The 56,906-nt window shown below is 64.3% G+C and carries 51 protein-coding genes and 11 pseudogenes (1 of these 62 running past the window's edge); 26 read left to right on the plus strand and 36 right to left on the minus strand.

Annotated features, from left to right (window positions below):
• Positions 1-379 precede the first annotated feature (379 nt).
• Complete coding sequence (locus tag ACIBI6_RS34000; RefSeq protein ID WP_396958961.1) at positions 380-514, plus strand: hypothetical protein; 135 nt, start codon at positions 380-382, stop codon at positions 512-514.
• An 815-nt stretch (positions 515-1,329) separates the two neighbouring features.
• Here the strand turns inward: ACIBI6_RS34000 and ACIBI6_RS34005 are convergent.
• The 17 genes and pseudogenes from ACIBI6_RS34005 to ACIBI6_RS34085 all read right to left on the minus strand — a co-directional run bounded on the left by ACIBI6_RS34005 (position 1,330) and on the right by ACIBI6_RS34085 (position 17,104).
• A complete protein-coding gene (locus tag ACIBI6_RS34005) occupies positions 1,330-1,941 on the minus strand; it encodes a MauE/DoxX family redox-associated membrane protein (RefSeq protein ID WP_364358917.1) in 612 nt (203 codons plus the stop codon).
• A gap of 356 nt (positions 1,942-2,297) precedes the next feature.
• Positions 2,298-2,468 (minus strand): annotated as a pseudogene (locus ACIBI6_RS34010) (DinB family protein); the annotation flags it as partial.
• Between the two features lie 31 nt (positions 2,469-2,499).
• Entirely contained in the window at positions 2,500-2,907 is a 408-nt protein-coding gene (locus ACIBI6_RS34015) for a hypothetical protein (RefSeq protein ID WP_364358920.1), read from the minus strand.
• 3 nt (positions 2,908-2,910) lie between these two features.
• Entirely contained in the window at positions 2,911-3,564 is a 654-nt protein-coding gene (locus ACIBI6_RS34020; protein WP_364358923.1) for a hypothetical protein, read from the minus strand.
• Between the two features lie 113 nt (positions 3,565-3,677).
• The gene (locus ACIBI6_RS34025) at positions 3,678-3,992 is read right to left on the minus strand and encodes a hypothetical protein (RefSeq protein WP_364358926.1); all 315 of its coding nucleotides are present in this window, start codon (positions 3,990-3,992) and stop codon (positions 3,678-3,680) included.
• Positions 3,993-4,418: 426 nt separating this feature from the next.
• The gene (gene rfbD, locus ACIBI6_RS34030) at positions 4,419-5,288 is read right to left on the minus strand and encodes a dTDP-4-dehydrorhamnose reductase (RefSeq protein ID WP_396958964.1); all 870 of its coding nucleotides are present in this window, start codon (positions 5,286-5,288) and stop codon (positions 4,419-4,421) included.
• Positions 5,285-6,628, minus strand: a complete 1,344-nt coding sequence (gene rfbH, locus ACIBI6_RS34035; RefSeq protein WP_396958966.1) for a lipopolysaccharide biosynthesis protein RfbH — start codon at positions 6,626-6,628, stop codon at positions 5,285-5,287. Before rfbH ends, rfbD begins: the two co-directional genes overlap by 4 nt.
• Positions 6,625-7,857 (minus strand): glycosyltransferase, encoded by a 1,233-nt coding sequence (locus tag ACIBI6_RS34040; protein WP_396958968.1) that lies wholly within the window; start codon positions 7,855-7,857, stop codon positions 6,625-6,627. The genes rfbH and ACIBI6_RS34040 overlap by 4 nt, the downstream gene beginning before the upstream one ends.
• 425 nt (positions 7,858-8,282) lie before the next feature.
• Complete coding sequence (locus ACIBI6_RS34045; RefSeq protein ID WP_396958970.1) at positions 8,283-8,480, minus strand: hypothetical protein; 198 nt, start codon at positions 8,478-8,480, stop codon at positions 8,283-8,285.
• A 15-nt stretch (positions 8,481-8,495) separates the two neighbouring features.
• Positions 8,496-8,996: a hypothetical protein gene (locus ACIBI6_RS34050; RefSeq protein ID WP_396958972.1), complete on the minus strand. Its 501-nt coding sequence runs from the start codon at positions 8,994-8,996 to the stop codon at positions 8,496-8,498.
• Between the two features lie 319 nt (positions 8,997-9,315).
• Positions 9,316-9,987: pseudogene (locus ACIBI6_RS34055) on the minus strand (IS30 family transposase); the annotation flags it as partial.
• Positions 9,872-11,326, minus strand: a complete 1,455-nt coding sequence (ltrA, locus tag ACIBI6_RS34060) for a group II intron reverse transcriptase/maturase (RefSeq protein ID WP_396958974.1) — start codon at positions 11,324-11,326, stop codon at positions 9,872-9,874. The pseudogene ACIBI6_RS34055 and the gene ltrA, both read right to left, overlap by 116 nt.
• Positions 11,327-11,934: 608 nt before the next feature.
• Positions 11,935-12,663: pseudogene (locus tag ACIBI6_RS34065) on the minus strand (IS30 family transposase); the annotation flags it as partial.
• A gap of 211 nt (positions 12,664-12,874) precedes the next feature.
• Positions 12,875-13,297: pseudogene (locus ACIBI6_RS34070) on the minus strand (ATP-binding protein); the annotation flags it as partial.
• Positions 13,298-13,516: 219 nt separating this feature from the next.
• The gene (locus ACIBI6_RS34075; RefSeq protein WP_396959162.1) at positions 13,517-15,436 is read right to left on the minus strand and encodes a peptidase M61; all 1,920 of its coding nucleotides are present in this window, start codon (positions 15,434-15,436) and stop codon (positions 13,517-13,519) included.
• Positions 15,437-15,836: 400 nt separating this feature from the next.
• Positions 15,837-16,130: a hypothetical protein gene (locus ACIBI6_RS34080; RefSeq protein WP_396958976.1), complete on the minus strand. Its 294-nt coding sequence runs from the start codon at positions 16,128-16,130 to the stop codon at positions 15,837-15,839.
• A gap of 140 nt (positions 16,131-16,270) precedes the next feature.
• Positions 16,271-17,104, minus strand: coding sequence for a hypothetical protein (locus ACIBI6_RS34085; RefSeq protein WP_396958978.1), 834 nt, complete (start codon positions 17,102-17,104; stop codon positions 16,271-16,273).
• Positions 17,105-17,158: 54 nt separating this feature from the next.
• On the opposite strand from ACIBI6_RS34085, the gene ACIBI6_RS34090 reads away from it, so the two are divergent.
• On the plus strand, positions 17,159-17,947 hold the full coding sequence (locus ACIBI6_RS34090) for a hypothetical protein (RefSeq protein WP_396958980.1): 789 nt from the start codon (positions 17,159-17,161) through the stop codon (positions 17,945-17,947).
• An 83-nt stretch (positions 17,948-18,030) separates the two neighbouring features.
• Here the strand turns inward: ACIBI6_RS34090 and ACIBI6_RS34095 are convergent.
• From ACIBI6_RS34095 to ACIBI6_RS34105, 3 genes and pseudogenes are all read right to left on the minus strand, one after another.
• Positions 18,031-18,657: pseudogene (locus ACIBI6_RS34095) on the minus strand (arylsulfatase); the annotation flags it as partial.
• Positions 18,658-18,918: 261 nt separating this feature from the next.
• On the minus strand, positions 18,919-19,104 hold the full coding sequence (locus tag ACIBI6_RS34100) for a hypothetical protein (RefSeq protein WP_396958982.1): 186 nt from the start codon (positions 19,102-19,104) through the stop codon (positions 18,919-18,921).
• Positions 19,105-19,440: 336 nt separating this feature from the next.
• Positions 19,441-20,436: a helix-turn-helix transcriptional regulator gene (locus tag ACIBI6_RS34105; protein WP_396958984.1), complete on the minus strand. Its 996-nt coding sequence runs from the start codon at positions 20,434-20,436 to the stop codon at positions 19,441-19,443.
• 103 nt (positions 20,437-20,539) lie between these two features.
• Between ACIBI6_RS34105 and ACIBI6_RS34110 the strand changes: the two genes are divergently transcribed.
• From ACIBI6_RS34110 to ACIBI6_RS34140, 7 genes and pseudogenes are all read left to right on the plus strand, one after another.
• On the plus strand, positions 20,540-20,962 hold the full coding sequence (locus ACIBI6_RS34110; protein ID WP_364358965.1) for a VOC family protein: 423 nt from the start codon (positions 20,540-20,542) through the stop codon (positions 20,960-20,962).
• Between the two features lie 764 nt (positions 20,963-21,726).
• Positions 21,727-23,691 (plus strand): terpene cyclase/mutase family protein, encoded by a 1,965-nt coding sequence (locus tag ACIBI6_RS34115; RefSeq protein ID WP_396958986.1) that lies wholly within the window; start codon positions 21,727-21,729, stop codon positions 23,689-23,691.
• 162 nt (positions 23,692-23,853) lie between these two features.
• Positions 23,854-24,624 (plus strand): annotated as a pseudogene (locus ACIBI6_RS34120) (transposase family protein).
• 12 nt (positions 24,625-24,636) lie between these two features.
• A pseudogene (locus tag ACIBI6_RS34125) lies at positions 24,637-24,865 on the plus strand (IS3 family transposase); the annotation flags it as partial.
• A gap of 584 nt (positions 24,866-25,449) precedes the next feature.
• Positions 25,450-25,764 (plus strand): OB-fold domain-containing protein, encoded by a 315-nt coding sequence (locus ACIBI6_RS34130; protein ID WP_364358971.1) that lies wholly within the window; start codon positions 25,450-25,452, stop codon positions 25,762-25,764.
• A gap of 20 nt (positions 25,765-25,784) precedes the next feature.
• Positions 25,785-26,108, plus strand: coding sequence for a hypothetical protein (locus tag ACIBI6_RS34135; RefSeq protein WP_396958989.1), 324 nt, complete (start codon positions 25,785-25,787; stop codon positions 26,106-26,108).
• A gap of 82 nt (positions 26,109-26,190) precedes the next feature.
• Positions 26,191-26,468 (plus strand): annotated as a pseudogene (locus ACIBI6_RS34140) (IS3 family transposase); the annotation flags it as partial.
• A 650-nt stretch (positions 26,469-27,118) separates the two neighbouring features.
• On the opposite strand, the gene ACIBI6_RS34145 reads toward ACIBI6_RS34140, so the two are convergent.
• From ACIBI6_RS34145 to ACIBI6_RS34160, 4 genes and pseudogenes are all read right to left on the minus strand, one after another.
• Positions 27,119-27,700, minus strand: a complete 582-nt coding sequence (locus ACIBI6_RS34145; RefSeq protein ID WP_364358728.1) for a GGDEF domain-containing protein — start codon at positions 27,698-27,700, stop codon at positions 27,119-27,121.
• 73 nt (positions 27,701-27,773) lie between these two features.
• A complete protein-coding gene (locus ACIBI6_RS34150) occupies positions 27,774-27,944 on the minus strand; it encodes a hypothetical protein (RefSeq protein ID WP_364358731.1) in 171 nt (56 codons plus the stop codon).
• 14 nt (positions 27,945-27,958) lie between these two features.
• A pseudogene (locus ACIBI6_RS34155) lies at positions 27,959-28,238 on the minus strand (transposase); the annotation flags it as partial.
• Positions 28,239-28,351: 113 nt separating this feature from the next.
• Complete coding sequence (locus ACIBI6_RS34160) at positions 28,352-28,729, minus strand: MerR family transcriptional regulator (protein WP_364358734.1); 378 nt, start codon at positions 28,727-28,729, stop codon at positions 28,352-28,354.
• A 43-nt stretch (positions 28,730-28,772) separates the two neighbouring features.
• On the opposite strand from ACIBI6_RS34160, the gene ACIBI6_RS34165 reads away from it, so the two are divergent.
• Positions 28,773-29,849 carry an alkene reductase gene (locus ACIBI6_RS34165; protein ID WP_364358737.1) on the plus strand — a complete coding sequence of 359 codons (1,077 nt, stop codon included), beginning with the start codon at positions 28,773-28,775 and terminating at the stop codon, positions 29,847-29,849.
• 42 nt (positions 29,850-29,891) lie between these two features.
• Here the strand turns inward: ACIBI6_RS34165 and ACIBI6_RS34170 are convergent, their stop codons facing one another.
• Positions 29,892-30,134, minus strand: a complete 243-nt coding sequence (locus ACIBI6_RS34170) for a hypothetical protein (protein ID WP_364358740.1) — start codon at positions 30,132-30,134, stop codon at positions 29,892-29,894.
• 132 nt (positions 30,135-30,266) lie between these two features.
• On the opposite strand from ACIBI6_RS34170, the gene ACIBI6_RS34175 reads away from it, so the two are divergent.
• Both ACIBI6_RS34175 and ACIBI6_RS34180 read left to right on the plus strand, forming a co-directional pair.
• Positions 30,267-30,530 carry a hypothetical protein gene (locus ACIBI6_RS34175; protein ID WP_364358743.1) on the plus strand — a complete coding sequence of 88 codons (264 nt, stop codon included), beginning with the start codon at positions 30,267-30,269 and terminating at the stop codon, positions 30,528-30,530.
• Positions 30,527-30,754, plus strand: a complete 228-nt coding sequence (locus ACIBI6_RS34180; RefSeq protein WP_364358746.1) for a hypothetical protein — start codon at positions 30,527-30,529, stop codon at positions 30,752-30,754. Before ACIBI6_RS34175 ends, ACIBI6_RS34180 begins: the two co-directional genes overlap by 4 nt.
• Before the next feature lie 196 nt (positions 30,755-30,950).
• Here ACIBI6_RS34180 and ACIBI6_RS34185 read toward each other — a convergent pair.
• A pseudogene (locus ACIBI6_RS34185) lies at positions 30,951-31,980 on the minus strand (aldo/keto reductase).
• Positions 31,981-32,101: 121 nt separating this feature from the next.
• Positions 32,102-32,569 carry a VOC family protein gene (locus ACIBI6_RS34190; protein WP_364358752.1) on the minus strand — a complete coding sequence of 156 codons (468 nt, stop codon included), beginning with the start codon at positions 32,567-32,569 and terminating at the stop codon, positions 32,102-32,104.
• 112 nt (positions 32,570-32,681) lie between these two features.
• Here ACIBI6_RS34190 and ACIBI6_RS34195 point away from each other — a divergent pair, with 112 nt between their 5' ends.
• From ACIBI6_RS34195 to ACIBI6_RS34205, 3 genes are all read left to right on the plus strand, one after another.
• The gene (locus ACIBI6_RS34195) at positions 32,682-33,683 is read left to right on the plus strand and encodes a WYL domain-containing protein (RefSeq protein ID WP_364358755.1); all 1,002 of its coding nucleotides are present in this window, start codon (positions 32,682-32,684) and stop codon (positions 33,681-33,683) included.
• A gap of 2 nt (positions 33,684-33,685) precedes the next feature.
• Entirely contained in the window at positions 33,686-33,994 is a 309-nt protein-coding gene (locus ACIBI6_RS34200; protein ID WP_396958995.1) for a hypothetical protein, read from the plus strand.
• Positions 33,995-34,176: 182 nt separating this feature from the next.
• On the plus strand, positions 34,177-34,500 hold the full coding sequence (locus ACIBI6_RS34205; protein ID WP_364358758.1) for a hypothetical protein: 324 nt from the start codon (positions 34,177-34,179) through the stop codon (positions 34,498-34,500).
• A gap of 359 nt (positions 34,501-34,859) precedes the next feature.
• Here the strand turns inward: ACIBI6_RS34205 and ACIBI6_RS34210 are convergent, their stop codons facing one another.
• Entirely contained in the window at positions 34,860-35,510 is a 651-nt protein-coding gene (locus ACIBI6_RS34210; protein ID WP_396958997.1) for a fumarylacetoacetate hydrolase family protein, read from the minus strand.
• Positions 35,511-35,512: 2 nt separating this feature from the next.
• Positions 35,513-36,010, minus strand: coding sequence for a MarR family transcriptional regulator (locus tag ACIBI6_RS34215; RefSeq protein ID WP_364358764.1), 498 nt, complete (start codon positions 36,008-36,010; stop codon positions 35,513-35,515).
• A gap of 71 nt (positions 36,011-36,081) precedes the next feature.
• Here ACIBI6_RS34215 and ACIBI6_RS34220 point away from each other — a divergent pair, with 71 nt between their 5' ends.
• From ACIBI6_RS34220 to ACIBI6_RS34245, 6 genes and pseudogenes are all read left to right on the plus strand, one after another.
• Entirely contained in the window at positions 36,082-36,723 is a 642-nt protein-coding gene (locus ACIBI6_RS34220; protein WP_396958999.1) for an MBL fold metallo-hydrolase, read from the plus strand.
• A gap of 195 nt (positions 36,724-36,918) precedes the next feature.
• Positions 36,919-39,231 (plus strand): BTAD domain-containing putative transcriptional regulator, encoded by a 2,313-nt coding sequence (locus ACIBI6_RS34225; protein ID WP_396959001.1) that lies wholly within the window; start codon positions 36,919-36,921, stop codon positions 39,229-39,231.
• A gap of 47 nt (positions 39,232-39,278) precedes the next feature.
• Positions 39,279-39,439, plus strand: a pseudogene (locus ACIBI6_RS34230) (IS1380 family transposase); the annotation flags it as partial.
• 146 nt (positions 39,440-39,585) lie between these two features.
• On the plus strand, positions 39,586-42,903 hold the full coding sequence (locus ACIBI6_RS34235; protein WP_396959003.1) for a protein kinase: 3,318 nt from the start codon (positions 39,586-39,588) through the stop codon (positions 42,901-42,903).
• Between the two features lie 281 nt (positions 42,904-43,184).
• Positions 43,185-43,550, plus strand: coding sequence for a winged helix-turn-helix domain-containing protein (locus ACIBI6_RS34240; protein WP_396959164.1), 366 nt, complete (start codon positions 43,185-43,187; stop codon positions 43,548-43,550).
• Positions 43,441-44,004, plus strand: coding sequence for a transposase (locus ACIBI6_RS34245; protein WP_396959005.1), 564 nt, complete (start codon positions 43,441-43,443; stop codon positions 44,002-44,004). The genes ACIBI6_RS34240 and ACIBI6_RS34245 overlap by 110 nt, the downstream gene beginning before the upstream one ends.
• Here the strand turns inward: ACIBI6_RS34245 and ACIBI6_RS34250 are convergent.
• Positions 43,963-44,103 carry a winged helix-turn-helix transcriptional regulator gene (locus ACIBI6_RS34250; protein ID WP_396959007.1) on the minus strand — a complete coding sequence of 47 codons (141 nt, stop codon included), beginning with the start codon at positions 44,101-44,103 and terminating at the stop codon, positions 43,963-43,965. The two genes, ACIBI6_RS34245 and ACIBI6_RS34250, sit on opposite strands and share 42 nt — an antisense overlap.
• Before the next feature lie 190 nt (positions 44,104-44,293).
• Here ACIBI6_RS34250 and ACIBI6_RS34255 point away from each other — a divergent pair, with 190 nt between their 5' ends.
• A complete protein-coding gene (locus ACIBI6_RS34255) occupies positions 44,294-44,419 on the plus strand; it encodes a hypothetical protein (protein WP_364358779.1) in 126 nt (41 codons plus the stop codon).
• 419 nt (positions 44,420-44,838) lie between these two features.
• On the opposite strand, the gene ACIBI6_RS34260 is transcribed toward ACIBI6_RS34255, so the two are convergent.
• Entirely contained in the window at positions 44,839-46,839 is a 2,001-nt protein-coding gene (locus ACIBI6_RS34260; RefSeq protein ID WP_396959010.1) for a YhgE/Pip family protein, read from the minus strand.
• Positions 46,840-47,081: 242 nt separating this feature from the next.
• Positions 47,082-47,621, minus strand: coding sequence for an L-tyrosine/L-tryptophan isonitrile synthase family protein (locus ACIBI6_RS34265; RefSeq protein WP_396959012.1), 540 nt, complete (start codon positions 47,619-47,621; stop codon positions 47,082-47,084).
• Positions 47,622-47,677: 56 nt separating this feature from the next.
• Between ACIBI6_RS34265 and ACIBI6_RS34270 the strand changes: the two genes are divergently transcribed.
• Together ACIBI6_RS34270 and ACIBI6_RS34275 are read left to right on the plus strand one after the other, a co-directional pair.
• Positions 47,678-49,522: an acyl-CoA dehydrogenase gene (locus tag ACIBI6_RS34270; protein ID WP_396959014.1), complete on the plus strand. Its 1,845-nt coding sequence runs from the start codon at positions 47,678-47,680 to the stop codon at positions 49,520-49,522.
• 188 nt (positions 49,523-49,710) lie between these two features.
• The gene (locus ACIBI6_RS34275; protein WP_396959016.1) at positions 49,711-49,902 is read left to right on the plus strand and encodes a hypothetical protein; all 192 of its coding nucleotides are present in this window, start codon (positions 49,711-49,713) and stop codon (positions 49,900-49,902) included.
• A 341-nt stretch (positions 49,903-50,243) separates the two neighbouring features.
• On the opposite strand, the gene ACIBI6_RS34280 is transcribed toward ACIBI6_RS34275, so the two are convergent.
• The 4 genes from ACIBI6_RS34280 to ACIBI6_RS34295 all read right to left on the minus strand — a co-directional run bounded on the left by ACIBI6_RS34280 (position 50,244) and on the right by ACIBI6_RS34295 (position 54,523).
• Positions 50,244-50,936 carry a TetR/AcrR family transcriptional regulator gene (locus tag ACIBI6_RS34280; RefSeq protein ID WP_396959018.1) on the minus strand — a complete coding sequence of 231 codons (693 nt, stop codon included), beginning with the start codon at positions 50,934-50,936 and terminating at the stop codon, positions 50,244-50,246.
• Between the two features lie 115 nt (positions 50,937-51,051).
• Positions 51,052-52,326: an MFS transporter gene (locus ACIBI6_RS34285; protein ID WP_396959020.1), complete on the minus strand. Its 1,275-nt coding sequence runs from the start codon at positions 52,324-52,326 to the stop codon at positions 51,052-51,054.
• 154 nt (positions 52,327-52,480) lie between these two features.
• A complete protein-coding gene (locus ACIBI6_RS34290) occupies positions 52,481-53,068 on the minus strand; it encodes a hypothetical protein (RefSeq protein ID WP_396959022.1) in 588 nt (195 codons plus the stop codon).
• A 333-nt stretch (positions 53,069-53,401) separates the two neighbouring features.
• Complete coding sequence (locus ACIBI6_RS34295) at positions 53,402-54,523, minus strand: AraC family transcriptional regulator (RefSeq protein WP_396959166.1); 1,122 nt, start codon at positions 54,521-54,523, stop codon at positions 53,402-53,404.
• Between the two features lie 336 nt (positions 54,524-54,859).
• Here ACIBI6_RS34295 and ACIBI6_RS34300 point away from each other — a divergent pair, with 336 nt between their 5' ends.
• Both ACIBI6_RS34300 and ACIBI6_RS34305 read left to right on the plus strand, forming a co-directional pair.
• Positions 54,860-55,675: an SDR family NAD(P)-dependent oxidoreductase gene (locus tag ACIBI6_RS34300; RefSeq protein ID WP_396959024.1), complete on the plus strand. Its 816-nt coding sequence runs from the start codon at positions 54,860-54,862 to the stop codon at positions 55,673-55,675.
• A 47-nt stretch (positions 55,676-55,722) separates the two neighbouring features.
• Positions 55,723-56,906, plus strand: partial view of a flavin-containing monooxygenase gene (locus tag ACIBI6_RS34305; protein WP_396959026.1) — the 5' portion only. 256 nt of this gene lie beyond the right edge of the window; the window shows 1,184 of its 1,440 coding nt (coding positions 1-1,184); its start codon is at positions 55,723-55,725; its stop codon lies beyond the right edge, outside the window.

Consider the following 56,906-nt stretch of genomic DNA (forward strand, 5'->3'; position numbering starts at 1 on the left):
CCCTTTCGGCCTCGGGTAAGTCAGTGGACCCACAGACCTCCTTCCAGTCTGTCCCGGCTGCGCCGGGGATATGACGATGCGCATCGTGGCGCACCATGTTCATGCCGCTGTGCGCGTTCATGCCGACGAGCGTGCGTCCGGCTGACCCGGTTCGAAAGGGTCAGCCGGACGGTGTTGGAGGAAGGTTGCTATCCGAACTTGACGAACGTCGGGAACGGCGCGGCGTATTCGTCCGTCTGCCGAGACCCGAGGAACCTGCTGGGCGAAGTACAACCACTGTTCGTATACAGCCCGGTGTCGGTGTCATTGTTTGCCTGCCGCGCCCCACCAGAAATGGCCAGGCATCCCATTGGTTGGGCGTGGAACCGAGGTAGGTTTCATGCCCGGTATCGGCGCGGAGCTAGCCACCACCGCATACACCGCGACCGTAGCCGGGAAAGTCCGCTTCTGGCTTTTATCGCTCGCGCCGAGCGCAGGGCTGCGGTCTGAATACGTTGCCGTCGAGCCGATCTGACGTAGGCCCGTAAAGGATTCAGATCGCCGACCCGGCAAACTTCAGCAAGCGGCCACGCGACGCCGTTCAGACCAACCCAGCAGGGTGAACCATGGGCGTTCCAGTCTGTGCTGTTCGGTAAGTGACGGCGGTGTCAGATGTTCAGGGGCAGGTGGACGGAGCCGTAGACCAGCGCTGGTTATCGTTGCTGCACCAGCAGGCTTTTGCCTGGCCGTTGATAGTTTGGCACTTGCCGATCTGGTAGCCGTTGCATTTGCATCGTGCTTCGCACCGACGGGGATCGGAGCAATCATCCACCGCCGAGACCCCTTGGGCTGGTCCTCGAGTTTGTGCGCGGGCGGAGGCGAACTCCGGAAACACGGAGGTCAGAGCGGCCAGGAGCGCGCCCCCGACCGTGCCGTATCCGGCGTGGCGGAGGACAGTCCTGCGGGGGTGGGTCATAACACTCTCCTTTCGATTCCTGCGGCGAGACGGGGCACGTGGCGACGAGCGAGTCCGCTGCGGGCGGGGTCTTCAGATCTTTCAGCCGCACGGCGAGAAATTCGAAGAGTCGGCGCAGCTTGATCGAGGACCGTAGCGGCAGCATTGCTCTCCGTTGCACAGGAAGGCGTCGCTCCATTTGCCGCCTTGACCGGGGGAAGTCACCGCAGAACACCAGCCGCAGTACACCCCGCCTTTCGTTCCTGGCGCGCATTTGCAGCCGTTCGAGTCGCAGGCGGCGTTGGCGATTTCGGGGAAGATCGCGGTTATCGCCGACATGGTGGCGGCCAGCGCGGCGGTGACTCCGAGGCGTCGGAGCAGATCTCGGCGGGTGGTCACCGGTAGGCCTGCCGAGTCGAATTCAATTGTGGGAAAGGCAGATCGGCCGGTTCGGTAGGGGCATGGGCGTGCGGGTGCGCCGACGGGTCCTGCACCGGTTCAGGCGTGCGGTGTCGGTAGGCCAGCAGGCTCAGCGCTGCGGCGAGAGCGCCGATGATGGTGATCTGGACTGCCGGGGCGAACTCGGTGATGGCCGGGCCGGTCATCCCGCGTGCGGCGGTCCAGACCACCGCGGCGATGAGCACCAGGTTGCGTGCCACGACCGGCCACGAGATCAGCGTTCCTACCTTGCCCAGGCACCCGCACGAGACCTGCTGTCCACGAAGCAGCGCGATCGTCACCGCGAGGGTCATCATCGCCAGCACTGCCGCGGCGGCGAGTGCGCCGCCGCGATCGAAGGCTCCGAGCGCCAACATGGCCCCCACCACCACCTCGGTCGCCGGGAGCAGCCATGCGGTCGCGCGCAGCACCTGATGAGGAAGCAACTGATAAGAGTCCAGCCACTCCACCCGCCACGACACCGAAGTAGCGGCCTTCGCGGACCCGGCGAGGATGAGCAAGCCACCCACACCTATGCGGACTACCAACTCGATAACGGGGCCGATCATCGACGCCACCACCTGCTCGATGACAACGAACTCTCACGTCCAGCGCGCCGCTTCGCGAGGACCACTGATGAGCTGCGCACATGCCTCCAATCCACGTCCATCGACATCTGGAGAACAAAGCCCCCAGCTATGAACGATCTGGGATGAAACACCACGGTCAGCCCGCTGTTGAGCACAGGGCCGGAAAGGACAACCCGAGGCTAGCGGAATCCATGCCGCCTGCCAGCGGATTTCGGGTCCGACTCACCGGCCCGGCACCAGCCTTGGGCACCGGGGCCACCCGGCCTGGCCGGCGGCCACGGCAACCAGCGTCCGTGCGACGACAGGCGGTCAGCGCTCGAGCCGTGCGGCGAGGGTGGTAGGCCGGGGCCGTTGAGTTCGCCGATCACGGCGGGGCGTCCGGCCATGGCCATGAGCAATGCTTCGCTGGTGCCCGCGACCGCGGTGCCGTTGCCTGTCGACCAGTCCAGCTCGGTGGCCTGCAACCGCAGACCGCGGATGCGCCAGGGCAGCCCGAGTCTGGGATTGCATGCCCGCCGCCGAGCGGCGGCCGGCGGGTCAGTGTTCGAAGTAGTCTTCAGTACTGATGTGCGGATTCGGTTCTGATTGAAGGGGACCTTGTACAGGCCGATCGCGCACAGGCTCTGTCCTGGTTTTGAACAATGTGGCGAGCAGTACCAGGGTGGTCACGATCACGGTGTGCGCGGTAAGCATCACCAACATCGGGAGGGCGAAGCCCTCGTTGGTGAGAATGCCGTGGTCTCCTACACAGTAGAGGGTGTAGTTGGTGGAGGTGCCTTCGGAGTCGTGGAAGGTGTCGGAGACGACCATGGGTTCGGTGGCCGGGGATGAACAGAACAGGGGCGCGGTGAGTTTCGCTTCGCCAGGCCAGATGGCGACGGGCACGACGAGGCTGAAGGCACCGACGAGGAGGCCGGTCGAGAGGGTTGTCACTACACGGGGCATCGGCTATACCTGCTGGGCTCGGAGGAAGACGCCGGTGCGGTCGAATTCGGCGACCACCTCCGAGCGGGCAGAGACCACGTTGGCGACGATGCGGATGTCGCGGCCGAAGCGGCTCACCACGATGGCGGTGACCTGTCCGTCGGGGATTTCGCTGCGCGTGCGGGCGGTATCGACTATGTCTTCGATACGCGAGAGGCCGGGCACCTCGCTGATCGTGAAGTTCTCGCCGTCCAGGTCGTCGAAGGAGGAAACCCGCACGGGGCGTGGGGCACTCAGGTCTCCGAGGGTGAAGGAGTAGTCGTCCATCACGCGGGACAGACCGTGCGGCCGGACGCGCAGGCGGACAGTGGGTTCGCGGGCGGTGAAATCGCTTCCGGCGAGGAAGTTGGTCACCTGGGCAGGCTGGTTGTTCAGGACGAGCCGAAACTGGGTGGAGTTCGGTGCCGTGAGGAGGATAACGTTCACATCCGGGTCGCTGGCGTCGATGCGCTGGGCCAGCGCGGCGATCGCGGCCTGCGGCAGGGCGCTCACCAGACCGCCGCCGCGCGTTCGAATCTGGTCCTCGAAATCCGCGCGGTCCACCGCCCCGATACATCCGCTGGTACTGCCGAGCACTGCCAGGCACAGCAGGACACGGAACCAGTTGCCACGGTGCATGTCCCGAATGCTATGCGTTGCAAACCGATTGCGCAGGGGTCGCTCCTCGAACGAATTTGCTCGTCGGTGTGCTGTCCTGCTGATACATCAACGGCCTATGGAGCAGTTTCTGGTTACCGGTAGCGCGGAGCATCCGGGTGAAGGGCTGGAATACGGAAGTACCCACCCGCGGCGATGACGGTATGTCCGTCGATGGCCGGTCGAGCCAGCAGCACTCCAGCGTCGAGACAGGTGAGCTCCAGGCGGGTGCCCGGTCGCCAGTCGAGGGCGGCGAAGCCGAGCTTGTCGAGGACGCGGCCCCCGTCGCCGAGGGTGCAGATCCCGTAGACGACATCACCGTCGGCAGGGCGCACCGTCCGGGATGTCGGGAGGTGGCCGTGGATGAGTTCTTGCAGCGGGGAATGGGGCGGGATGACGGCCGCGATCATCGGCGATAACCTGCGCCCGCAAACTTCCGCGAGGGGGCAGATGTGACGCAATTTGGCAGATCTGTCAGGAATCTGTGCGCGAGAGGGGAATCGATCATGGAGCCGCAACAATATTGGTGCAGATGTGTGCACGAGTACTTCTATTGTGCGTCGCTAGAGCGTAGTACAGAATCTGTGATCACGTGGAGACGCCGGCATTCTGTTGAGCTGCAATACTTTTCGGCATTCCAGTGGAGGTAGCTGAGCGGAAGAGGTTGATGTCGGGTTCTGTTGGTTGGATCGGTTTCGGGTTGTTGTCTGGTTCAAATGTTTTGTGGCCGGGGTTGAATCGTTGGTCGAGGCCTGCGCCGGATACCGGCGTAGGCCGAAGTCAGCCGCAGCCGTAGGTACGCGGACATCGAGCGCTGTGTCATCGGTTCGCTCCGTTCACGGCCGGATGTCCCGAACTGCAGCCCTGACAGCGCGACGCAGTCCGTCACGCCAGTGTGGTAGTGGTGTAAGGCTGCAGTCGATCCACGATGAATTCGACAGAACGGCATTCCGGGGTCGGGTTGCGGCATCTCGGAAATCCGATGTCCGGCAGGGCCGTAACAGGTCCGCATCGAGTCCCGCCGCTTCGATAATCGCATGAGCGAATCGGTATTTGGATGCGGCGCCGCCTCCGGTCGCGTGGAGCAGTCGCGGTGGATTCGGGTGGGCGACGAGGTCGAACAGAGCGGATACGAGATCGTCGACGTAGGTTGGGGACGCGATCTGGTCGGTGACGACCGCGACGTGCTCGCCCCGGGAGCATCTCCGCACGAGTGCGGCCGGGAAATCCCTGTCGGTCCCCGAGTACAGCCACATGGTGCGGACGATCCGCACATCGGGCAATGCTGCTCGGGCGGCCTCCTCACCTGCCAACTTGGATCTTCCGTACACGCTCAACGGGGCGGTCGGTGACCAGGTCTCCCATGGACTCGACGCCGACCCGTCGAAGACGTACGCGGTCGAGATGTGCAGCAGTCGCGCTCCCTTGTTCGCGCAGGCTCGGGCCAGTAGTCCCGGGCCGACCCCGTTGACCGCGAACGCCTTATCAGCTTCGGTCTCGGCGGCGTCTACGCCGGTGTATGCCGCGCAGTTGATGACCACATCGCCGGGGCCGACGGTGTCGTGCAGCGCCGTTGCATCGGTGATGTCGAGTTCTTTCGATCCGAACCCGAGCACCTGTCGATCGGCACGATGAAACGGGCTCGTCGCCCTCGTTATCCCGCTGCCGAGCAGTCCGTCCGCACCGGTGACCACCAGCCTGTTCACCGCTTGTCCTCGGGCGAGGTCGCCACGAGCCGGACCCGGGAGCGTTGGTAGCCGGAAACGTACTCTCGGACCGAGGCGATCATGTAGTCGGTCATCTCGTCGGTTATGCCCGGGTATACGCCGACCCAGAAGGTGTTGTCGGCGACGTAGTCGCTGGCCGCCAAGCTTCCGGAAATCCGGCACTCGATATTCGAGTACGCCGGATGGCGCAGGAGATTTCCGGCGAAGAGGCCACGGGTCGCTATTTTGCGGCCTTCGAGGAAATTGACGATGTCGATACGGCCGAAAGGCGCGTCCGGCAGCACCGTCAGGGCAAATCCGAACCAGCTCGGATCGCTCTGGGATGTTGGTTCCGGCAGGCGGAGATGGTCGATCCCGTCCAGGCCTTCGCGAAGCCGACGCCAGTTATGACGCCGACGGGCGCAGAAATCGTCTAGTCTGGCCAGCTGGGAGAGCCCGAGCGCAGCCTGGATATCTGTTGTTTTCAGGTTGTAGCCGATATGCGAATATATGTACTTGTGGTCGTATCCGTAGGGAAGCCCGCCAAGCTGTTGATTGAATCTCTTTCCGCATTTATTGCTTTCGCCCGGCTCGCACCAGCAGTCGCGTCCCCAATCGCGCAGAGACTTCACGACGCGAGCTGTTGTCAGGTTGTTGGTCAGGACGCATCCGCCCTCACCTGTGGTCAAATGGTGTGCCGGGTAGAAGCTGACGGTGGCCAGGTCACCGAATGTGCCGGTAGCGCGTAATTGGTATGTTGATCCGACTGCATCGCAATTGTCTTCGATCAGGAACATGCCGTGCTCCGCGCACAACGCGGAGATCTCTGCCACCGGAAACGGGTTACCGAGCGTATGTGCCAGTACGACGGCACGGGTTCTCGGGCCGATTGCCGCCGCCACGGCTTCCGGTGTGGTGTTGTATGTGGCGGAATCGATATCTACGAACACCGGTTTCAATCCGTTTTGCAGTATCGGATTCACTGTCGTCGGGAATCCGGCCGCAGCCGTGATGACCTCATCCCCGGGGCGCAGCCGGGCATCCTCGAACTCCGGGGCGGTTAATGCGGTTACCGCGAGCAGGTTCGCCGATGATCCGGAGTTGGTGAGTCGAGCCTTGCGGAGTCCGATTTTTCTGGCGAATTCGTTCTCGAATCGATGTGCCAGGATTCCCGCCGCGATACGCATATCCAGTGCGGCCTCGACGACGGCGACGCGGTCGTCGTCATTGAGGCAGGCGCCGGATGATTGGATCTCAGTGACGCCTGCGACGAAGGGATGCTCGGTTTGCGAATTGTGGAACCGTCGGACTATCGTGAGCAGATTGTCTCTATCATTCATTCTATTTTCTCCCGGTGCGAGCCTAGAACGAGATCTCCGAGGTCATCGGCGAATGCAGATTGTGGCGGCAGTGCCCACATATGTCGTTTGAGCGCTCGCGCGGCCTGCAGGTAGGCAGGGTCGTCGAGGGTCCGCTGGCAGGCGGTGAAAACATCCGAGGCGGTGACGGTCATGGGATCGATGTGGATGCCGGTGCCGAGGGTTTCGCAGCGTCGTGCATTTCCGGGATGATCGGCGAAGAAGGGGAGTACGACATGCGGGACTCCGTAGGTTATCGTGTCGCGCATCGAATTCAATCCACCGTGCGTGATGAACAGGTCCACGTTCGCCAATACGAGGGACTGGGGGACGTACGGCAGGACATGGATGTGTGGCGGTAGCAACCGGAATATGTCCTGGTACAGCGACGGCAGCGAGACGACCGCGGTACACCGGAGTTCGGCCAAGGCCGCGAAGACCTCTCCGTAGATTTCGGCCATTCGATCCCTGAACCGCGGTGAGAAGGGTCCGATCGAGCCCAGTGAGAGGTAAACGATCGGCCTATCGCCAGGCATCGACGTGAACACGTCCGGGAGCAGTTGATCATTGTGACGTACCGGTGGTTCGTGCCGGTATCGGACCAGTGGGGTGTCGAGATCGGCGTTATTGAATTCTTTCGGCGTCAAGGAGACCGTGAGATGCCGCAGGATTCCCGGTGTCGACGGTTCTTCCGGAAGCCCGAGTTTGGCCCGCTGAATGGTCAGAGCGGGTCGGATCAGGTCTTCGTGGAGGTTTCGCACAAGCTGCAGCGGGCCGATGTCCACCGTGACGTGTGGTATTCCGAGCACCTCCGCGGCCAGGTAACCGCCGAATTCCGAGCACTCGTGCAGGACGACATCGGGCCGCCACCGTTCGGAGAGGTTCAGTACGTCTTCCGCGATACGCAGGGCGATCCGGTCGCCGAGGAACTCCGTCATGTACATCCGGTCGAACGCGTCTATGTCCCGGTCGAGCAGAAGTCCGAAGATGGCTGCATCGAACTCGCGGTTGGCCCGCCGTATGTTCACGTCCACGGTCTCGACTCCGTAGTTGCTGTGCAGCCAGGCGCCCCACTTCTGGGGTGCCGCAACGCGGACATCGTGGCCATGCCTGCTTATCGCGTCGGCCAGTGTGACCAGTCCACGGAAGTGGGATTCGAACTGGTTGAGGGTCACCAGCACGCGCATGCGATCTGCCCGTAAGAAAGCCATGTCGGCAGCGTGACACATTGGGGCACAAGGCCGTACGGTTTCCGCGGAACAGGCCAGCGACTGTTTCAGCTCGGGAGGTGTCGAGTAATTTGCCCGGTGAAAGCCAGGCTGAGGCAGTGCATGTCGGTACTCCCGCGATCCGCCGCTCGGCTGGATTTCGCCCGCCCTCCCCTTGCGATACGGGTCGAGGTGGAACCCGACAGTCGAGAGCGTCGCGGCCCGGGGACGCACTGGCTGATCTCGAGGGCGCGTTTCGCGAGGCGCTGCTGACCGCGTTCGTCACATGCGGCGATCCGCAAACACAGGTGGCGAGAGCCAGTTTCGGCTGTTTGCTCTCGAGGCGGGCCTCTGCCATGCCGTCGTGGGTGCGCATATCACCGAGATCGGCTTCGAACTCGGCGACCACGACGAGGAGGGCTTTTGGTCTACCAGCTATGCCGCGTCCGACGGCGGCGGGGTCGGCTGGTGTAGTGGCGCCAGCCGCGTCCGGAACCGCCCCCGATTCCCATGAACATCATTACTGCTCCGATGAGGAGGATCACGATCCCTGCGGTGACGAGAAGGGAAATGCCGAGTAGGAACCCGGTGACGAGCAGGGCGGCTCCGAGGATCAACACGGTCATGTCAGCTACCTGGTTTCAGTGAATAAGTTTGGGGCAGAACAACATCGGGTCGGCGTACTGGCGCGGCCCGTGGGGGATGTAGTCGCGAAATCCGATGGCTCCCACGATGGTCAGTGAACCGAGCGCGACGAACGTCGCGTTTATGACCAGATGCATTGGTGAGCACATGTTCGGTGTGCAGGTGGTGATGCCGAGATCGCTGATCGTGTCGTGGCGGAAACTGTAGGCCGTCTTCCATACGGTCGCGGTGACGGTGACGAGTTCGGCGAGCAGATAGGCGAACGCAGGTTCCACTGGCAGTCGTGGGACCACCGACAGCAGGTGATCCACTGGGAGAACATGTTCCAGATTCGATATGCCGACCGACCAAGGCGACGGCAACCGAACGTCCGGAAATGCCGAATACCGCACATCGCCGCCCGGCCGGCCCGCGCCCTCCACAAGTCGCAGACCACGCTGGATCAGCGCCTGCCCACTCACGGACGCGGCCGGATGTTGCCGTGCGCTGTGCTCCACGTCTGTTACAGGACGATCACGTAGTTTCCGTAACGACCGTTCAGGGCGTCCTTTGCGGCGTCGGCGACGATCTGGCGGCTGTCTTGCGAGCATCGGCTGAGAAACGCACGTACGCGAGGCCCGGACCAACCGGCTGCTGCGACCGCCGGCCAATACGGCAAGGACTTATGGTTGAGATCGCGAAAATGGGCCTCGGCGTAGTCGAGGACATCGGCGACTGCGGGGAGCAACACAGCACCGGATTCACGAAATATCGGCCAGATCCCCAATGCTGACCCACTCCGATCGGGGCAGGTTCTAGTCAACGTCGCAACACACGCTAATTCTGAGAGGTTAGCAGCACGGTGAAAAGCTCTGCCGGGCAACGGTCTTGGAGGACTCGTCGAGGTCGGCGATTGAGCTCGTCCTCGACGGCCCGTAGGTGCTCCGGCGAGTGGATACTGAGGTTGGTCCCCTTCGGGAAGTAGTCGCGCAGCAGACCATTGGCGTTCTCGTTCGAACCCCGCTGCCACGGGGAGTGGGAGTCACAGAAGTAGACCGGTGCGCCCAACGATTGCGCGATGGTGATGTGCCGGGCCATCTCGGTGCCCTGGTCCCAGGTGATCGATCGCAGCAACGCCGGCGGCAGATCGCCCATCCTGGCGATCAGCGCCGTATGCAGAGATCGGCTGTCGCGGAAAGGAAGGTGCAATAGCCGAACCATGCGGGTCTGACGCTCGACGAGAGTGCCGATCGACGAGCCCTGGTCCTTGCCGACGATGTAGGGGTCGGACCGGGGCGCGGTGCCAGGATTGCTCCTGGTACGTTTCCCCGGCCCGCCCTCCGCACCGGACGTGCGACTCTCATCGCATCCGGCGCTCCACGGACTGCCACTGCTATGCGGGAACCGTGGTTCCCGCGGTGCCCGACCACGGTGTGGGGATGTTGTTCGCCCGCCACCGATAGCGGGTGACCGCGACGGTGGTGGTGTCGAACATGACGATCCCGTCTGCTGCCGGACGGTTTCCTGGCCTGCCGGTCAGATACCGCCGGTAAAGCTCCGACCACGTGATTCGCTTGTGCCGCTTGAGCAACCATTGAGTGACCCGATGCCAGGCGAAGGCATCGAGATACCCGAACGTCGCTTTCGACACTCCGTGGCGGAAATACGCACACCATCCTCGAAGCACCGGATTAAGGCGTCCGAGGAGGTCAGCGAGGCCGTGATGACGTGCCTTCTTCGTCAGCGCCCGCACCTTCGCCATGATCGAGGCCAGAGCCTTCTTCGACGGATAGGTGTAGACACTCGTCTTGGCGGTTCCCTTCTTCCGGCGCCGCTGGATGCGGAACCCGAGGAAGTCGAACCCCTCGTCCAGGTGGCAGACCCGGGACTTCTCGACCGACAGGCGTAGCCCCAACGGGGCGATCACCTGCGCGACTTCGTCCCATAGCGCTTCCGTGTGTGCTTGGCTTCCTGCCACCATGATCACGAAATCGTCTGCGTAGCGGACGATTCGATAGGTGGCACCGCCGCGTTTGCGGTGCGCCTCGCGCTGATAGGGAGTCGTGTGTGCCTCCCATTTCGCGACGAAATGCGCGTCCAACACCGTCAGAGCGATATTGGCCAGCAGCGGTGAGAGTATGCCGCCTTGGGGTGTGCCTGTGTCGGAGTTGCTGACCGTCCCGGCGCCGGACATGATGCCCGCCTTCAGGAACGCCTTGATCAGGTCAAGGACACGTTTATCGACGATGCGTGTGCGGACCCGCTCCATGATCGCGGAGTGGGCCAGCTCGTCGAAACACGCCGCGATATCGGCCTCGAACACCCAGTGATAATTCCGGGTCCCGAGAGCGTGGATCTCGGCGATCGCGTCCTGAGCACGACGCCTCGGGCGGAAACCGTAGGAAACCGGTTCGAAATCCGCCTCGAAGATCGGCTCCAACACCAGCAACAACGATGCCTGCACCGTGCGGTCCATCGCGGTGGGGATACCGAGTCGCCTGAGCTTGCCGCTTCCCGGTTTGGGAATGAGTCTCTCCCGCACCGGCAGTGGTGTGAAAGTCCGAGCCTTCACCTGCTCTCGGACCTGGCCCAGAAACGCCACGATCTCCTGATCCCCGACGATCGACGCCGGTGCCAGCCGGTCGACACCGGCCGTGCGAGCACCCTTGTTTCCCTGCACCCGTTCCCACGCGACGGTGAGGAAATCCGGGTGATGGACGAGGTTGAATACGTCATCGAAGAGGCGGCCGGAATCGGCGACCGCCCAGTGGTGCAGCTTGCGTTGCATCTGTCGTACCCGCCATGCCGCCCGATCGGGATCGGGCCATGACAGCTCGCCGGTATTCACCAGCGCCTCCTTCTCTGCTCGCTCACTGCGTCAAATCCGCTGGGGCCCTTCGCCATGTACGAGGCTTTCCCTCGCTCGGACTACTACGGCCCCTCCGCCCCGCCGTGCAGCCTTCGACTGACGACGCATCAACCCGAACCGGTGCTCCTGGTTGGAGATCGCCGGCCCGGGAGCCGCACGGCGGTTCCCACGTTCACTGCAAACCGATCGAGGAGTGAGGTGCCCAGCTATGCCCCTGCGATATCGCCACGGCTACGCCGCAGGCATTCACCGTGGCCTCCGGAACCGGCGACCTAAACCGATCCCGGAGTTCCCAACACCCGCGAAAGGTGTTGGTGCGCATCGCAGGCCAGCCCGAATCCACCGGGTTTGGAGCTGGCGGGAGACTTGAGAGGCGTTAGAACACTGGTTCCTCGCGTACACCTTCTCCTCTTGCTTGCCGGGCCCGGACCATCCGGTAGTACTGGCCCGTCCCGTCGTTGTCGGGGCTGCTTGCCACCCTCACCGGCGTCTCCCGACTCGGGCTGCCCCCAGCTTCGCTATGCTGCTGCGACAGCACAACGGCGCAGGTCTCTCACCTCCGCTCGGTAATGCAGCGCCTCGTGGCGCACGAGATCTCCCTCCCAATGCCCCGCTTGCGAGCGGTCTTCGGGTGGGAAGGGACGGTCGCGGAGGGTGAGCATGGGTTGTTCGAATCGCGGGCGTCGACGCTCGGTCCGCTGATGAGCGCGTCGATGATCACGTCCGGTGCGCAGCGGAGATCGACGGTGCGGCGCCAGCCGCGAAGGCCGAAACAGGGGAGATCCGGGCTGGTAGACGGCCTGATAGATGGTCTCGTGACACAGCCACCTCCGCGGATCCCCTGGAAACCGGCTCCGCAGATGCCGGCTGATCTGCTGCGGACTCCACCGCTGCGTCAACAAGTCAGCGACCAAGCGCTGCAGCTCGGGGTCGGTCTCCAGGCGCCGCCGGTGTCGTCGAGCCCGCCGAGTCGTGGCGCGCCGATGCGCCTCGAACGGCCGATATCCCTTGCCCCCGGACGCGTTCCGGCGCAACTCGCGCGAGATCGTGGACGGCGCCCGCCCCAACTGGGTCGCGATCGCACGGATACTCCACCCTGCCTGACGTAGATCAGCGATCTCGATCCGCTCGTCCTGAGACAGGAACCGGCTGTCGATCTGACGCACCGCCAGCCGGTCCAGTGCAGGCACGAACCCGACGACCGCGCCGTTGCGGTAGGTCTTGTAGCCGCGCGACCAGTTGTTACCCGCGGTTCGCGACGCTCCGACCTCTCGAGCCGCGCGCAGGATGCTCCAGCCGCGAGCCCGAAGCTCCATGAACCGTTGGCGTTTGGCCGACTGCGGACGACGACCCGGCCCCTTCTTCACACGACGCGACGACGACAACACAACCTCCAGAACCTAGGGGAAGTGTTGCGACAACCGATAGAAACCGCCCGGCCGAAAACGGACCCACTTGATCGGTCCGGGTGAAATCTGACCCGCCCCTTGGTTGTTCCGGGTGAATTTTGACCCACCCGGTTGTTGGTCAGTCGTTGGTTTTGGCCGCGGGGACGCGGCCGAGGTCTCGGTCCTTGAGTCGGTAACTGTCTCCCTTCATCGAGATGACTTCGGCGTGGTGGACCAGGCGGTCGATCATCGCGGCGGCAACGACGTCGTCGCCGAAGACCTCGCCCCAGCGACCGAAGGGTTTGTTGCTGGTCACGATCAGGCTGGCGCGTTCGTAGCGCGAGGACACCAACTGGAAGAACAGGTTGGCGGCTTCGGCTTCGAAGGGGATGTAGCCGACCTCATCGATAATGATCAGCGGGATCCGGCCGAGTTTGATCAGCTCGTCTTGGAGTTTGCCTGTGTGGTGGGCCTCGGCGCGGCGGGAAACCCATTGCGCGGCAGTGGCGAACGCGACCCGATGCCCGGCCTGGCAGGCGCGGATCCCGATCCCGATCGAGAGGTCGGGTACTTGCACAGGAACGCGATATGGGCGTCGGTCTCGGCGACCGCGTCATGCCATCCATCGCTGCCTGGACCGGCGTGGCGGCCGGGAAACAGCCAGCGGAGTTCCGGTTCGTCGCGGCGCGCATGTTCGTGCGCTGGTCGATCAGTTCGAGGACCAGGCACCTTGCTGGACCAACTGCGCGCCCGCGACGTCCCGATGCTGGACCATGCGGCGCTAGTTCCGCGCGGCCAGGATCTGGGTGAGGTAGTCCGGGGTGCCGTCGATGCGTCGCAGATGCGGGTAACGGAGGCCGTCGTGATAGTTCAGTTCAACGGTCCGTGTCTGATCGAAATCTTTCACCTGCAATCGGATCGGTGCGGGGTCTGGCTTGGCCGCCTCGATTGCGGCTTCCATAGTGGCTTGGGAATAGGGGGCGTCGTTGACCGAAACCACCGTCATCCCGGAGCCGACTTTTGCCTTGAATGCGGGTCCGTCCCATCGCACGTCGGTGACCTTGCCTTCACCGGACACGTTGAGACCGATTGAGTAGGTGTAGTCGACGGCGCCCTCAGTTTCTTTCATTTTCCTCTGAGCCGTGAGTAAGGCACCCGGGTTGTTGTCGTAGACCAACTTCCACCCCGTCTTCTCGACACTTGTGGCGAACGGTTCCTTTCCATCGAGGCGATCGCGCAGGTACTTCGCCCAATCGTCGGAGACCACGCCATTTAGCGTCGAGACGACGTCGTCGAAGTCGTAGGTGTTCTGTGACACCCACTTACTATCGTCGACACCGAAGAATGCGCGAGCGAAATCATCGAGTGACTTTGTGTTTCCCGACAGTTCGCGGATACGCGCGTCCACCCCCAGCCACACCAGTTGCCCGCCCTGGTAGTAATCCTCGCTGAGCTGCCACGACCGATACGGCTTCGTACGCCGCTGAGCGATGATGGGATCGTTGGTGGTGTCCTGCAGACTGCGCCAGGTGAGGCCGGGCCGGTTTTCGGTGTATGCGGCGACTACCGAAGCCAACGCATCACGAGAGACTTCCGCAGGTCGCAAGCCGGACCGGCCGGTGAGCACCTTGCCCCAATACTGCGTCTGTCCCTCGTAGACCCACAACAAGCTGTCTTGCATCGGGACGTTGTAGTTGGGTGTCCACAGGTCTGCCGGGCGTCGAAACTTGCCGTTCCAGGAATGGGTGTACTCGTGCCCGAGCAGATCGTCGCTGCCAACCGCGGGGTTCCACCCGGTGAAATAGTCCGTGGGTTGGCCGTTCTCGCTGGATCGTTGGTGTTCCAATCCGTTGGAGCTGAGCTGATCCGACAACGACAGCAGGAAGTCGTAGTGGTCATAGTGTTGTGAGCCGTACAGTTCCACAGCCTGTTGCACCAGAGCCTTGTGCAGCTCAATGTGCTCGGGCTTAGCTTCAAGCTGCTCCGGTGCGTCTGCGAATGCTTGCAGCTGCACAGGGGTTTTCGCGCCAGGAGCCAAGTCGAACTCCCTGTGATAGCGCCCCGCATACACGGGCGAGTCGACGAGGATGTCCAACGGAACAGGCTTGTAATTCACGGTGTCGCCGTCCTTGCCGGCCACCTCCAGCGCCGTTCCGGCCTCGAATCCTGGCGGGTAGGTAACGCTCGCGATGAAGGGAATCTCACTGACGGGAGCACCAACTGGATAGAGGACCACGGCATTCCACTGCAAATTCAACATATTCGGCGTCATCACCACGCGCCCTTGAGTGGAATCGGTGGGGGTGAGGTACTGGAAGCTCGCGTCAATTGATTCCATGCCGTCGGGCACAGTAACCTTGAACGCATACACGTTCAGCGGATCACGCTTCCACTCCAGCTTGTTCCAGGCGCTGGTGAAGGTGATGCCCGCGATCTCGTCAATCGGACCGGACGGAGAGTGGTTGCCGGGCAGCCACTGCGGAAAAATTAAATCTACCTCGCCCGGCTGAACGGGGATCGTCTGTTTCACCTGAATCACGCGTTGCGGCAGATTGGTCACGTCGACCGCCACCGAGATCGCTTTCTGATTCGCCGGGGCTTCATCAGGCTGGTTGCGCAAGCCGAAGTAAAGCGAGCCCGCCAGGAGAATGAGAACGACGACGCCAACAGCGCCAATAATACGAATCTTAGACAACGGCACTCCCCGAGTCACAGACGATTTTGTCGACACCACGAAGTAGACGCAATGCCCGCCCCCGGCGGCTGGTGCTCATCGACCAAGGATAGGGCCTACCGATTGCCGTTATAAACAATGCAGCTTATATCGCGGCAACGTTCGCGTACGGTGCGGTCGCCGCGACCGCCTGCCCTATCCCCTCCTCCGGCGTCAACGCTTCAAATAGTTTGTTCGGGTCGGCGAGCGTCCCTTAGTTGCTGAACTAATTGCCGATACTACGAGGGTTGGTATCGCAGTGTGCGAGGAGCGAGTGTGGGCTGCGTCATACCCTGTCGCGCGGTGTGGTCGCCGACTGACCGAATTTCGGGCGGATATGGCGTAGCCTGCTGTGTCAACTGGTTTTGGTGCTCGAAGGCAGTGCTCGTCACGACGGCAGGTTGCGCAACGCGCTGAGGACAGAGCCCTCGGCTTCGTTGGTGCGGAGAATGCCAGTCCGCCTGTGGTCTGGGCCGCCGGTCCGCTCTTGGGGTTCCGGACTCGTCGAAAATCCAACTATCTGTGCCATGCATGTCATGAGGTAGCCGATATGCGTGTGGCGGAAGTTGTTGCTATCCCCGAAGAATTTGTTTTCATCGAAGCATTTCGAGAACGTCTTGACCTCCAACACGAGTGCCGCCGAATGGGCGAGTACCTCATCGGCGATCTCTGCTTCCTGCACCCTATGAGTTTGTCAGCAAGCGCAACCGGTTTTCGCCCGGAGGCCACGGCACCGCGCGATACCAGCGCGACGAGGGCGAGCGGGAATTATCGCGGATGATCTGCCACTGCCGCAATGTTGGTTACAGCAAGCAAACGAGCCTACTTCGTATGGTCGATGGCCTGTTCGAGCCAGTCCAGCAGCGCGGTGGTGGCGGTGGTGTAGCCGTTGGCGTGGACCCCGGTGGCGGTGAAGCGGGCGGTGTCGCTGCCCTGGCGGGCCAGGTCGCCCAGCGCGGTGTTGGTAGCGGTGCTGGTGGTGGCGGTGCAGGTCTGGGCGAGCGAGCCGAACTGGGTGCCGGTGAACGCGGAGGCGGTGGTCGCGAGGAGGTCGGTGGCGACGGGGACGACTCCTGACAGCGTGAGCAGGGCGGCGAGGGGGTCACCGGCGGCGAGTATTTCGACGGCGGTCCAGGCGACTTCCTGGGCTCGGCCGATGTCGGTGGCGATCCGTGGAATGTCGAGACCCGCCAGGAGCCCGACGCTCTGAGCGGCCACCCCGACCCAGCCCGAGGTGTCCAGCGGCGCGGCCAACGTCAGTGCGCGGGCCACGAGATGCAGGTCGATTCCGGCGACCATGCGAACGAGGGGGTCGAACTGGTTGTTCAGGTCCCCGGCGACCCGGTGCAAGCCGGGGATGTCGCCGGTGGCGACGAGCGCGGGCAGCTGGGCGAGGGTCATTGACGATGGCGGGCACTTCGCGGCGAACCCGGACAGCCCACCCAGCACGGTGACCACCTGCGCGAGCACCTGGGAGGGGTCCAGTCCTGCGGTCGTGGCCGGTGCTGTACCGCCCGTGCCCGTGCTGGGCACCGCCGCCCACGTCGAGCCTGGGACCGGGGCGGAGGTGGCCGTCGTGGTGGTCCCGGTCACGAGGTGAACAAGCAGCGCAAGCAGGAGTCGCTCATCGACGTGGACGACGTCGCCCTCGGCCACGACACCCGGCTGGCATGGAACGCGAAAACTGACTAGGTCTATTCCGATCAGCCCGTGCACGACGTGATCATCACGAAAGACACCTTCGAGCAGGTGCAGGCTCGATTCGCGTCGCGAAGCCCACGATCACCCCGTGCGGTAGTCCGTCGCACCCACCCGTATGCGTTCAAGGGCCTCGTGACACACGACGCCTGCGGACGAAAGATGCAGGGCAACTGGTTCCACGGCGCGGCCTTCTACCGGTGCCGCTATCCACAGGAATACGCCATCGCCAACAGTCTCGAACACCCCACCAACGTCTTCTTGAAAGAAGACATGCTCATCGACCCCATCGACAACTGGCTCGCAGAGGTTTTCGAACCCGAAAGGGTCGAATACACACTGACTCGGTTGGAGGCTGCTCAACCCGATGCGACGGCGACATCGGACCCACTACGCCGATCGATCGCCGAATGCGACCGCAAACTCGCCAGACATCGCTCCGCTCTAGAGGCCGGTGCAGACCCCGCGATGGTCGCCGCGTGGAGCAGCGACATACACCGCGAACGGGTGGTCCTGGCTGCTCAACTTACAGCCGCGACGAATCACGCCGTCCATGCTCAACGAATGAGCCGCGACGAAATCCGTCAACTGGTGGAGGCACTCGGTGGAATCCTGGCGATCCTGCGGGCTGCCGACCCCGGCGACAAGCTGGAGGTATACCGCGAATTAGGGCTGAAACCAACCTACAACCACGGCGACCACACAGTTACGGCCGAGACGAACCCACGGCCAGGTGTTGGCGTACTGTCTGTGTCCGGAGGGGGAACTGACCCATATCCCCAACCTGGTGTATGTCGCTGACCTGCAACTTCCTTGACGCTGATAGAGCTGCCGGGGCGCGACCGGATTGGCCGCCCCGGTGTGAGCAGATCGCGTTCTGAAGCTTAGTTTCCTTCCAACACGGCCTCGGCTTCCTTTTGGAGGTCGTTGAAGGATTCCTTGCCGATGTCGACGGTGACGTTCTGGATGGTTCCTCCGGTGAAGGTGGCGGGCTCTGGTATTGCGGGGAGATGGTGTCGCCACTGTCGTAGCCGATACTGAGTCCCTCGCCGGCGAGGCCGAACCTGGCGGGTTGGGCGCGCATCGGGCCCTTGCTGACGGGTTGGCCGTCGACGTACAGCGTTGTGGTACCTACGGATTCGCCGTGTTGCCCAGAGGTTTCGCGGCTGAATTCCATGCCGAGAGTGTGTTTGCCCAGGGGGGAGCAGTGCCGAGGCGACGAAGTCCTGCTCAGGTTGGATGCCGAGGAAGTTGTAGACGTAGTGCAGCCTACGGTCCTTGACGAACAGGGTATGTCCGCCGAAGCGGGAGCCGTGGGCGAAGATGACGCCTCGAGCTTCGGGGGTGAGGTCGACATTGGCGACGATCTTGTAGGTCCAGTACTTGTGGCGCCAGTCCGGGAATTCCGCGCGCCAGCCCTGCGGTACCGCAGGGCTCGATCTTGGGCGTGGGTCCGGCAACCGGTGTACTGCGCTCAGGTACTGCTCACGGGTGACGGTCTCGATAGCAGTGATCACGGAACTGGGTCGGCTTCATCGGGCGCGGGGCGGATATGGCTGCGCCAGAAGCGGAACGGCGCAAGCGTTTTGCGAGGGCAAGGCAACAAGAAGTGCCTGCCTGACGGACACGCGGCGATATCGCAATGGCGCCGCAGCGCGGCAGTCAGCTATGTCGGCGGCAGCCATGCGTCACGGCCTCAAAATCTGTCAAGCGGGATCGTGACGTCACATTTTGCTGATATGACACTCGGCCGACTCTGACCGCCGTGGAGATTAGGGCTGATCGGAGTCTGCGAGCATACCCAGGAAAGCGCGCATATCCCCGGCTTCCGGGACGCCGAGATTCGCATACAGGCTCATCCCGATACCGGCGTATTCGCGCGCTCGATCGACGTCGCCGAGATCTCGGTACGCGCGAGCCAGCCCGTCGTTGGCGTGTGCTCGCTCGGGTAGGTTCAATGCCTCGTCTGCTAACGCCAGTGCGGTGCTGCGCTTTCGGCGGCTGAGTCAGGTCGAGCACCGAAAAATCCGCAGAGTAGCCGAGTCGGTCTCCGAGCAAGGGCCGCTGCACGGTCATCGTCATGGCGCGGTGCGTTCGGTCGGCCTCGAATCGATACAGCCACCTGCAGGTCGCCTGCCCCGCTCCGACCTGTTCGATCAGCGCGGTATGCGGCTATGGGCGGACGTTCGCGGACCAGGCGGTGGTTCGGCGGCGGTTCGAGGGCCTGGGCGCTCGGGTCCGAGACATAGTGATCAGCCAACGGCAATCTGGGTGACGCTTCGCGCTGCTGGGGGCTACCCGTGGGGTTGGTATCTGCCGTCGGCGGCCGCGGTGAGTCGGCGGGCCAGGGCGCGTACGGCGTCTTTGAGGGTGTCGGGGTGTTCGATGACGAACGGGCGGTTCAGGCCGGCGAGGACTGGGGGAATCCAGTCGAGTTGTTCGGCCCGGATTCGGACCCGGACCCACGGGCGGGTGTCGGCCGGCGGTGAGTCGATCTCGTGCATGGTCGCGATCGTCGCGGGGAGCAGCGGGCGGACCTGTGTGAGCGTGCCCTGCACTCGGATCGATACCTCGTGCCGGTAGGGCGCGGTGGCAAGTGCAGACAGCAGGTGGGCGGCCGGCTCGAATCCGGGGGGCGGAGTGTACGTTCCGGGCTGTGTGGTCACCGCGGTGATGCGGTCCACCCGGAACTGGCGTAGTTCGTCACTGTTGCTGTCCTGCCCTGTCAGGTACCACCGGCCGGAGTGGTCGACGAGCCCGTAGGGGTGCACGGTCCGCTCGCTGGGCCGCCCGTGTCGGGCGGTGTAGTCGATCGCGACCGGTCGGTGCTCGCGGGTGGCCTCGGCGAGCCGGAGCAGGACGGCGGTCTCGACAGCGACTTCCGGGCGAGCGTCCGCGGTGAATTCGACGGTGTTGATCAGTGCGTCCAGCCGGGCCGTCAGGTGGGCGGGCAGGACGCGGCGGAGTTTGGCCGTCGCGCTGTGGGCTGCGCGGGGGGAAACTGTCGATCGGTCGGCGCCGCGGTTGGTGAGGAGTCCGAGTAACACCGCCACCGCCTCGTCGTCGGTCAGCATCAGCGGCGGCATTCGGTACCCGGGGGCGAGCCGGTAGCCCCCGTAGCGGCCCCGAACCGATCGGACGGGGATATCCAGGTCGGTGAGATGGGTGACGTATCGCCTGACGGTGCGTTCATCGACGCCGAGCCGTCCGGCGAGTTCACCGACGGTATGGGTGCCGCCGGTCTGCAACAGCTCGAGCAGGGCCAGCACTCGGGCGGTGGGGCGCGTCATCGGGAAATTCTCGCATCTATACCGGGCGGAAACTGTCCGGTATTGACTTTACCGTGGCATGCGGCGGCGGAACTTCCGCCTCGTCCGACAGCAGGAGCACGCAATGAATCTGGTCTCGATCCGCCTGATCACCGATGACATCCAGCGGTTGGTCAGCTTCTATCAGCAGGTGACTGGTGTCGAAGCAACCTGGGCTACACCAGATTTCGCCGAAATCGTCACACCGGCCGGCACCCTCGCGATCGGAAGCACCCGCACCGTGGCGCTGTTGGCGGCAGGCAGCGCGCGCCCAGCCGACAACCACACCGCGATCATCGAATTCCTGGTCCCCGACGTCGATGCCGATTACCGGCGGTTGCGGGATTCGGTCGACGATTTCGTCAACGAGCCCACGACGATGCCGTGGGGGAACCGGTCGTTGCTGTTCCGCGATCCCGACGGCAACCTGATCAACCTCTTCACCCCGGCCACCGCGCAAGCCGTCGCAAAATTCGCCGTTCGACATCCGCTCGATACGGCCGGGTAGACCGGGCGCATTGCTGCGCCCGGTCCCCCTCAGAACTGTACGTGCCAGTCATCCCGGCATACGGCTCAAGCAAGCCCGGAGGCGTTGTGAGGCATGCTGATTCACCGGATCTCCTGCCTCCGTGGCGCGTGCGCGGTGGCGGCAGAAGGTGTGGATGAGACGGCGATCGTCCGAGTCGTCGGGTCGCGTGGTGGTGATGTGCTGTTTGCGGATCGCCACCAGCGTGACGCGCACCCATTGTTCCCATTCGTGTGGGCTTTGCGGGTGTTGATCGGCAATATGTCGAGCCGACCGTTGCACACGCCGAATTCTCCCACAACGCGACTAAGGAATACGAAACCACGATTGCCCCCTATCCGCACAGATGCCCAACCAAACTACCCCCGCCCCTACCGGAAACCTATCATGATCCGATTCCGACACAACGATGATGTTCCATGATGTCGCACTTACTTGCCGATTATCGGAACAGTGTTGAATACCCTTCGGTAATCACCACGATCGGCTGCGCACTCGAACAGTGACGACGTGCCCGCCGCAGGCAGGTGCCAAATACCTCCGAAGGATCAATTGAAGAGAAGGGGTGTCATGGACACGCCACAACCTCGTGCAACCCGGCAGCTGTATAGGCGCACGGATCGGCAGAAGCGATTGAGCAGAGGGATTGATCGCGCAACCACTGATCGATGCTGGGCGGCGGTCAGGTACCCGTCGGAGAGTGTTTTTGCGGCGGACCTCAGGACGTCGGTGAGGAGTCGGCGGTTATGAATCCTGCGAGCTTAGAGGATTTGGCAGCCGAAGCGTTGCGAAGGGGCATCGACAATCTGGAGAGGCGTCAGGAACCAGATGGCAGCTGGCGCGGTCACTATGGTGGTCCGGCATTCCTGCTGCCGATGTACGTGGTGTTGTGCCAGGTTTCCGGGTACCGCCTGCCTATCGATAGAGTTGCACGTATCCGCAGGCATCTAATGTCCACCGTAAACTCCGATAGCAGCATAGGATTGTATGAGGGCGGAGCTGGAACGGTTTTCACCTCTGTCCTTGGGTACGTTGCACTGCGCATCCTGGGTGAAGACGTGCAGGAACCCACAGTCGTGCGACTGCGCGAGTGGATCCATGAGAACGGCACTCCACTACGCTCGGCGTCCTGGGGAAAATTCTCGCTGTGTTTGCTGGGCCTGTACGACTACGAGGGAATTCATCCTCTCCCACCCGAGGTCTGGCTCCTGCCGTACTCGTCACCCCTCCACCCCCGCCGGACGTTTTGCCAAGCACGGCAGGTGGCCCTACCCATGTCCTGGCTGTATGGGATGCGCAAGCATGGGCCGCTCGACAAGACAATTCAGGAACTGCGGGAAGAGCTGTACCCCCAAGGCTACGATCAGATCGACTGGAGCAAGCATCGGTCTAGTATCGCAGCAACGGACAACTATCGGCCGGTGACCCGTATCTTCCGTGCAACCGCCGCGGTCCAGCAACTGTTCGAGAAGTGCGTGCCGAGCTTTCTGAGAAAGAAGGCGCTGGACGTGATCGTGGAGCACATTCAGTATGAGGACCGCGTGACGTCGGGCTTAGGCCTCGGCCCGGTCGACGCCATACTGAACACTTTGGTACATCACTTTCGAGATCCGGGTGGCCAAGAATTTGCGACGGGAATGGTGATGCTGAACGAATATCTCTGGGAGACCGAAGACACTACCAGCATGCAAGGCTACAGCTCGGCGCAACTGTGGGACACTGCATTCTCGCTGCAGGCGCTCAACGCTGCTAGGTCCGTCGATGCCTCGTATTCCAACAGCCGGATGATCGCATCGGCGTTTCGGTTCGTCGACGAGAATCAGATCCTTGAAGACCCGCCCTACCACCGCAAGTACTACAGAGAGCTCTCCCTAGGCAGCTGGCCGTTCTCGGTCGGCCGACAAGGCTGGCCGGTGGCCGACTGCACAGCTGAGGGTTTCAAAGCCGCACTGATTGGTGAGGATCTCGGTCTCGAACCGAGTATCGGCGAAGAGAGGCTGCTCGCTGCTGTCCGTTTGTTGCTGTCCTGGCAAAACCCCAACGGTGGCTGGGCAAGCTATGAGCCTATCCGGGGGCCGAGATGGCTGGAATGGTTCAATCCGACCCAGGTCTTCGATGACGTCGTTATCGAACGCACATACGTGGAGTGCACGAGCTCGGTTCTCCAAGCCTTCGCCCTCGCCGGGACGCACTTTCCTCATATAGCAGAGTCCCTGGAACGACCGATCACCGCCGGTCGACAATATCTGCTCGACTCACAGCGGAACGATGGCAGCTTCGAAGGTTGTTGGGGGGTCTGCTTCACCTACGGCACCTGGTTCGGCGTCTGGGGTCTCCTCGCGGCAGGAGTGCCGGTTGGACACCAAAGCATCGAACGGGCTTGCGCATTTCTGTTGTCTATCCAGCAGGACGACAATGGTTGGGGGGAGGCTCCGGAGAGCAGCATCAGCAGGCGGTATGTGCCGTCGCAGGGAAGCCAGGTGGTGATGACCGCCTGGGCGTTGCTGGCTCTGATACGGGCTGGTTACTCCGCCCACCCAGGGGTTAGGAATGGCATCCGCTTTCTGATCGAGCGCCAGCACGGCGACGGTCATTTTGTGCGCGAGGGCTACAACGGAGTCTTCGGTCGGACCACGATGCTTAACTACGATAACTTTCGGCACTATTTCCCATTGTGGGCATTCGCGGAGTGGTTGCGCGTCAATAATTGATCAAACGGAAGTGATATTTCTTCCACATATAGTGAGCCTTTTTCATCCTGACTGAAGGAGGCTGTGCCTCAGTGTGATTGGTATGGCGTGTCAGTGTGAGGATGGGCGAAGCCCCTGGTAGATCAGCTGTCGACCAAAACTGCTGAGTACCCGAGGCTTCACGTGTTGTTCTACTGTTCCGCGCTGCCATTGTCACGTCGGACTTTTCACTTCGTCGCCGGGCTGATCCGTCGGCACCGCCGCGCGATCGGCTCGGCCTGGCGCAAGCTCGACCCGGGCCGGCAAGCCCTGCTCGTGCTGGGCCACCTGCGTAAAGCCGAGACCTACGCCGATCTCGGGGCCGGGTTCGACATCTCGACGACCACCGCATGGCGTTACGTCGGCGAGACCGTGGAATTGCTGGCTGCCCGTGCCCCGAAGTTGCGGTCGGCGCTGAAGCAGGCGAAAACAGACGGGCACGCCTACCTGATCCTGGACGGCACGCTGATCCCGATCGAGCGGGTGGCCGCCGACCGGCCCTACTACTCGGGAAGACACCGCCACAGGGATGAACGTGCAGGTCATCGCCACACCCGACGGGGATGTCGTGTGCGTGTCGGGTGCATTGCCCGGCAGCGTGCACGATACGAAGGCCGCCTGGATCTGGCAGATCGTGGCCGAGCTCGAGCGCAGCGGATGGATCGTGCTGGTGGACAAGGGCTATCACGGTATCGACGGCCTGCTCGCTCCGTACAAGGGGCGCGGCAAACCGGAGTCGCAGAAGCAAGCCAATCGAGCCCACGCACGGCTGCGCGCCCCCGGTGAACGCCAACGCTCAGCTCAAGAGCTGCTGAGTTCTACGGAAGCTACGCTGCTTGCCCGCACAAGGCCGGACAGCCCGCCAAAGCGATTCACACCTTCCAAATCCGCGAACTCGAAGCCAACCGAGGATGAAAAAGGCTCACTAATGCGTTGGCGGAGAACACAATTGGGGCTATACAAGACAGAAGCGATCCGCGACGACTCGCCGTTCCGGACCGGTCCGCTGCAGGGTTTGGCCGATGTCGAGCAGCTCACCAGCAAATGGGCGGCCTGGTACAACAGCTCCCGGCTGATGCACCGCCGCGGCCGCCGTCCACCGGTCGAGCACGAAGCCGACTACTATGCACAAGTCGCCATCGAACCCGTTGGCTGACAGATGACCCGGATCGGCGCATCACGCAAATGCTGATCAAGGGCTCGGTGAACTGGGCCGCAGAACGGTGGACATCACGCCGGGGCTCGCTGGGGGACCGTCAGCCGCACAGCACCGTCGTTGATACGCAACGGAATCGCGACGGCCGATAAGTTCAAGGAATACGCGACACCTCCGCGGCGCCAACAGACGTCGAGGAAAGTGGTCGCCAGGACCGAAACCGAACCGGCCTGAAGCGACGTTTCAGCTCAGGATCCGCAATATCTCCGCACGATGATTCGCGGAATGACCTGTTGTTGCGCGTGCGCCGACGAAGGCCCGCCCGGGATAACAGGTATGCCCCCGGGTCATTCCACCCTCGTGGGAGTACTCCGGACGAACGATGCTGAAACGAAATTTACCAGCACCGTTCCGCGGAGGCTTTCATGTTCCCACCGAATGCCCAATACCCAGACGGTGTCAGCGACGACAGCGCCCGTTGTGTCGAAGACACGTTGACGATCCGTCGTTGCGTGGCCTGCGATAGGCTCTTCGGGCCTCTGACCTGCGCGTGTTCCGCCTGCGCGTCCGAGGATCTCGAGTCGATGCCCTCGTCCGGTGTTGGTTCGATCGTGTCGTGGCGGGCGGTGCGTCGCATGAGTTTTCCGCACGGCGAGTTGACGCCGTTGACGATCGCCATCGTCGAACTCGACGAGGGCCCATGGGTCTGCGCCTCCATCGAAGTTGAAGTCCCGCTGATCTCCACCGGGCCGGTGCGTGTGCACTTCCAGCCGAGTCCCCGCCAGAACAGGTTTCCGGTCTTCAAAGTCGGCGCCGATCCACGGCAGCCACCGTTGTGGCGTGTGCCCCGCGAGATCGTTGCAACTGGGAACCACCGGCAGGAGGCGGCTGCGACCTAGGTGGCAAGCCGTGTGCTTCGATGACTGCTTTATTACCTCTTGCCTACGGATACGTGCGCGACGATCTGCTGAGTGACCGCGACCCGAAGTCCGCCGACAACATACTGCGGGCTGCCGCCAGATCACTCGGGTATGCGCTAGGCACCGTATTCCATGAGCCGGCACCACAGAACGCGACACTGCCCCCAGCGTTCGTCGATCTCGTCCACGAATGCCGGCGAGCCGAGGCCCACACCGTGCTGACGCTCCCCGGACACCTGTCTGGCATGTCCATGTGCCGCATGGTCCTCCTCGCGATCCTCGAGGCACGAGCCGAAGCCGCAGTACAAGAAGTCCGCCCCTGACCGGTCATCCTGGCCTGGTCTGATGGACTCGAATTCCTGGTATCGCCTCAGTTCGACGTTCCTCGCCACCGCAAGTCCAGCAGCGCTGTTCAAGACCGTGAAATACGGACCGGAATTCCCCGAACGCTTCGGATCACTCACCGAGGCAGGGCAATTCATGGACTACTTCGCCCAGTGGTACACCCGCGAACATCGCCACACCGGCATCGGCTTGCACACCCCCGCCGATGTCCACTACGGACTGGCCGCCGACAAAGCCGCCGATCGGCGATCAGTACTCGCCCAAGCTCGAGCGCGGCACCCTACCGCTTCGCCACCACCACACTGCCGAAGATCCTCGCGCTGCCCGGCACCGTCTAGATCAACCGGCCAGCCGAGGGCACCACCCAGGAAACCGATACCGCAGCCGCATAGCACACCCATCGGTTTCATTCAGCTTGAATCATTCCGAAGGACTACGCGACTCATTTGACGATTACCCCGAGAATGCTCCGGGTTGCAACGCACGGGAACCCGGAGCAACAGGCGAGCGCAACGGGTCTCCGGGGCGCTGCGCGCTCGCCTGCACCAGCTATCTCGACGCCCACCGCGCTGCGTGCGGATTGAGTGGTGCCACAAAGGAAATCGAGCACAGGGGAAACTGGTGATATACAAGCTTATTCGCGTCCTCGTCGTCCTGTTCACCTCGCTCGGGATGGCTAGCGTTCGCGCCCGCCGACATGGCCGCACCCTACGAAGAGTGGTGCGACAGCCGATCAACACGAGAGTTTCCGATTGTCTGTAGATGCTCGGGTTCCACCGCCGCCCGGCATCGGGGCCGCCGACAGGGGAGATCGCTTGAAACGCAACGTCTTGTGTGGATCACCGGTCCGGGCTGGGTGCGGCGATAAACGGCGTCATCACCACCGTCGCCGGTGGAGGCCCGGGTGCGGGCGGTTGGAGGGCTGGTGGCCTAGCCCGACGGGATCACGCGCCTATGCTTCGGCGGGACTGCCCCGAGTTCGGTTGGCTCAACCAAACCGGGGGAGGGCCTGGCTGTGTTCAACCTTTGCTGGGGTGTCGAGTACGCGGAGTACCCACTGGTCTTTACCTCTGGTTTTAGCGTCGTAGAGCGCGCGGTCGGCAGCGGCCAGCAGGGCCGCGGCCGGGGTGTCGGCCAGGGTTGTCACGGCCCCGATGCTGGCCGACATCCGCAGTTCGTACTCACCGATGACGATCGGGGTGGCCAGTGTGGACAGCAGCCGGTCGGCAACGGCGGTGACGCGGAGGTCGTCAGCCGGAGGCGCGACGAGAACAACGAATTCATCGCCCCCGATGCGGGCGATCATGCCCTTCCCGACGGGCAGGCTGTCGTGCAGGCGGGTAGCCACAGCGGCGAGGAGTTGGTCACCGATTCCGTGACCGTAGCGGTCGTTGATCTGTTTGAATCCGTCGAGATCGACGAAACACAGTCCTACTCGGCCGCGATCGGCGACCGTAGCGGTGAGCGTTTCGATCCGTTCGAGAAGGTGGCGCCGGTTGGGCAGGCCGGTGAGCATATCGTGGCGCGCTTGCCGGTGCAGTTCGGCTTGCAGCCGGTGCTGCTCGGTCACATCCGCCCCGACTGCGAGGAGATAGTCGGCCTGCCTATTGGATCCTAAGCACGTAGGTGATGGCGAACGATGCCTATCCGGTGCTGCCGTCGGTGCGGATGAATCGCTGCTCCAGTTTTACGGTGCCTTCATGTGCCGCAATCAGGGTGCCGAAAATCAGCGTCCGGATCTCGTCGCGGTCGTCGGGGTGGGCGAACCGAAAGACCGAGGTCCCGTGCAATGCTTCGACCGGGACACCGATCATTCCGGCCAGGCCTGGGTTGGCATCGAGGAGAGTGCCCGCGATGTCCGCAATAGCGACATATCCGCGGCGCAGTCACCACCGATGGCCACCGACACGGCCAGATCCAGCACGATCTTGCCCGGATCGTGCGCGGCCAACCGCTTGCGCAATGGTGCCAGCGCGCCCCGACAACGCCCGATCCAGCCCGACCTGCTCCGCCGTGCGCAGCAGCACTACCGCTCCGGCCTGCGACACGACCCCCGACCCGTCACCGCCAACTTTCAGCGACGGGTACCACGACATAGATTCACTCACCAGGTACTCCACCACCGCGAAATTCAACCCTAGAAAAGTCGAATTATCGCAGGTAGGAGCACCTTTCACTCACCTCCGGCAAGCGGTGCCGAGATCACCGCGAATGGCCGAGGCTAGGAGTAGGTCTGCCGGTGGCTGCGGTTCGTTTCGATGATCTCGTCGAGGGTGTCGCGGGTTCGGAGCAGCTCAGCGATGTGCTGTTGGAGCTGTTCGCGTTCTTTGAGCAGGCGCGCCCATGTCTCGTCCGTCTGTGCGGCGCTGGGTGAATCGACGCACGGCAGCAGTTCCGCGATGGTGCTGCTCGACAGCCCCGCGGCATAGAGCCGCTGGAGCAGGCGAACTCGTTCGACCGCGCCGTCGTCATAGGTTCGGTGACCGCCTCCGCTGCGCGCGCTGGTCAACAGTCCGTGCTCCTCGTAGTAGCGCAACGAGCGGACGCTCACCCCCGCCTGCTCGGCCAGTTCGCCGATCCGCACTGTGACCTCCCTCATAAAACTGACACCTGACGTCAATGGTAGGTTCTACCGTCGAGGTATGACAACGACATTGTTCGATGCTTACGACCTGGCCGGACTTCGGCTCCCGAACCGGATCGCGATGGCGCCGATGAGCCGGGTCCGCTCCGACGTCGAAGGGTTGGCGACGCCGTCGATGGCCGCCTACTACGCCCAACGTGCCACCGCGGGCCTGCTCATCTCCGAGGGCATTCAGCCGAGTCTGCTCGGCCAGTCCAACCCACTGACGCCGGGGCTCTACACCGATGCCCAGGTCGCTTCGTGGAAGCAGGTCACCGCGGCGGTCCATGCCAACGGCGGACGGCTCTTCGGACAGATCATGCACGGCGGCCGGATCAGCCATCCCGACACCACGGGCCTGCAACCGGTCGGTCCGTCGGCGGTGGCGGCGCGCGGGGCGCTGGTCTTCACCCCGACCGGCCCGCAGCCCGCCCCCGTCCCCCGCGCCCTGACCACCGGGGAGATCGGCAGCGAGGCACTGTCCTATGCGGCTGCGGCCCGCCGCGCGATCGAGGCGGGATTCGACGGTGTCGAGCTGCACGGCGCCAACGGCTATCTGATCGGGCAGTTCCTGTCCAGCAGTGCCAACCAGCGCACCGATAGGTACGGCGGCTCGATCGCGGGCCGGATCCGCTTCGCGGTCGAGGCGGTCGCGGCCACGGTGGACGCCATCGGCGCCGCCAAGGTCGGCATCCGGCTGAGCCCGGGGGCGGGCATCTGGGACGCGATCGACGAGGATGTGCCCGAGCTGTACGGGGCGCTCCTGGCCGAGCTCGCCACTCACGACTTGGCATATGTCCACCTAGAGGCGACGGCCGACGAGGAGACCCTCGTTGGTCTGCGCCGCGCGTGGTCGGGCCCGCTGATCGTCAACCCCTCGATCCCGGGTGGTGCCGTGCCCACTGATCGCAAGGCCGCCGAGCATTGGCTCGACCTCGGGGCCGACGTGATCAGCTTCGGTCGCGCGTTCATCGCCAATCCGGACCTCGTCGAGCGGCTGCGATTCGACCTGCCGCTCGATGAGGCCGACGAGGCGACCTATTACACCGGTGGTGACACCGGCTACCTCACCTATAGCGCCTACCGGCAGACCTAACCCTAGGGTCAAGACTGCGCAATTTGGGTTCCTGCCCGGTTGTCAACTGGGCAGGATATGGACGCTGATCTCGGTTTTGTTGATGTTGCGGTCGATATGGCCCCTTTGCGCGGTGTTTGGAGATGGCGCGTTTGACCACGCAGGGGCCGGTTCGCTGGCGTCGGGCCGGTAGGTGGTTATCCACACGGCGCGGCCGATCGTGCCGATGAGGTCGATCGTGGTGTCGGCGATGATTCCGGCGGCATGGATCAGCTGGTCACGGGCGGTATGGGCGGAGACGTTCACCGAGCGCCTGTCGCGCCGAGCAGACCGCCCTCCAGGGGCTGGGTTCGCTGCCGGGCTCGGCTTCTCCGAGGGTATAGAGCCCGGCGACATCGCGCATCGTTTGCCCGTTTCAGCTGGTTAACGGAACTGTTGGTGTTCGACGAGGATAGAGCGATGCGGACGCAATACCACGCGGATTTCGACCGTCTCGTCACGCTGCTCGTGGCGATGAGCGTGCATGACCTCATTGCGGTCGCGGCGGCGGCGAATGCTGTGCTCGATGCCGATCTGCGAGAGGCGGAGCACACGCTCCACGTGTGCGCAGAGATCGAGAGCGTGCGCGACCGCTGCAAGCACGCCGCTGTCGGCTCCGTGCTGTGCAAGCTCCCGTCGCCAGCGAGTTGCGTCAGGTCGTGACCGCCCTTTACCTCGTCGGCGATCTCACCCGCATGGGCACCCTCGCCGGCCACATTGCCACCATTATCCGCCAGCGCCACCCGGGCCACGCCGTCCAGACTCGGTCCGCCCCGTTGTCGCGCAGATGGGGTGCGGCCGCGGTCGCCATAGCACCAGCGCGACAGCGGTATTGGAATTCCGCGACCCGGGCGACACGGCGTGCCTCGATCAGCAAGACGACGTGATGGACCAGCTGCATCGCGAGCTGTTCACCGCGGTGTTGGGTCTGGACTGGACCGACGGAGTCACCGCCGCGGTCGATCTTGCCTTGCTCGGCCGCTACTACGAGCGTTCGCCGACCACGCTGTGCAGGTCGGACGGAACCCCAATGAGCACGACGACCGCTCACGGCACCGAGACGACATCGTCGTGTGGAGCTCGTCAGATGATGCGGTCGTCGGCGGCGCGGCGGCGTAGCCGCGGTTGCCGCCGGTGTGGTGGTAGGTAGGCGATGTCGATCGGTCCGGTGTCGGTTCCCGGCGGCACGATCTCGTCGATGCGGTCGAGGAGGTCGTCATCGAGGCGGGTGCGGCCTGCGGCGATGAAATCGTCGAGCTGCTCGAGGGTGCGTGGTCCGATGATCGCCGAGGTGACTGCGGGGTGAGTGATGACGAAGGCGAGGGCGAGGCGGGTCCATGACAGTCCGGCCTGCTCGGCGACCGGGATGAGCATTTCGACGGCGTCGCGTTTGCGTTCGTCGGTCATGTGCTGCGGAACCCAGTGCAGCAGGGCCGCCGACGCTGTCTCTCCGCCCTGTCTGCGGTATCGGCCGGTGAGTAGCCCCATCGCCAGTGGACTCCAGACCAGGGTGCCCAGGCCGTAGCGCTGGCAGACCGGGAAGATTTCGCGTTCGACTCCTCGGTTGAGGATCGAGTAGTGCGGTTGCTCGGTGCGGAATCGGGCCCGCCCGCGGCGTTCGGACACCCACTGGGCTTCCACGATGTCCGAGGCCGGCAAGTTCGAGTGGCCGATGGCACGGACCTTGCCCGCGCGGAGCAGATCGGTCAGGGCGGCGAGGGTTTCCTCGATATCGATGCCGGGGTCGGGGTGGTGGACCTGGTAGAGGTCGATGTGGTCGACCCCGAGGCGGCGCAGGGATGCTTCGACCGCGGCGACCATCCAGCGCCGCGAGCTGCCACGCTGATTGGGGTCGGGCTCCATCGGGCCGTTGAACTTGGTGGCGAGGACGACGTTGTCACGGCGACCGCGCAACGCCTTCCCGACGATCTGTTCGGACTCGCCGTCGCCGCCGTACACGTCGGCGGTGTCGATGATATTAATCCCCTCGTCGAGCGCCTACGATGTGGATGCACTCCTGGTGGTCGGGGTTGCCGAAGCGTCCGAACTTCATGGTGCCCAGGGCATACGGGCTGACCTGGATGCCAGTGCGGCCGAGCGGCCGAGTGTGCATGGTGTCTCCTGCGTGGTTGGCGGCAGCCGCCGGGCCGGGTTCAGGGAGCGCCCGAAACCGTCTGTACTGCTTTGTATCCGGATCTTCGCGAGCGCATCGGTCGCACCCCGGGGCAAGGGCGTCAGGCCTGGGCGTACTCGGCTGCGACGTCGAGGATCCAGGTGATGCCGAAGCGATCGCGCAGCATCCCGAACCCGGGCGCCCACTGCGCCGGGCGGAATTCCTCGATGACGCTCGCCCCGTCCACGAGACGTCCCCATAGCGCGCCGACTTCCTCGACGGTGTCGCCGCGGACGGACAGGAAGAACGGTTCGGTGGTGAGGGTGGCGCCGTTCTCGCGGCGGGTGGTGGGCGCGCCCTGCGCGATCGGGGTGTCCGCACCGGGCACGTCGTAGGCCATGACGCGGAAGCCGTTGTCGGCGATGACCTGTCCGAACACCACCTTGGTGGCGTCGGGCGCTTCGGCGGGCATTCCGAAGTCGCCGTAGGTGGCGATGGTGGTCTGCCCGCCGAACACCGATTGGTAGAACTCCAGGGCCGCGCGAGCCTGACCATGGAAGTTCAAGTGGGTGACAGCGTGTACCGACATGGTGATCGGGTCCCTTCGGAGGTGTTTTCGCCGCCGGAGGGTTCCAGCGACAACGCCACCCTGCCAGCAGTACAGGTCAGGGAACGTCCGCTATTTATGGCAGTCTGTCACCATGCCGACCGCGTCGTCGAAGGTGACCTCCCGCCGCCTGCTCTCGCTGCTGTCGTTGCTGCAGGTCCGCCGTGACTGGCCGGGTGCGCTGCTCGCCCAGCGGCTGGAGGTGAGCGAGCGCACGGTTCGCCGTGACGTCGATCGGCTGCGCGAGCTCGGTTACCCCGTCCAGGCGGTCAAGGGACCCGAGGGTGGTTATCGCCTCGAGGCGGGCAGCGAGCTGCCCCCGCTGTTGTTCGACGACGAGCAGGCGGTCGCGCTCGCGGTGGCGTTGCGGATCGCGGTCGGGACCGGAGCGGGTATCGAAGAGGCCGCTGCCCGCGCTTTGGCGACCGTGCGGCAGGTCCTGCCGTCGCGCCTGCGGCGACGCGTCGACGCCCTCGAGGTGACCGTGGTCGAATCGGCCGGGCGCGGCGCCGATCTCCAGGTCGACACCGCCGTTCTGCTCGCGCTGAGCGCCGCCGTCCGGTCCGCGGAGGAGGTGCGGTTCGACTACCGGTCCGCGGCAGGGCCGCAGGATCCCAGGTTGCGGCCGGCGCGGCGGGTGCAGCCGCATCACCTTGTGGTCCGGGGTGGACGCTGGTATGTGATCGGATGGGATCCCGAGCGCCAGGATTGGCGGATCTATCGTGCCGATCGGATGGCGCTGCGCGTTCCCAACGGGCCGCGCTTCAGCCCCCGGCATGTGCCGGGGGGCGACGTCGCCGCGTTCCTGTCCGCCCGGTTCAAAGGCTCCGACAGCACCGACACCTGGCCTTTTCGCGGTGAGGTGGTCCTCGACCTACCCGCCGCACAGGTCGCCCCGTTCGCCGGCGACGCAGTCGTCGAGGAACTCGGCCCCGCCCGCACCAGACTGCTGACCGGTTCCTGGTCCTGGGCCGCACTCGCCGCGACGCTGGCGCGTTTCGACACCGAGATCGAGGTCATCGGCCCGGACCCGCTGCGTGACGCCTTCGCCACCCTGTCCCAGCGCGCCGCGCGCGCCGCACGCCCGGGGACATAAGCATGTTCGAAGCATCGGAAGAACTCGCGTGGGTGTGGCGCACCGATCAGCCGTCGAACCATTCGGTGGCCTGGCCCGGGTCGGACCAGAACCTCGGGACGGTGCTGATCTGGGTGCCACATCCTTCGGGGCAGGTGTGGATCTCCCATTCGGAGTCGGCGGTGAGCGTTCCTGGCGGTCAGGACACGTATTCGTCGCATGCCCCGCAGAGCGGGAACTCGCGGTACTTGATGTGCGCGCCGATCCTGTTGCCGCTCAACGGGTTTCCCCATCTGCCGGGCGCGCGTGAGCGAGCAGCGAATCGTAGCTGATCCCAGAGACGGCGGGCACGGACTCCACCGCCCTCCGGTCGACCGGGTGGCCGTCTGGTTGTCGGCCCCGGACCGCCACGCCGACCGCCTGGCCGCGGCTCGACAGAGGGACCTGATGGTTCAGTTCGGAGGTGCGACGGGAACCCTGGCCTCCCTCGGTCCCCGGTCCGGACGGCCTCCGAGTGAGAGCGACTCTTGCCGAGGAACTCGGCCTGCGAGACCCCGAGATCACCTGGCACGTTGCCCGCGATGGTTTCGCCGAGATCGTCGGCCTGCTCGCCGCGATTGGCGGGTCGGTCGGCAAGATCGGCACCGATGTCGCCACCCTGTGTTCGACCGAGTTCGGAGAACTGGCCGAGCCCCACCCACACCGCAACAACCCTCGATCCCACGACGAACTCCGACCGAGGCTCGACCCGCGTCGACGCCAGCCACGCCGGATATCGGCAGCTGCTGGTCTGGGCACGGCAATGGCCAGAACGCAGCTGGGCGGTGGAGAACGCTGAAGGCCTCGGTCACCATTTGGCACTGTGGCTGGTGACGATGGGGGAGGCCGTGGTGGATGTGGCGCCGGCCGCGACCGCCCGGGTGCGACAGCTTTCGCGCGTGGTAGCCGCGAGAACGACCGCATCGACGCTGCCGCTGCAGCGAGTGTCGCTGCACTGCACGGAGATTGCCGACCGGCGCAGACGGAAACAGACGCCGATGCGCTCGCGTTGCTCAACGAACGGCGGAAGAACTTAGCGTCCGTCCGTGACCTGAACCCCGCTGGCTGCGTCGGCCATCCCAATACCGCGCGAGCCGTCCACCAGCTCAGCGCGCGGGGACGTGGAGAAGGGTGCCGCAAGTCTCGCGCGCCCGTCGTTCAGTGCTCCCCCTCGGCGGTCACCGGGTTGGTGAGACTTCCCAGACCGGTGATCCTGACGGTGACCCGATCACCAGGCGACAGGGCGCCCGAGCCGGCGGGGGTTCCGGTCAGCACGACATCGCCGGGTTCCAGTGTCATCGCCGCGGTGATATAGGCGAGGAGTTCGCCGACCGGGGTGAGCATGTCCGCGGTGCGGCCCGACTGCCGCATTCTGCCGTTGACCAGGCATTCCACCCGCAGAGCAGTAACGTCGACGGACGCAGCCGCGACCATCGGTCCCAGCGGGCAGAAAGTGTCGAAGGACTTGGCGTAATCCGGCAGGCCCAGCTCGTGCTGAATGTCGCGAGCCGAAACGTCGTTGGCGCAGCAGTATCCGGCGATGGCGTCCACGGCGGCGACGGCATCCACTCGCCGTATGCGGCGGCCGATGACGATCCCGAGTTCGGCTTCGTGTTCCACGCGGGAGGACTCCGGAGGTAGCACGATGGCCTCCCCGGGTCCGATAACAGTACCGGGCGCCTTGAAAAAGATCTGGGGTGTCTCGGCGCTCGCTCGCCCCACTTCGGCGGCGTGCGCGGCGTAATTCAGACCGACGGCAACGATTTTTCCCGGGCGCGGAAGCGGTGCGGAGGCGGTCGTGCACCGCACGGTCACCACGCTCCGGTGAGAGGTTGGGACTCGGCCGCGGGCCGATAGATGTCGGCAACAGCTTCGGTTATCCGATCGATGAGCTGCAACGCATGCGCCAGCACCCGACGCTCGTCCTCGGTGAGGGTCCGGTGCAGTGCTTCGACGAGCACGTGGACGCGCTCTCGTCGATCGGCATTGATAGCGGTGCTTCCCGCCGCTGTGAGCGTGAGGACCTTCTTGCGCGCGTCGCGCGGGTCGGGACCGGCGGCCACGAACCCCGCCTCGACGAGTTCCTTGACCGTCGTGGCCATGGTCTGGTGTCGGACCCCCCTGCTCGCCGCCAGGTCGGCGGTGGTCATCGGACCGCGCACGTCGAGCAGGTCCAGCACCGCAGCGAGAATGGGGGCGAGCCGGTCGGCCACGCGCGTACTACGGACCAGAGCGCCGACCGCGAGCCGCAAATGGCTGGCCAACTCGTCGGCGGTAGGCGCCGGTGGGGTCGAGGACGTGTCGTTCATAGCACCAGTCTAGCCGATATACAGCACAGCCTGTACAGTACAGGCTGTACATCTGAGCCGAGGAGCTGACCGTGCAATTGATAAAGCATGCCCATGCCTGCGTATCGCTGGTAGGAGACGGTGGCCGGATCGTTGTCGACCCGGGGACCTTCACCCCGGACGCGGCGGCGGTTGTTGCCGCCGCGGACGCGATCCTGATCACCCACGACCACTTCGATCACTTCGACGAGGCGGTGATCGACAAAGCCCTGGAAACCCGTCCGGAGCTGCGGGTCTACGGACCGGCCGCCGCCGTCGGGCGTTGGGCTGACCGGTGTGACCAGGTCAGCGTTGTGGCCGCCGGCGATCGTTTCACCGTCGCGGGCTTCGACGTTGCGGCGGTCGGTGACCGGCATGCCGAGATCCATCCCGACATTCCCGCCGGCGCGAATGTCGGCTACCTCGTCGACGGCCGCGTCTACCACCCCGGTGACGCCTACCACGTCCCCTCCGCGCCGGTCGAGACGCTACTGCTGCCGACCAGCGGGCCCTGGACCAGAGTCGCGGCCGCGGTCGACTTTGTGCGCGAGATCGCACCGAAGCAGCTCATCCAGATCCACGAAATCATGCTCAGCGACATCGGGCAACAGTCGATGGCACGCTTTCTGAGCCCGGCCATGCTGAGCGAGGTCCCGCTGACCATCGTCCCTGTCTCCGATGCGATCACGGTGTAGCGGGTCACATCAACACGGATGGTCCGGGCTACCCACCGCCCCTTATCTAGATGTACGGACATGAGAGAGGTTGGTGACTCGGTGGCTGGAAGGATGTCCTGGTCGAGGGCTTCGGGCCCGGGGCGAATGTGAGGGTTTGGCTTGACAGCGCAGCAGATCTCGGGGGTTGACGAGACGAGGCCGGGGGAGCTTCGGTTGAGTTTGTTGGGGCCGGTGGAAGCGTGGCTGGGAGACCGCCGGCTCGACAGTGTGACTCCGCAGATGCTGACTGTGCTGGTGATCCTGGCCGCCGAGCCGGGACGGACGTTGTCGATCGCGGATTTGGCGGCGCGGGTGTGGACGGATCGGCCACCGGCCTCGGCGGTGGGAGGGTTGCGTAATCATGTGCATGCCCTGCGCCGGCAGTTCGAGAATTTTGGTCGTGCCGGTGCCGGGGCGGAGTGGCTGGGCTCCACTCGAGGCGGTTACCGGCTGGCCTTGCCGGTGAGGACCGATGTTGCGGTGGTCGAGGAGTTACTCCATGCCGCCGAGTTCGATCGCCGATTCGGCGCCACGACGGAGGCGAACGAGAAGCTGGTGGCGGCCAAGCGACTCTGGCGTGGTGATCCGTTGTTCGGATTGCCCGGCCCGTGGGTGGAGAAGGAGCAGGCGCGACTACAGCAGTTACGGTCGACGCTGGAAGAGGCCACGATCGGTGTCGCGGTGGATCTGGGCCGATACTCGGCGGCGATCGCGCAACTACGGGGATTGGTCCGGACCGAACCGTATGTGGAACACTGGTACGAACTGTTGATGGTGGCGCTGTATCGGGCCGGGCGCCGCGTCGAGGCACTCGAGGTGTACCGCACCGCGCACCGCGCTCTTGCAGAGGAACTCGGCCTGGAACCGGGACCGCGGCTGGTTGAGCTACACCAGAAAATCCTGGTGGCCGAATCACCACCCGCCGCGGCGGAACCGGCGAAGACGACCGGCATGCCAGCGACCGGTGTGGCGGGGGCGGGGAAACCCGCTGAGGTATCGGTGCCTGCAGTGGGGCAACTGCCTCGCGGCATCGCCGGTTTTGTGGGACGCGAGGAGCTGGTCGAGGAATTGGCGGGGGCGCTGGGCGGTGAGGAGGGACACCGCCCGGTGATCACGATCACCGGAATGGGTGGTATCGGAAAGACCACGCTGGCGGTGCGGCTGGCGTACCAGCTGCGGGACCGTTTTCCCGACGGTGTGGTGTATCTGGATCTCGATGGTATGAACGAGCAGGTACCCGCGACCGAGATGCTGCTGGCAGTCGCGTTCCGCTCACTCGGTGTCGACCCGGGTGAACTGCCGCGAGACTCAGCCGAGCGAGCGGGCCGATGGCGCAGCATGGCCGCGGGCAAACGCATGCTGCTGATACTCGACGACGCCCGCGATCTCGCCCAGCTCACCCCGTTACTGCCGGACCCGGGCGCGGCAGCGGTGATCGTGACCAGCCGATCGAGCCTGGCCGAACTGTTCGATGCCCGGCTGGTCCCCCTGCCGCTACTCAGTACCGGCGAGGCACGCCAGCTACTCGAAGCCATGCTGCCCAAGCAGCGATTATCCGAGGAACCCGACGCAGTACAAGCGATCCTGCGCGAATGCGGACACCTGCCGTTGTCACTGCGGATCGTCGGCGCACGGCTGGCCAGCCGCCCCAGCTGGCGACTGGCCGGACTCGCCGAGCGACTGGCCGACGAACGCAGCCGGCTGGCCGAATTCATCGTCGGCAACACCAGCATCGAGTCGGTGTTCTGGACCAGCTACCGCCGGCTGGCTCCCGAATCGGCACGCGCGTTCGTGCTGATCGCGTTCAGCGAGGCACCCGATCTGCCGGTGGCCGCGATCGCGGCCCTGCTCGACCGAGACCCCGCCGAGACCGAGCGCTGCTGCGAAACCCTGGTGGACCTGGGCATGCTGCAAACACCCGAACAAGGCCGCTACCGCTACCACAGCCTGCTACGGCTGTTCGCCCGCCAAATCGCCGACCCCGCCCAACGCCAGGAATGGCCACAGGCCCTGCACCGGCTCGTCGACTTCCACCTCGCCACCGCCAAAAACATTGTGGCACTACGCGACCTGGGAATGGACCTCAACTTCTTCGCCGCCACCACAGCGACCGGACAGGCATTCACCCACAAACGGCAAGGCACTGCTTGGGCAATCACCGAACGATTCGGGCTGATGGCACTGTTCCGGCAAGTAGCCGCCAGCAGCGACACCCGCACCCGGACACTCGCCGTCGATCTCGCGCTGGCGCTCACAGTCGGCGGCGACGCCGACGAACACCTGCCCTGCATGGTCCAATCACTAGACACCCTGGCCCGGCTAGCCGAAACCGACGGCGATCGCCGGACTATGGGCCGGGCACAACTGATCGCCGCAAGATCCCGGCTGATCGGCGGGGGCGACCTCAACGCCGAACACGCATTCAACCACGCCACCGAAACCCTCCGCGAAGTAGGCGACTGCCCACCGCATTCCTCAGCGAATTGATCCTCGGCATCCTCCTGGACTACTACGGGAAAACAGACGCAGCAGTCGCGCAACTGCGGTTCACCGACATCGACGGCCTGCGGCTGACCACGTCGTCACCAATACCAGGACCGGACAGATCCTCGACCTGGAGTTACGGCACCGCCGACGCGCCCGCTGCGAGGACCGCATCCGCTACGCGAAAGACACCGGCCTGCGCAACCTGCCGTTTCAATATCTCCCGCTGTGGAGCCACATGGCGAGAGTGACACCCTTCGCCGGCATGGCTATCTCGTAGGAAGCAATCACCACAGGGCGAAACCGTGGAACCGACCGCGCGGTATCGTGAACAACATCACGGAGCAGGACCGGCGCATGGGCGACATAGACCCTTTGAAAACTCAGCGCGCCGTGAGCCCGGCGGTCACGGCGGAACTGGCAGAAGCAGGATTCACCGACGCTGAGGAGATCGGGCGCGGCGGGTTCGGAGTGGTGTATCGGTGCACCCAGGCGGCGCTGGACCGGACCGTGGCAATCAAGGTGCTCACCGCTGTCCTGGAGGAGGGGAACCTGCAGCGGTTCGTTCGGGAGCATCGGGCGATGGGCCGGCTGACCGGGCACCCGAACATCGTGGCGGTGTTGCAGGTCGGCACCATCGCGTCGGGGCTGCCGTATCTGGTGATGCCCTACTATCCGCAGGACTCGCTCGACGCCCGGATCCGCCAGCACGGTCCACTGTCGGTGCCGGAGACGGTGCGGTTGGGGGTGAAGCTGGCCGGGGCACTCGAGGCCGCGCACCGGCTCGGCATCCTGCACCGCGATGTCAAACCCGCCAACATCCTGATCAGCGACTACGGTGAACCGGCACTGACCGACTTGGGGATCGCCCGCATCCCCGACGAATTCCAGACCAGTACCGCCACGGTTACTGGTTCGCCCGCGTTCACCGCGCCGGAGGTGCTGGCCGGGGAGTCACCCACCCCCGCAGCCGACGTCTACGGGCTCGGCGCAACGTTGTTCGCCGCGTTGACCGGGCACGCGGCGTTCGAGCGGCGCAGCGGCGAACAGGTCGTAGCCCAGTTTCTGCGGATCACCACACAGCCGCTCCCTGATCTACGCGAGCAGGGCATCGACGAGGACGTTTCGACGGTGATCGAACATGCCATGGCCCGCCCTCGCGAGCAGCGGTCCTCCGCGGCGGCGGTGGGTGAGCAGCTGCAGCATCTGCAGGCCGCGCGCGGATGGCCGGTTGACGAGATGGCGGTACGGGCGGCAGCGGATGCCGAGTGGCAAGAAGGCTCTCCGGTTCCCTTGATTCCCCTGACCGCCGGCCCCCCGCCGGTGCGGGAACCCCTGCCGTTCGGTTCGTCGGTCAACAGCGCAAACGGGCTGTTTCCCCTCGAGCTGACCAGCTTCGTCGGCCGCCGTAGCGAATTGACCGAGGCAAAGAATCTGCTGGCGAGCTCCCGGCTGGTGACCTTGACCGGGATCGGTGGGGTGGGCAAGACCCGACTGGCATTACGAGTGGCGACCGGCGCGCAACGAGAATTCGCCGACGGGGTGCGCATGGTCGAACTGGGGGAGCTGAACGACGGCGCGCTGCTGGAAGGGGTGATCGCCGCCTCTCTAGGGTTGCGCGCACAAGGGCAGCCGGTGCACGAGGTGCTGGTCGACTACATCGCGCCACTGCAGCTGCTGCTGGTGCTCGACAACTGCGAACAAATAGTGGATGCGGCAGCGAAGGTCTCGGAGACCTTGCTGCGCGCTTGCCCGCGCCTTCGGATCCTCGCCACAAGCCGCGAGCCTCTCGGTGTCGCCGGTGAGTCTTTACTGCGGGTGCGGCCACTGACCGTTCCTGATCCAGATCGGCAGCCCTCGCTGCGAAGTGCGGCCCGCTGTGACGCGGTCGCTCTGTTTGTCGAACGTGCCGCCGCCGCAGTGCCGGGCTTTGCGCTCACCGAGGACATCCTCGCCGCGGTGACCGAGATCTGCCGCCACCTCGACGGGCTGCCGTTGGCGATCGAGCTGGCCACGGCCCGGCTGCGGACACTGTCACCCGAACAGATCCTGGAGCGGCTCACCGACCGCTACGCACTGCTGACCCACGGCAGCCGCAGCGCGCCCAACCGACAGCAGACCCTGCGGTGGTGCATCGACTGGAGTTACTCCCTGTGCACCCCGGCCGAGCAAGCAGTCTGGGCCCAGCTGTCGGTGTTCGCCGGCAACTTCGAACTCGACGACGCCGAACAAGTGTGCCGGAATGACCTCGCAGCGGCGGACTTGCTCGACGTAATCACCGGCCTGGTCGACAAGTCCATCCTGATCTGCGAACAGTCGGTCCCGGTGGTGCGGTTCCAGCTGCTCGAGACGGTGCGCGACTACGGTCGCGACAAACTCGATGAAGCGGGCCGGTACGCCGACCTGCGACGCCGACACCTGAACTGGTACCGAAAGCTCGCCCTGGACGCCGACGCCGACTGGCTCAGCCCCCGCCAACTCGACTGGATCGCCCGCCTCGACCGCGAACAACCCAACCTGCGCCAGGCACTGGACTTCTGCCTGACCGACACCGAAGCGGAACCCGACGCCGCGTTGTCGATAGCGGCAGCGCTGCAACCGTTCTGGTTCTCCCGAGGCCAGGTCGGCGAGGCGCGGCACTGGCTCGACCTCACCCTCGCCAGACGGCCCGCGCCCGCTACCGCCGTCCGCGCCAAGGCGCTGTGGCGTGCCGTCCTGGTGGCCGTATCCCAGGACGACCTCACAGCGGCGTCCGCCCTGATCGCACAGATGCAGGAGCTGGCCGAACAGACCGAGCGACCGATCGTGCGCGGATTCGCGGGGCTAGCTCTCGGCCTCTACGCGGTTCGCAGCGGCGACCTACCGCAAGCACGCGCACCCCTGGAAGCTGCCGTCGAGTCGTTCACTGCGGAGGACGACGTCTCCGGGCAGGTCTTCGCCCTGCTCGGGCTGGGATGGACTCACGAATTGGAGGGAGACAGCGCAACAGCTCTCTCGTACCACGAGAAGGGCCTGGCAATCACCGAAGCATATGGCGATTACATGCATCGGTCATATGCCTTGTGGGGCACGGTGGTTGCCGCGTGGCGCCACGGTGATCGCGACGGTGCGCTGCGGCAGTTGCGGCAGTGGCTGCAACTGATCAGGCAGCAGAAAGACCCGCTCATGGCCGCGACAGCCCTGGAAACACTGGCGTGGATTCTGGGAGTCCAGGGCGGCACCGCGCGGCTCGCCGCGGTGTTGATGGGCGCCACAAAGGCACTGCACCAGTTGACGGGCGCCTCCGTGGTGTTCTTCCCGAACCTGGTGGTCCATCGCGAGGATTGCGAACGAGAGACCCGTCGCACGCTCGGGCAGCGATCCTTCGATGCCGCCTATCACGAAGGCGCCGCAATGGATCTCGACGCCGCGATCGGCTACGCCCTGGGCGAGCATCCCCAGGCTGCGACTCGCGGTCCGGGTCCGTCCGAGCTGACGACCCGGGAGCGGGAAGTGGCCGACCTCGTCGCAGACGGCCTGACCAACAGAGCCATCGCCGCCCGCCTGCACATCTCCCAGCGCACCGCTGACGGACACGTCGAACACATCCTCACCAAACTCGGATTCACCAACCGCGCCCAGATCGCCGCCTGGGTCGCCGACCGGAGCCGATCGGCACACCCTCGAGGACGCTGACCTCGGCCATTCACGCGAGACACGCCGCCAGTAGCTCTGAAATGATGGAAGGTGCTCTGAACCGAATAACCCCCGGCTTGCCGGTCGAATATCGAGGTCGTGGGGCACCTAAAGATCTTTCGGCAACTCAGTGAGTTGTTCGCTCGGATTGTGCTGTGGTGCAGGACAATCGCGGGGCGTCGGAGCGGGTGCCGTCGTCGGGTGGGCGGGAGCGGGGCCGAAAGCGGAAGCGGTCGGCTGCGTTGATGAAGGGACCCAAAGCGAATGGGTTCCCGACCGACATGTGGACCTTGGCGCGGGTCGCTGAGGTGATCATGGGTGTAACCGGTGTCCGGTATTCAGAGACGCAGACCTGGACGATCTTGCGGGAGAGGTTGGGCTGGAGTCGGCAGCGTCCGGCGCGGCGGGCGGTCGAGCGCAACGACGAGGCGATCGCGGCGTGGCGCAAGACCGAGTTGCCGCGCATAAAAATGCGCTCGGCGTCGAGGTGGGTGGATCTGCTTCCAAGACGAGAGCGGATTCTCCCTGCTGCCCGCAGTGAGAGCGACCTGGGCGCCCCGTGGCATCACACCTGTTCTACGGCACCGGTTCTCGTGGAAGCGCATGTCCATGTCCGGGGTGCTTGCCTACCGGCCCGACCGCAGTGAAGCCGCGTTCGTATTCGCTATGAAAGAAGGGGGCTACAACACCGAATCGTTGATCGAGTTCCTCACCGAGTTGCGCGACCACTTCGCTGGCGACCGGGTCACCCTGATCTGGGGCGGTCTGTCCGCGCACCGTTCCCGGGCCATGAAAGCCTGGCTCGCCACGCAACGACACTGGCTGCGTGTGGAGCAGCTACCCGGCTACGCCTACGACCTCAACTCCATCGAACAGGTATGGGGCGACCTGGAAATCCAGAGAACTGGCCAACCTGTGCCCCGACACCATCGACGAGGCACAGGCCGCCGCCCGAGCCGGCCTCGACCGCGTCGGCAGCGACTACGACCTATGTTTCAACTTCCTCGCCCATGCCGGACTACCTTTATGACCGCAAATCACCCAATTACCGAAAGATCTTTAACACCGCGAGTCAACCAATCTCGGGGCAGTCCCGAGTGATTTCTGAGTGACCGCTGGGATGGCTCGACGCAACTCGTTTAATCGACAGGGCCGTTCACAGACCTCGTCGAGGATGCTGAGCGACCATTCGCCGCTCACCTGATCGAGCTGTTCACGACGCGAGGCGTCGATAGGGAGTCTGCCGGCGAACTGGCCGGACAGGTGGCCGAGTCGCTGCGCAACGCCGCGCTCGGCTTGGCGGGAGCAGGTGCATCTTTCGCTGATGTGTTGTGTCTGATCTTCTATGTGACCAGTGGAGTCCGGATGAGACCGACGACTTCATGCGGGTGTGGAGACCGCCGCTGAGGATATGGGGCTCGGGCTTCCGATGGCTCTTGCCTCGCTTATCGGTGTCGAACGTCTTTTCGACGATGACGTGCTCGTCGAAGTCGAGGCCATCGTACTTCTCGACTGATTCGGGTAGGTACCGTATGCCTATCGAGCATGGGCACACCGAAGCTGGCAGACGCTGCAGCGCAACCTGATTGACGATTGTGGATCGTTGAGATCGCAGTCGGAGCCCAGGTTCTCGAGCGCGTGTCGACGCTGCTGCCGTCCCCAGGGATCGGTAGCTCGTTCTGCCGTTGTCGACCGGAGATCAGGGGTTCGGATCGGCTGCGCGCGTAGTCGACTATCGCGAGTTTTGGCTGAGCGGGCAGGTTAAGGTGCCGTCGAGGATATGCGGAGACCTTCCTGGCACATTCAGCCCACGAGCATATGTCGGCCGCGAGTCGAAAGCGCCACGGTCCACACCCCCGTACCGGGTGGGGACTGCCGCGCGGGCCGGGATGAAGGTGACCGGTCCGACACACATCGGCTGCACGTGGCAGCGGCTCAGGCGGGCACCGTGAATTCGTCGGCAGCGCTGAGGGGTTTGGGTCTGCTGCTGGTCGTTGCACGCAGCCGTAGATATTGTGCAGAGACCGCGATCGTGAGGGTGAGCGCGGTCATTGCGGTCAGCATCATGACCGAGATCCAGAACATCTGGTCGTAAAGGCCTATGTCGCAACGGATGATGGCGCGCCGTGCAAAGGTCAGTGGGCTGATATCGGCGAACGGCTTGAATGCCGAGGGAGTGGTGCCGAGTGGGAACACGCCACCGAATGCGAACAGGCCGAACATGTAGAAACTGAACGCTGCGATGCTGCCCGCGACGCGCCCGAAGACAACGATGAACATGTGCGTGGTGACCGCGGCGGTGATACCGACGAGAACCACGACAGCAATCATGGTGGCCCAGTTGTGGGGTTCCCATCCGATCGATTTGCCGTATGCCGCAGTGGCACCGGCCGCGACGATTCCCCACACCGCACCGATCAGCGTCTTGTCGACCACCGAGCGTAGTGCACGGCGTCGCAGCGAGCCGGGTTGTGTGCTTGCCCGCAACGGTTTCAGCAGCATCCAGGCGACGATGACGGTGAGGAATGTTCCTAGGACCACGATGACCGGGCCTGCGCCGCCGGCAAGAACTTTGTGGCTGCGATCGCCGTTGACGACCCGTTCGGCGGGCTCCTGGTTGGAGATGTTCATCGAGAACGGCTGGCTGAACATGCTGGCCGAGGCGTTCGGGTCGGCGATGTGGGGTGCGGCCGCCGACCCGTCGGTGAGTCCGGCGTCGAGTTGGTGCATACCGTTGTCGAGCTGTTCGGCGCCGTCCTTGAGCTGGTGGCCGCCGGTGGCGAGCTCGCCGAGTCCGGTGGTGAGCTGCTTGGTTCCCTGATCGAGTGCTTGCGTGCCGTCGCGTAGCTGTCCTGCGCCCTGTGCCAGTGCCAGCACCCCGGCCCGGTAGTCGGCGTTGGGGTCGGTGAGTTGCCGGGCGAGTTCGCGTGTGCCGTCGCGTAGTTGGGTGATCTGGGAAGTGATGCTGTCGGGGTTGGTTTGGCGGACCTGGTTGAGCAGTGATCGTAGTTGCGTGACGGCGGAGATCATCGCCGGATCGGAACTGGCGGCCAGTTTGTCCAGCAGAGGATCGAGCTGGGTGGCGAGCTGATCGAACGGGGTGAGTGCGGCCAGGATCGGTGAGGCGATCTGGTCGACTCCGTCGCGGATCTGGGCGGCCCCGTTACCAAGTTGGTCTGTGCCACCGACGAGTTGGGTCGCTCCGGTGGCCAACTGTGTGGCCCCGTTGCTGAGCTGGCCGGTGCCGTCGGCGAGTTGAGTGCTGCCGGTCAGTGCTTGATCGAGCCCGGTGGCCAGTTGTGCTGATCCGTCGGCGAGTCGTGCGGTGCCGTCCGCGAGTTGCGTTGCGCCGTGGGCGGCGTCGCCGAGGCCGGAGCCGAGACTGTTGATGCCGATGAGGACCTGGGTGGCGAACTCTCGCCCAATCGAAGCGGTGATTTGCCGTTGTGCTTGTGCGATGACGCTGTCGGCTACCGCGGATCCGAGTGTTCCATTGAAGTCGTTGTACCAGACGTTGATTCGTGCGGGCGTGGGTTTGGGGTCGGTGACGGTGAGGATGTCGCGGGTGAAATCGCGAGGAATGACGACGGAGAAGGCGTAGCGGGACTCGCGCAGTCCGGCCACTGCTTCGACGCTGGAGACGCGATGGAATTCCACGTCGTTGCCCGAGGCGAGCCCGTCCAAGATCTGGGCACCGAGGTTTTCGGGTTTGCCATTGTCGATGCCGCCGACGTCGTCGCTGGCGACTGCCACCGGGACGTGTTTGAGATATACCTCAGGATCCCACATGGCCCACATGTAGACAGCAGACACCAACGTTGGTACCACGAGCCCGAGAACCAGCAGCGCTCGCAGCAGACCAGGCCTGCTCGGCGGGTCAGCTCGGAGAACGCGCAGTCCGTCGATGACTCGCGCTGTGATGGAATTACCTGCCATGACGGCCCTTCCGGCACCGATCGGGCACAAGTGGCCTGCGGCGCGCATGCCCTGGAAAGTTGGAGATCCGCGAGCCTTGCTGTGGGCACGATCGGACTTGGCAAGACGCTAATCAGACGCGTGTGCATTCGGTGACCAAGTCAGACAGTGTGGCAGTGAAGACCCACCCGATGTCGCAATTTCCCCCATTGAGGTTCACCCCGCATGGTGGACAGGGGTTCAAGCAGCTTTCGCTGTGACTGTCAGGGACTGCTCGTAGCGCATTGGGCTGAGCATCCCGATGGCGGTTTCATGAGGCGGTACCCATCAGGCGTTTCAACTACCACGGAATGCCACGGTGTGAGCCACTGGTCATCATCGGTGCAATCCATCAAATGTATGCCAATTTTTTTATTGGCGCAGGGCTGCTGGTGAATAGAAAGACGGATTGCGTCAGGAAACCATTTGTCCAGCAGATTCGACCACGCCTGGCTCTGACGGATCACCTGATAGGCCCTGCGTCGGCTGTCACGCTGCAAGGCGGACCTACTCATCGTGGATCCCGAACGGTCTGCATCCTCGAACAAAAAGCGAGTCTCGTCGTGTACTGGGTCCGCCAATGTGGCGGTCTCGGCTACCGTACTGGCGGTTTCAGCCCTGTCTAGACTCCGTCTGGGCTGGCTAGCCTCAGAGGTGACCACCGCTGCGCCCGGCGCGCGGACGGCATGGACCGCTCCGATGTCCACGGTCACTACCGCGGCCTCACCGTCGGCTGTCTCGCGAGTGTTCGCTTGCCAGCGCATTATGAGCTGCCGCGGTGCTGATAACCATCTCCGTCGAAGGATCAGGGAACCACCCTATGGGGCACTACCGAAGTAACGTCCGCGACATCGAGTTCAACCTCTTCGAGGTCCTGGGTGTCGGGAAGTTGTTGGACGAGGGGCACTATGGCGAGATAGACGCCTCGACGGCGCGCGCGATGCTACAGGAAGCCGCGCGGTTGGCCGAGGGGCCGATCGCGGAGTCGTTCGCCTCAGCGGACCGCCACCCGGTGGGTTTCGACAGCGAGACTCACGAGATCGTGTTGACCATGTCGCTGCGCCGTTCGGTCATGGCGCTCAAGAGCTCGGGCTGGTCGTTGCTCGGTCTGCCCGAGGCGATCGGCGGGCAGCGCGCGCCGATGGCGATGGTGTGGGCCGTGCGCGAAATGCTGTATGTCGCCAACCCTGCCGTGTGCTTCTACGACATGGGGCCGGCCATGGCGGGGGTGCTGTTCGATCTGGGTACGCCGCAACAACAGCATTGGGCTGCCCGCAGCCAGGAGCGCGGCTGGGCAGCCACCATGGTGTTGACCGAACCCGATGCGGGCTCCGATGTCGGTGCAGGGCGCACGAAGGCAACCGATCAGGGCGATGGCACCTGGCATATCGAAGGTGTCAAGCGATTCATCTCCGGCGGTGACGTCGGTGATACCGCGGAGAATCTGTTCCACCTGGTGCTGGCCCGGCCCGAGGGCGCCGGGCCGGGAACCAAGGGACTGAGTCTGTTCTTCGTCCCGAAGTATCACTTCGACCCGGTGACACTGGAATTGGGTGAGCGCAACGGCGTGTATGTGACTGGCGTCGAGGACAAGATGGGAATCAAGTCCTCACCCACCTGCGAGGTGAGTTTCGGCGCCAACGGTTCCCCTGCGGTGGGCTGGCTCGTCGGTGACAAACACAACGGCATCGCGCAAATGTTCAGGGTCCTCGAGAATGCGCGAATGATGGTGGGGGTCAAGGCGGCCGGAACGCTGTCCACCGCCTATCTCAGCGCACTCGACTACGCCAAGGAGCGGATCCAGGGTGCCGACCTCACCCGCGCAACCGACAGCGCCGCGCCACGGGTACCGATCACGCGGCACCCCGAGGTGCGGCGGATGTTGCTGACCCAGAAGGCCTACACCGAAGGACTGCGCTCGCTCTATATGTTCACCGCGGCCTATCAGGACCCCATACCCACACTGGCACAGCGTCTTTCAGGGGCGGACCCGACGCTAGCGAGGTCGGTCAACGACTTCTTGCTGCCCGTGGTGAAGGGATTCGGCTCTGAACGCGGCTATGACACCTTGAAGCTGAGCCTGCAGACGCTCGGCGGCTCGGGGTATCTGCGGGACTATCCGTTCGAGCAGTACATCCGCGACACCATGATCGACACGCTCTACGAGGGCACCACACCGATCCAGGCACAGGATTTCTTCTTCCGCAAAATCATTCGTGACCACGGCCGCGCGTTCGAACATGTGTTGACCCTGGTCGAGGATTTCGCCACCTTCGGGCACCCCGATGACTCCTTGTTCGGTGAGCGGCAATTGCTCGCGATCGCGACCACAGAGGTTCGCGACATGGCAAAAGCACTGGCTGGCTATCTGGTCGTCGCGCAAACCGAGCCGAGCGAAATCTACAAGGTCGGCGCGGGCGCGGTTCGTTTCCTCTACGCGGTGGGAGATCTGCTGGTGGCCTGGCGGCTGCTGGTGCAGGCCGACGTCGCGTGCGGTGCCTTGCACAAGGACAACGTTTCGGAGGAAGAGGCATCGTTCTATCGCGGAAAGATCGCGGTCGCGTCGTTCTTCGCCAAGAATGTGCTGCCCGAACTCAACGCGACCCGCGCCATCCTGACGGCTCTCGACAATGACGTGATGACGATCGAAGAGTCCGAATTTTGAGCTACACGCCCGTCTGTCGGGCGAGGTCGTCCCACCGTCGAGGTTTCGCACGGTTGGGACGCCACCCCCGGTCGGCGCTCCCGTGGGTGGGTTGGGGAAACATCCTGGAACCCACGGGATTGCCATCCCGTCACAGCGAGGTTGTCCAATCATGTCTGGACCCGTAGAACAACTCCGCCGTCGACCGGTTGAACGATGCCAGGATTCCGCCGAGCATCGTGATCGCGGTGCTGGAGCTGGCTGAGCAGCGCGGCGTCGGGACCGATGCGTTGCTCGCGGGAACGGGTGTGACACGCGGGCAGCTCGACCTCCCCGACAACCCGGATATCACATCGGCAGGCGACGACTGTCCTCGCGCGGGCCCTGAGAACGGTGCCTGAGGGCCGGTGGGATACGTATCGGCAGCCGTGACGTCCTGATGTCGTGGGGCTGGTGGGTTTCGTGGTGAGCTCAGCGCGCTCTGCCGCCGAAGCCCTCGAGATCGGTGTTCGTCTGCATCAGGCGGCCGGCAGTCTGGTCGACCTCGAAGTCGGATACGGCACAGACGAGTTCGAGCTGCGGTTGAGTGAGCGCAGCCCCCACCCGGATCTGCTGCCGTTTCTGTGCGAGGAAGCGTGTTCGCGATCGTGTCCCTGATCCGTGCGCACCGCTGTGGCAGGCCCTCGCACTGGCTGCTGCTGGCGAGGACGCCCTCAGCGGGCGCGCCGTTGTAGCAGGCAGCTCACGGGGTGCTGAGCGGTGTGGTCGTGTCGATGGCCGAGAATTGTGGGGCTCCGGCGCGCTCGACCGGGAGTCGCTGCCTGTCGGCGTCGTCGGTGCGAGGTACGGCCAGCGAGACCACCGCTTCGGCCAGCGCCTGCACCGACGCGGTCGCTGCGGCGGTGTCTCGGTCGGCCAGCCACGCGAACAGGGTTCCGTCCAGGGCGATGGCAACCATGCGTGCCAGTGCTTGTTCGGGAACTCGCCATTGCACGTCGAAGCGTTCGCTCCCCAGGCGCAGGAACATCGCGGCGATATCGGTGTACAAGCGGTATTGCCAGCGGCCGAGCTCTCCGGGGTTGGTGGTGGAACGGATGTCCTGCACCGTCAATTCGTACAGCACCGCCTGCCGGCCGGGATCGCTCATCCCCGCACTCAGCATCCGCTCCATCCCGGTCGACACCGCTGTGCGCAACGAATCCGAGGAAATCTCCAAACCCTCCAGGACCGCAGTCTGCGACTGCACCACCGATTCGGTGAGGTCCTGCAAAAGTTCCTCCTTGGATCTGAACGCGTAGTGAAACGCGCTTTGCGCCATCCCTGCCTCCGTGCAGATCGCGCGGGTTGTCGCTGCGGCGACTCCGTCGCGGGCCATCACCGCAAACGCAGCGTCCACCAACCGACGCCGCCGCTCTTCGGAACTCAACCGTGCCACAGCAGACTCCCTCCGCGACGTTGTGCCAGGCTCGAGACCCCAGCCTCCGTGTCCACCACCATACTGGGTCAGTTGACCCAGTCAGCCGTGAGTGGCCGTGAGCGCCATAGCGGGCTTATCGGACGGTCTTGACTTTCATCACCGACAATCCGCCGAGTGTGGCGAAGCCGGCGGCAAGGATATACAGCCCGGAGAATCCACCGCCGAGCTCGATCACCCAGGCACCGACGAGCGGGCCCAGAGCCTGGGGGAGAGCCATCGCGATGTTCATGACGCCGAGTTCTTGACCGTTGTGTTCGCCATCGGGGAGGACGTCGGCGGCGAGTGCCTGATCGATCGACATGAAGCAGCCGAAACCAGCACCGGTGATCGCACTGGCGATCGTTGCGCCCCAGACGTTTCCGGTGGCAAGGATGACGATGGCGGAGATGGTCTGTAGTAGAGCGGCGATCATGACGGACGGCTTTCTGGCCCGGAAGCGATCAGACAGCCAGCCGCTGAGGATGGAAGCAACCACGACGCAGATCATGTAGCCGCCGGTCAAGGTCAGAAGCGCGGTGTCGGGGTCGGTGACCTCGAGCCCGAACTGCAGATAGTACAGGGCAAGCGAGGTACCCAGGGCGTTGCCGAGATTGACCAGCACGCGCCCGATGAGGGTCCAACGGAAGTCGTGCACGGCCAGCAGATGCCGGAGGGTTTGCGAGGCGCGGCGCGGGCTGCTGACCTGGGGATCGGGTGTGGATAGCACGAACGGCGCCACGCAGGCGACGAGCAAGGCTGCGACGAGCAGATAGGAACGGGTGGTGTCGAGGGCCAGCGCCGCGATCAGCCCGATACCGAGAATGATGCCGAACGCCTGAGGTGCAGAAATCCAGCTGGATACGACGCCGCGCTGCGATGTGGGCACCTGGTCGCCAATCATTGCGGTCAGCGACGCGCAAGCGATGCTGAAACCGATGATCACCATCGACCAACACAGTGCTATCCCGGTCGTCGTGTGCTGTGTGGCCAGCACGGCAAGCGCGGCCGAGAACACGAGGGATCCGGCGACGATCCACGGTCTGCGGCGGCCGAAGCGGCTGGTGGTGCGGTCGCTGAGCGTGCCTGCGACGGGGAACGCGACGGCCGAGCACAGTGCGGCTATGCCGGAGATGAGACCGAAGTCGGCGACGCTGCGTTGCCAATTATCTTGGCGCAGAATGGTTCCTATGCCGAGGCTGGTGTTGAGTTGAGAGGGCAGGATCAGCTGGAACGACGTCAACTGCGCCATCCAGATTCCCAGCCATGCAAGGGCGAAGGCAGCGATCCAGCGGCGGCTGACTTGTCGCGCAGGGCTGCCGCAGACCGGGGCCGTGGCGCTGTCCGCGGCTGAGGTGTTGGTGTCGTTCATGCCGGCTTTCGGTCGAGCGGAATGGGCGTCCCGAATTCGGTTGCCCAGCACAGCAGCTCGGGTGTGGGAGCGGTAAAGCTCCCCCACCCGAACCGTGCAACCCGGCTGTCACGGGAACCTCTGTGCGGGTGCGGGTTCGACCGCACGATGCCGGTCAGTGAGTGGGCAGCGGCGCGCTGATCTCTCCTGCGGCGTGCAGGGTGCTGTAGGCCTGGGCCAGCGCGACGATAGCGGCAGGAACCCCGAAGATCACCCCGCCGAGAATGGGTCCCACCGCCGCGCCCAGAGCCAGTCCCGGTATGCAGCCCCCGATTGCGCCGACAACTGCACCGACTGCGCAGCCGCCAACGAGTCCGACGACACCGCCGACCATGGTGCCCACGGTGGCGGCCAGCATGAACTCATTGCCTGCCTGACTGAGCGCGTTGTTGATATCGGTTTGTCCGTCGATGTCGGTTGCAGTGGCCACCGCCGACTGCGGCTGGTCGGGCACAACCGCGATGTCTGACTGTGGGCGAAGGTCGATACCGGTGTCAGGGGCGTCGAGAGCTGCGGCAACCCGGGTGTCGACGGCGGTCTGGGGTGCAACCTGGTCCGGGATTGCGGCTGTCGCCGTGGCGGCTGGGGACAGCGGAGATTCGGCCGAGGCATTGGTTGCGGTGATCGTGTTTTCACCGGCCAGTACCGCGATCGCGATGGCGGTGGTTGCGACTGCGAGACGAGTGCGGGATGTGTGATGCACGAGACATTTCCCTTGTGTAAAATTCTGTTACATTTTCGGTGAGCCGTGAGACGTGGTGATCCGTGAAAGCCGCATGCGACTGGATAAGAGCTGAGGCTTTGTTGTGAGGGGGTATCGGGGTCGTGCCCTCGAGCGGATCCGGACTTCGAACTCCGGCTGTCGCGAGATTCAATCAGCACTCACCCGACAGGCATAGGGGGATTTCTGTCAGCACGGGGGCATCTGCGTCACAACTCGAACCGCAGGTCTATTTCTGCAGGTAGATCCTTCGATTCGAATGCAACTGGCATTATTTGGCCGCGCGGCGACGGGTATGCCGCCGCTGACGGCGGGTTAGAACGAGATTCGCGAAATTCCACCACCGCGGTGCGGTGAGTTTTCCATTGCCGCCGTAGCAGCGGCTCGTTCGGCGCTGGGGCTTCGGCCTGTCCAGCGTTGATAGGCACGCCGGAATTCTCGGCTGTCGCTGAATCCGACTTCGATGGCGATGGCCGTCAGAGGCATGTCCGATTCACGCAGCAGAATTCGAGCGCGATGCGTGCGTACCCGATCGCGAATTTCGCCGAATTTCTCACCGGCCTCGGCGAGTCGCCGGTGCAGGGTGCGCTCGCTGATTCTCAGGTGCTCGGCGATGAATGCCGCGGTGCTCGGTCGTCGCAGATTCTGCCGCAGAACGGCCTCCACCGTGGTGACGATGTCGTGGCGGGATCGTTCGGGGTCGGCGAGGTGGCGCGCCGCGTCGACGGCCAACCCGATTTGGGCGGGGTTGGCGGTGGGCAGCGGCCGATTCAACAGGGCGGCATCGAAGTAGACGCGGGTGGCGCATGCGTTGAATCGGATGGGGCAGCGGAAGACTCGGTTGTAGGCCTCGGCGTATACGGGCCGTGGGTAGGCGAATTCGAGCCGAGTCGGTGTCATCTGATTGCCGAATATCGACCGAGCCAACACGAGTATCGATGTGCACGATTCCTCGCAGAGGAAGGCCAGCAGTTCCGGGTTGGGGCTGCGCTCGGCGAGCCGCAGCGCGAATTCTGTTGCGCCTGATTCGAATTCGTAGTCGAGCAGGCTGCCCGCAGCCTGGTGCAGGTCCAACCCAAGCGACACGGCCTGGCCGACGGAAGCCGCCGCGCGCAGGGCAAAGCCGGTCAGCCCCCAGGACACGAACACATCACGGCTACCGACTTGGATGCCGATGGGCCCGGGCTCCAACCCTCGCAGGGCGCGCTGCAGGATGGCCGTTGCCTGACGAAACGACACCCGAGTCTCGGGCAGCGTCAGCTGCTGGCGAGTCAGACCGATCCCGTCAAGCCACGATTCGCAGGCCACGCCGCGATGGTCGGCGAGATCGAATACGCCCAGCAGCACACTCGGCGGGATTCGCGCCTCCTGCAGGGCGGGGTCGTCGGCGCATCTCCGGCCATCGTGTGTGTCGGCGTGCGATTGGCGCAAAACCATAGGCGTCACCCGGTGATCAGAAGAGTATGGCGGGCTCTGCCCGCCGCGGGCCGCGGCGGGCAGAACGACGGACGGCGGGCAGCAGAGCCGACGGCATACGGCGGCATCGCACTGGCCCAACCGGGACGTGGCTTGAGTGCACGCATCCGCGGCCTGTGCCCGCTTGTGGCGGGCCAACAGTTCTTGGTCAGCCGACCCGGTCGGAAGAACAGGTCGGTTGACCGAACTGTAACACGAATTCTCTGGGCAGCATCGTGCCCGCCATCTACTCTGAACGCGTAGTTGGGTCGCTTGACCAAGTCATTTGACCAACACGGTTGAAAGCTAAGGAGAAGCATGACGGATAAGGCATATGCGCTGGTCACGGGCGCTGCAGGTGGTATCGGGTTGGAGGTCGCGCGACGACTTGCGTCTCGCGGTCATGTAGTTCTCGCCGCAGAACGAGACCAGATGCTGGCCGAGCAGGCCGCTGAACAGATCGGAGCGGGAGCGGTGGCGGTGGCGTGCGATCTGGCCGATGGTGCCGCCGTCGCGGCGTTGTCGGCGCGTATCGAGAACGAGTGGGGCAGCGAGTTGGAGGTGTGTTTCCTCAACGCTGGCATCGTCGTTCCCGAAGATGTCGTGGACACCTCGCCTGAACGGGTCGACCTGCAATTGCAGATCATGCTGGTGTCGGCGATCAAGCTGGCCCGCTCGACGGCGATCGCGATGACAAAGCGCGGTAGCGGGCACATTGTGGCGACCGTGTCGCAGGGAGCGGTACTCGCCCTGCCGGGCAGCGCAACGTATTCGGCGGCCAAGGCCGGGCTGCGTGGGTTCCTGGCTGCACTGCATCTGGAGCTTCGAGGCAGCGGTGTCACGGTCGGAGGCGTGTACCCGAGCGCGGTGGACACTCCGATGCTGCGGCACGAGGCGACCCACGGCGGCAGCCTTCTCAACTTCGTCGGCACGATCTCCTCACCCGGCGATGTCGCCGACGCGGTGGACAAAGCCCTGCGTACCGGCCGCGTGGAGATCTTCGTCCCGGCCTCCGACGGGATCCTCACCCGTTTGGCGCAGTCCATGCCACGGCTGGTCCCGCTGATGCTGCCCGCCGCCAACTGGATCGGGGAGAAAGGCCGCCAACGCTACCTCGCCCGCGTCGGCGCCTGACCCCCGTTCGTCACGATCAGATCTTTTACCCGACCATCGGAGAACCCATGACCAAGGAAAACAAGACCGCAACCCGCTCCACGGCCGAGGCCAACGGCACCAAGGAGACTCGGCAGGCTGCCGAGGTACTCGTCGACCGCGGCGATGCTGTCGCCATCGTGGGCGCTGGTCCGGCCGGGTTGAGCATGGCCCGCATGCTGCGCCACTACGGCGTCGAATACGACCAGTTCGAACGTCATTCCGACGTGGGCGGAATCTGGGATATCGACAATCCGGGAACACCGATGTACGAGTCGGCGCACTTCATCTCCTCACGCGACCTCTCGGGCTTCTACGACTTCCCGATGCCGAAGTATTTCGGCGACTATCCCAGCCGCCCGCAGATCCTGGCCTACACCCGCAGCTTCGCCGACACCTTCGATCTGCGACAGGCCATCTCGTTCGACACCGCGGTCGTGGCGGCCACCCCCGAGGGCGACCACTGGGTGCTGACCCTCGCCGACGGCCAGCAGCGTCGCTACCGGGGGGTGATCTGCGCGACGGGCACCAACTGGAGTCCGCGTATCCCGACCCATCCGGGAACCTTCGACGGCGAGGTCCGTCATGCGGTGACCCACCGTCGAGCCTCCGAATTCGCTGGTAAGCGTGTGCTGGTCGTCGGTCTGGGCAATTCCGGCGCCGACATCGCCTGCGACGCGGCCCAAGCTGCGGATGCGGCGTTCATCAGCGTTCGCCGCGGCTACCACATCATCCCCAAGCATGTGTTCGGCGTGCCCGCCGACAAGTTCGACGACACCAGTTTCACGATTCCGCGATGGCTCGAACGCCCGGTGGTGACCGCGCTACTGCGGCTGATCGTCGGCGACGTGACCCGATGGGGTCTGCCCAAACCCGATCACAAACTGCTCGAGAGCCATCCGCTGCTCAACAGCCAACTGCTGCACCATCTCCAGCATGCCGACATCGCTGTCAAACCCGATATCGAACGCTTCGACGGTCCGGACGTCGTGTTCACCGACGGGTCCCGCGAGAAGATCGACCTGGTGCTGTACGCGACGGGCTACGAGATGCGCATCCCGTTTGTGAACGCGGACCTGTTCGCCTGGAACGGCGACCGGCCGGCGCAGTACCTAACGGCGTTCAACCGTGAGCACCGCAACCTGTTCACCCTCGGCTATCTCGAAACCAACTCGAGTGCGTACACGTTGTTCGACAACATCTCCAACATCGT

Origin of the sequence: Nocardia sp. NPDC050412, from assembly GCF_044458825.1 — a bacterium.
Lineage (GTDB): Bacteria > Actinomycetota > Actinomycetes > Mycobacteriales > Mycobacteriaceae > Nocardia.

Excerpts from the sequence above, each read along its gene's own strand:
- ACIBI6_RS34000 (WP_396958961.1), top strand. The coding sequence starts at position 380 with ATGCCCGGTATCGGCGCGGAGCTAGCCACCACCGCATACACCGCGACC.
- ACIBI6_RS34005 (WP_364358917.1), bottom strand. The coding sequence starts at position 1,941 with ATGATCGGCCCCGTTATCGAGTTGGTAGTCCGCATAGGTGTGGGTGGC.
- ACIBI6_RS34015 (WP_364358920.1), bottom strand. The coding sequence starts at position 2,907 with ATGCCCCGTGTAGTGACAACCCTCTCGACCGGCCTCCTCGTCGGTGCC.
- ACIBI6_RS34020 (WP_364358923.1), bottom strand. The coding sequence starts at position 3,564 with ATGCACCGTGGCAACTGGTTCCGTGTCCTGCTGTGCCTGGCAGTGCTC.
- ACIBI6_RS34025 (WP_364358926.1), bottom strand. The coding sequence starts at position 3,992 with ATGATCGCGGCCGTCATCCCGCCCCATTCCCCGCTGCAAGAACTCATC.
- rfbH (WP_396958966.1), bottom strand. The coding sequence starts at position 6,628 with ATGAATGATAGAGACAATCTGCTCACGATAGTCCGACGGTTCCACAAT.
- ACIBI6_RS34040 (WP_396958968.1), bottom strand. The coding sequence starts at position 7,857 with ATGGCTTTCTTACGGGCAGATCGCATGCGCGTGCTGGTGACCCTCAAC.
- ACIBI6_RS34045 (WP_396958970.1), bottom strand. The coding sequence starts at position 8,480 with ATGACCGTGTTGATCCTCGGAGCCGCCCTGCTCGTCACCGGGTTCCTA.
- ACIBI6_RS34105 (WP_396958984.1), bottom strand. The coding sequence starts at position 20,436 with ATGACGCGCCCCACCGCCCGAGTGCTGGCCCTGCTCGAGCTGTTGCAG.
- ACIBI6_RS34110 (WP_364358965.1), top strand. The coding sequence starts at position 20,540 with ATGAATCTGGTCTCGATCCGCCTGATCACCGATGACATCCAGCGGTTG.
- ACIBI6_RS34115 (WP_396958986.1), top strand. The coding sequence starts at position 21,727 with ATGAATCCTGCGAGCTTAGAGGATTTGGCAGCCGAAGCGTTGCGAAGG.
- ACIBI6_RS34130 (WP_364358971.1), top strand. The coding sequence starts at position 25,450 with ATGCCCTCGTCCGGTGTTGGTTCGATCGTGTCGTGGCGGGCGGTGCGT.
- ACIBI6_RS34135 (WP_396958989.1), top strand. The coding sequence starts at position 25,785 with ATGACTGCTTTATTACCTCTTGCCTACGGATACGTGCGCGACGATCTG.
- ACIBI6_RS34150 (WP_364358731.1), bottom strand. The coding sequence starts at position 27,944 with ATGATCGGTGTCCCGGTCGAAGCATTGCACGGGACCTCGGTCTTTCGG.
- ACIBI6_RS34160 (WP_364358734.1), bottom strand. The coding sequence starts at position 28,729 with ATGAGGGAGGTCACAGTGCGGATCGGCGAACTGGCCGAGCAGGCGGGG.
- ACIBI6_RS34165 (WP_364358737.1), top strand. The coding sequence starts at position 28,773 with ATGACAACGACATTGTTCGATGCTTACGACCTGGCCGGACTTCGGCTC.
- ACIBI6_RS34190 (WP_364358752.1), bottom strand. The coding sequence starts at position 32,569 with ATGTCGGTACACGCTGTCACCCACTTGAACTTCCATGGTCAGGCTCGC.
- ACIBI6_RS34195 (WP_364358755.1), top strand. The coding sequence starts at position 32,682 with ATGCCGACCGCGTCGTCGAAGGTGACCTCCCGCCGCCTGCTCTCGCTG.
- ACIBI6_RS34200 (WP_396958995.1), top strand. The coding sequence starts at position 33,686 with ATGTTCGAAGCATCGGAAGAACTCGCGTGGGTGTGGCGCACCGATCAG.
- ACIBI6_RS34215 (WP_364358764.1), bottom strand. The coding sequence starts at position 36,010 with ATGAACGACACGTCCTCGACCCCACCGGCGCCTACCGCCGACGAGTTG.
- ACIBI6_RS34235 (WP_396959003.1), top strand. The coding sequence starts at position 39,586 with ATGGGCGACATAGACCCTTTGAAAACTCAGCGCGCCGTGAGCCCGGCG.
- ACIBI6_RS34240 (WP_396959164.1), top strand. The coding sequence starts at position 43,185 with ATGTGGACCTTGGCGCGGGTCGCTGAGGTGATCATGGGTGTAACCGGT.
- ACIBI6_RS34260 (WP_396959010.1), bottom strand. The coding sequence starts at position 46,839 with ATGGCAGGTAATTCCATCACAGCGCGAGTCATCGACGGACTGCGCGTT.
- ACIBI6_RS34265 (WP_396959012.1), bottom strand. The coding sequence starts at position 47,621 with ATGCGCTGGCAAGCGAACACTCGCGAGACAGCCGACGGTGAGGCCGCG.
- ACIBI6_RS34270 (WP_396959014.1), top strand. The coding sequence starts at position 47,678 with ATGGGGCACTACCGAAGTAACGTCCGCGACATCGAGTTCAACCTCTTC.
- ACIBI6_RS34285 (WP_396959020.1), bottom strand. The coding sequence starts at position 52,326 with ATGAACGACACCAACACCTCAGCCGCGGACAGCGCCACGGCCCCGGTC.
- ACIBI6_RS34295 (WP_396959166.1), bottom strand. The coding sequence starts at position 54,523 with ATGGTTTTGCGCCAATCGCACGCCGACACACACGATGGCCGGAGATGC.
- ACIBI6_RS34300 (WP_396959024.1), top strand. The coding sequence starts at position 54,860 with ATGACGGATAAGGCATATGCGCTGGTCACGGGCGCTGCAGGTGGTATC.